Annotated in this window: 39 protein-coding genes and 1 tRNA gene (2 of these 40 cut by a window edge); 5 read left to right on the forward strand and 35 right to left on the reverse strand. The window is 61.3% G+C overall.

The window, feature by feature from the left end; genetic code table 11:
* From VFV96_17530 to VFV96_17600, 15 genes are all read right to left on the reverse strand, one after another.
* Nucleotides 1–488 carry the 5' portion of a 4Fe-4S dicluster domain-containing protein gene (locus VFV96_17530; GenBank protein HEU5072209.1) on the reverse strand. Its footprint begins 115 nt before the window's first position, so the window shows 488 of its 603 coding nt (coding positions 1–488); its start codon is at nt 486–488; its stop codon lies off the left edge, out of view.
* Between the two features lie 136 nt (nt 489–624).
* Nucleotides 625–1,761: an NADH-quinone oxidoreductase subunit D gene (locus VFV96_17535; protein ID HEU5072210.1), complete on the reverse strand. Its 1,137-nt coding sequence runs from the start codon at nt 1,759–1,761 to the stop codon at nt 625–627.
* 23 nt (nt 1,762–1,784) lie between these two features.
* The gene (locus tag VFV96_17540) at nt 1,785–2,420 is read right to left on the reverse strand and encodes an NADH-quinone oxidoreductase subunit C (GenBank protein ID HEU5072211.1); all 636 of its coding nucleotides are present in this window, start codon (nt 2,418–2,420) and stop codon (nt 1,785–1,787) included.
* Nucleotides 2,421–2,423: 3 nt separating this feature from the next.
* Entirely contained in the window at nt 2,424–3,032 is a 609-nt protein-coding gene (locus VFV96_17545) for an NADH-quinone oxidoreductase subunit B (GenBank protein ID HEU5072212.1), read from the reverse strand.
* A gap of 26 nt (nt 3,033–3,058) precedes the next feature.
* Entirely contained in the window at nt 3,059–3,436 is a 378-nt protein-coding gene (locus VFV96_17550; GenBank protein HEU5072213.1) for an NADH-quinone oxidoreductase subunit A, read from the reverse strand.
* Between the two features lie 4 nt (nt 3,437–3,440).
* Nucleotides 3,441–3,710 carry a hypothetical protein gene (locus VFV96_17555; protein HEU5072214.1) on the reverse strand — a complete coding sequence of 90 codons (270 nt, stop codon included), beginning with the start codon at nt 3,708–3,710 and terminating at the stop codon, nt 3,441–3,443.
* Between the two features lie 95 nt (nt 3,711–3,805).
* Complete coding sequence (locus tag VFV96_17560) at nt 3,806–4,504, reverse strand: SDR family oxidoreductase (GenBank protein ID HEU5072215.1); 699 nt, start codon at nt 4,502–4,504, stop codon at nt 3,806–3,808.
* A gap of 43 nt (nt 4,505–4,547) precedes the next feature.
* Entirely contained in the window at nt 4,548–5,591 is a 1,044-nt protein-coding gene (locus VFV96_17565; GenBank protein HEU5072216.1) for a J domain-containing protein, read from the reverse strand.
* Between the two features lie 125 nt (nt 5,592–5,716).
* Nucleotides 5,717–7,228 (reverse strand): DegQ family serine endoprotease, encoded by a 1,512-nt coding sequence (locus VFV96_17570; protein HEU5072217.1) that lies wholly within the window; start codon nt 7,226–7,228, stop codon nt 5,717–5,719.
* 132 nt (nt 7,229–7,360) lie between these two features.
* Nucleotides 7,361–8,161: a GTP cyclohydrolase FolE2 gene (gene folE2 / locus VFV96_17575; protein HEU5072218.1), complete on the reverse strand. Its 801-nt coding sequence runs from the start codon at nt 8,159–8,161 to the stop codon at nt 7,361–7,363.
* Between the two features lie 107 nt (nt 8,162–8,268).
* Nucleotides 8,269–8,829, reverse strand: coding sequence for a ribosome recycling factor (frr, locus tag VFV96_17580; protein HEU5072219.1), 561 nt, complete (start codon nt 8,827–8,829; stop codon nt 8,269–8,271).
* A gap of 88 nt (nt 8,830–8,917) precedes the next feature.
* Entirely contained in the window at nt 8,918–10,741 is a 1,824-nt protein-coding gene (locus VFV96_17585) for a hypothetical protein (protein HEU5072220.1), read from the reverse strand.
* Nucleotides 10,742–10,751: 10 nt separating this feature from the next.
* Nucleotides 10,752–11,009, reverse strand: a complete 258-nt coding sequence (locus VFV96_17590; GenBank protein ID HEU5072221.1) for a hypothetical protein — start codon at nt 11,007–11,009, stop codon at nt 10,752–10,754.
* Nucleotides 11,010–11,609, reverse strand: a complete 600-nt coding sequence (thpR, locus tag VFV96_17595) for an RNA 2',3'-cyclic phosphodiesterase (GenBank protein ID HEU5072222.1) — start codon at nt 11,607–11,609, stop codon at nt 11,010–11,012.
* 24 nt (nt 11,610–11,633) lie between these two features.
* Nucleotides 11,634–12,578 (reverse strand): aldo/keto reductase, encoded by a 945-nt coding sequence (locus VFV96_17600; protein ID HEU5072223.1) that lies wholly within the window; start codon nt 12,576–12,578, stop codon nt 11,634–11,636.
* A gap of 46 nt (nt 12,579–12,624) precedes the next feature.
* Between VFV96_17600 and VFV96_17605 the strand changes: the two genes are divergently transcribed.
* A complete protein-coding gene (locus tag VFV96_17605; GenBank protein HEU5072224.1) occupies nt 12,625–13,284 on the forward strand; it encodes a haloacid dehalogenase-like hydrolase in 660 nt (219 codons plus the stop codon).
* Nucleotides 13,285–13,326: 42 nt separating this feature from the next.
* Here VFV96_17605 and VFV96_17610 read toward each other — a convergent pair whose 3' ends face one another.
* The 3 genes from VFV96_17610 to VFV96_17620 are packed head-to-tail and all read right to left on the reverse strand — an operon-like array spanning nt 13,327 to nt 15,130.
* Nucleotides 13,327–13,746, reverse strand: coding sequence for a hypothetical protein (locus VFV96_17610; protein ID HEU5072225.1), 420 nt, complete (start codon nt 13,744–13,746; stop codon nt 13,327–13,329).
* 30 nt (nt 13,747–13,776) lie between these two features.
* Entirely contained in the window at nt 13,777–14,349 is a 573-nt protein-coding gene (locus VFV96_17615) for a tRNA-(ms[2]io[6]A)-hydroxylase (GenBank protein HEU5072226.1), read from the reverse strand.
* A gap of 40 nt (nt 14,350–14,389) precedes the next feature.
* The gene (locus VFV96_17620) at nt 14,390–15,130 is read right to left on the reverse strand and encodes a pyridoxine 5'-phosphate synthase (protein HEU5072227.1); all 741 of its coding nucleotides are present in this window, start codon (nt 15,128–15,130) and stop codon (nt 14,390–14,392) included.
* Nucleotides 15,131–15,330: 200 nt separating this feature from the next.
* Between VFV96_17620 and VFV96_17625 the strand changes: the two genes are divergently transcribed.
* A tRNA-Met gene (locus VFV96_17625) sits at nt 15,331–15,407 on the forward strand.
* Between the two features lie 137 nt (nt 15,408–15,544).
* Here VFV96_17625 and VFV96_17630 read toward each other — a convergent pair.
* The 6 genes from VFV96_17630 to VFV96_17655 all read right to left on the reverse strand — a co-directional run bounded on the left by VFV96_17630 (nt 15,545) and on the right by VFV96_17655 (nt 26,811).
* On the reverse strand, nt 15,545–17,158 hold the full coding sequence (locus VFV96_17630) for a sialate O-acetylesterase (GenBank protein HEU5072228.1): 1,614 nt from the start codon (nt 17,156–17,158) through the stop codon (nt 15,545–15,547).
* A gap of 79 nt (nt 17,159–17,237) precedes the next feature.
* The gene (locus VFV96_17635) at nt 17,238–19,877 is read right to left on the reverse strand and encodes a DUF4982 domain-containing protein (protein HEU5072229.1); all 2,640 of its coding nucleotides are present in this window, start codon (nt 19,875–19,877) and stop codon (nt 17,238–17,240) included.
* Nucleotides 19,878–20,266: 389 nt separating this feature from the next.
* Complete coding sequence (locus VFV96_17640) at nt 20,267–22,204, reverse strand: hypothetical protein (protein ID HEU5072230.1); 1,938 nt, start codon at nt 22,202–22,204, stop codon at nt 20,267–20,269.
* 7 nt (nt 22,205–22,211) lie between these two features.
* On the reverse strand, nt 22,212–24,503 hold the full coding sequence (locus tag VFV96_17645; GenBank protein HEU5072231.1) for a TIM-barrel domain-containing protein: 2,292 nt from the start codon (nt 24,501–24,503) through the stop codon (nt 22,212–22,214).
* Between the two features lie 230 nt (nt 24,504–24,733).
* Entirely contained in the window at nt 24,734–26,548 is a 1,815-nt protein-coding gene (locus VFV96_17650; protein ID HEU5072232.1) for a glycoside hydrolase family 3 N-terminal domain-containing protein, read from the reverse strand.
* 50 nt (nt 26,549–26,598) lie between these two features.
* Nucleotides 26,599–26,811: a hypothetical protein gene (locus VFV96_17655; GenBank protein HEU5072233.1), complete on the reverse strand. Its 213-nt coding sequence runs from the start codon at nt 26,809–26,811 to the stop codon at nt 26,599–26,601.
* Nucleotides 26,812–27,097: 286 nt separating this feature from the next.
* Here VFV96_17655 and VFV96_17660 point away from each other — a divergent pair, with 286 nt between their 5' ends.
* A complete protein-coding gene (locus tag VFV96_17660; protein ID HEU5072234.1) occupies nt 27,098–30,730 on the forward strand; it encodes a LamG-like jellyroll fold domain-containing protein in 3,633 nt (1,210 codons plus the stop codon).
* Between the two features lie 110 nt (nt 30,731–30,840).
* Nucleotides 30,841–31,620 carry a prepilin-type N-terminal cleavage/methylation domain-containing protein gene (locus tag VFV96_17665; protein HEU5072235.1) on the forward strand — a complete coding sequence of 260 codons (780 nt, stop codon included), beginning with the start codon at nt 30,841–30,843 and terminating at the stop codon, nt 31,618–31,620.
* A gap of 91 nt (nt 31,621–31,711) precedes the next feature.
* Here the strand turns inward: VFV96_17665 and VFV96_17670 are convergent, their stop codons facing one another.
* Nucleotides 31,712–32,425: a response regulator transcription factor gene (locus tag VFV96_17670; GenBank protein HEU5072236.1), complete on the reverse strand. Its 714-nt coding sequence runs from the start codon at nt 32,423–32,425 to the stop codon at nt 31,712–31,714.
* Entirely contained in the window at nt 32,422–35,466 is a 3,045-nt protein-coding gene (locus tag VFV96_17675; GenBank protein HEU5072237.1) for a two-component regulator propeller domain-containing protein, read from the reverse strand. The genes VFV96_17670 and VFV96_17675 overlap by 4 nt, the downstream gene beginning before the upstream one ends.
* A gap of 479 nt (nt 35,467–35,945) precedes the next feature.
* Here VFV96_17675 and VFV96_17680 point away from each other — a divergent pair, with 479 nt between their 5' ends.
* Nucleotides 35,946–37,529, forward strand: a complete 1,584-nt coding sequence (locus VFV96_17680) for a glycoside hydrolase (protein ID HEU5072238.1) — start codon at nt 35,946–35,948, stop codon at nt 37,527–37,529.
* A gap of 79 nt (nt 37,530–37,608) precedes the next feature.
* Here the strand turns inward: VFV96_17680 and VFV96_17685 are convergent, their stop codons facing one another.
* From VFV96_17685 to VFV96_17725, 9 genes are all read right to left on the reverse strand, one after another.
* Nucleotides 37,609–38,358 (reverse strand): GDSL-type esterase/lipase family protein, encoded by a 750-nt coding sequence (locus VFV96_17685; protein ID HEU5072239.1) that lies wholly within the window; start codon nt 38,356–38,358, stop codon nt 37,609–37,611.
* A gap of 21 nt (nt 38,359–38,379) precedes the next feature.
* A complete protein-coding gene (locus VFV96_17690) occupies nt 38,380–39,306 on the reverse strand; it encodes a ThuA domain-containing protein (GenBank protein ID HEU5072240.1) in 927 nt (308 codons plus the stop codon).
* Between the two features lie 35 nt (nt 39,307–39,341).
* The gene (locus VFV96_17695) at nt 39,342–41,675 is read right to left on the reverse strand and encodes an alpha-L-fucosidase (protein HEU5072241.1); all 2,334 of its coding nucleotides are present in this window, start codon (nt 41,673–41,675) and stop codon (nt 39,342–39,344) included.
* A gap of 4 nt (nt 41,676–41,679) precedes the next feature.
* Nucleotides 41,680–43,704 carry a glycoside hydrolase family 97 protein gene (locus VFV96_17700; GenBank protein HEU5072242.1) on the reverse strand — a complete coding sequence of 675 codons (2,025 nt, stop codon included), beginning with the start codon at nt 43,702–43,704 and terminating at the stop codon, nt 41,680–41,682.
* Nucleotides 43,705–43,946: 242 nt separating this feature from the next.
* Nucleotides 43,947–46,829 carry a glycoside hydrolase family 2 TIM barrel-domain containing protein gene (locus VFV96_17705; GenBank protein ID HEU5072243.1) on the reverse strand — a complete coding sequence of 961 codons (2,883 nt, stop codon included), beginning with the start codon at nt 46,827–46,829 and terminating at the stop codon, nt 43,947–43,949.
* Between the two features lie 19 nt (nt 46,830–46,848).
* On the reverse strand, nt 46,849–49,419 hold the full coding sequence (locus tag VFV96_17710) for an alpha-L-fucosidase (protein HEU5072244.1): 2,571 nt from the start codon (nt 49,417–49,419) through the stop codon (nt 46,849–46,851).
* 27 nt (nt 49,420–49,446) lie between these two features.
* Nucleotides 49,447–52,668 carry a cellulase family glycosylhydrolase gene (locus tag VFV96_17715; GenBank protein HEU5072245.1) on the reverse strand — a complete coding sequence of 1,074 codons (3,222 nt, stop codon included), beginning with the start codon at nt 52,666–52,668 and terminating at the stop codon, nt 49,447–49,449.
* A gap of 23 nt (nt 52,669–52,691) precedes the next feature.
* Entirely contained in the window at nt 52,692–55,610 is a 2,919-nt protein-coding gene (gene galA / locus VFV96_17720) for a beta-galactosidase GalA (protein HEU5072246.1), read from the reverse strand.
* A gap of 187 nt (nt 55,611–55,797) precedes the next feature.
* On the reverse strand, nt 55,798–57,671 hold the 3' portion of the coding sequence (locus VFV96_17725) for an alpha-L-fucosidase (protein ID HEU5072247.1). 1,708 nt of this gene lie beyond the right edge of the window; the window shows 1,874 of its 3,582 coding nt (coding positions 1,709–3,582); the start codon falls outside the window, past its right edge — the gene reads right to left on this strand; its stop codon occupies nt 55,798–55,800.

Below are 57,671 nucleotides of genomic sequence, written 5' to 3' on the forward strand. Positions count from 1 at the left end.
GCCGCCGCGTCCGCCGGATGAATGGCGTGGTAATGGGCGTTGGACTGGGCGAGCTTGTCCTTCGTGAGCAGCAGCCCGCCGAAGCGGTCATCGGTGCTCAGCTCAAACTCGGTGTCCATCTTGATGGATTCAAACGGGCACACCTCGACGCAAATCTGACAGCTCATGCACACCGAAATGTCGATGTCGAACGTGGCCGGATAGAACTGCGGCTGCCCCTTGTAATCGAGCCGCTTGTCCTTGCTTTTGACGATGTAAATGCACTTGGGCGGGCATTCCTTCTCGCAAATCTGGCACGCCACGCAGCGCAGGCCCTTCTGCCAGTCGTCGCCGTCGTAAACGAGAAACGGAAACTGCCGCGTATTCTCCTGGGGCGTGAGCCGCTCCTCGGGATACTGCACCGTGGTCAGCCGCTCCTTGGACACGTAGCTGCCCAGAAAGTTTTTGGCGGTGACCGCCATGCCTTTGATGATGGCTTCGCCTAACATACGAAAGTCTGCTGTGGCTTGAACAACTCCCCGCCATTCGGCGCAAAAGGGGGAAATGGGGAAAAGGTGAAAGCGGGATGAGCGGATAAGGACGCTCTCCTTTTCTCCCCTGCTCCCTTTCTCTTCCGCCCACCTTTCATCGATCCACCTCCCCCAACACGATGTCCACGCTGCCCAGAATGATGATCGCGTCGGCAATGCGCTGGCCGAGGCACATGTCCTCGAGAATGGTCAGATTGATGAAGCTGGGCGGCCGCACACGATAGCGATAGGGATTCGGCGAGCCGTCGCTGATGAGGTAAAAGCCCAGCTCGCCCTTGGGCGCTTCGATGCGCCCGTAGGCCTCGCCCACCTTCGGACGGAAGCCGCGCAGCTTCGCCTTCGGATCGACAAACGGACCGGCCGGAATGTCGTGCAGGGCCTGTTTCAAAATCTTCACGCATTCGCGCATTTCCAGCACGCGAATCATGTAACGGTCGTAAAGGTCGCCGTGTTCGCCAATGGGCACCTTGAATTCAAAACGGTCGTAGATCCCATATTTGTCCACCTTGCGAATGTCATAATTGACGCCGCTGGCGCGGAGCATCGGACCGGTGATGGACGCATTGACGGCCAGCTCGCGCGGCAGGATCCCAATGCCCTGCGTGCGCGCGAGAACGATTTCATTCTCGGCAATCAACGCTTCGAACTCATCCAAAAAAGGCTCGTAGTTTTCAACCACCTGGCGCGCCCGTTGCAGCCAGGAATCCGACACATCGCAGCGAACGCCGCCAAAGCGCAGGTAATTGCACATCATGCGGGCGCCGGTCAGCTCCTCGAAAAGATCGAGGATCTTTTCACGTTCACGGAAGGCATACATCAACGGCGTGCCCAGCGCGCCCATGTCCTGCACAAAAAAACCGATGAGGCAGGTGTGGTTCAGCAGGCGGGTCAGCTCAGCCATGATGACGCGGATGTATTCCGCGCGTTCCGGCACCGACAGGCCCGCCAGCTTCTCGACGGACAACGCGTAGGCCCAGTTGTTCGTCATCGAGCAGAAATAATCGAGCCGGTCCGTGTAGGGCATGGACGAGAGATACGTCGTGTTCTCGGCGATCTTCTCGTGATTCCGGTGCAGGTAGCCAAACACCGGTTTGAGCCTGACCACTTTTTCGCCGTCCAGCACCACGTCCATGCGGAACACGCCGTGCGTGGACGGATGATGCGGTCCGAGCGAGACTTCGAGCAGGTCGCCCTCGGCATCGCCATCGCGGGCCCGCAGCTCGTAGTTCATGGCCGGCGCGTTCGGAGCGGCAATCATACGGACGCCTCCTTCGCCTGGTGCGCCTTCACTTTTTCCACCAGTTCATCGTGCGGCGTCGGCTCGTATTCGTAATCGTCCGGCTCCACGTAATCCTTGCGCATCGGATGATCCTTGAATTCGTCCCACATCAGGATGCGGCGCAGGTCGGGATGGCCGTCGAACACGATGCCGAACAGGTCATACGCCTCACGCTCCTGAAACTCACAGCCGCGCCAGAGCGGGGTCAGCGACGGCAGATGATTCTTGTCGGCACGATTTTCCGTCCGGAGGCGCAGAATCACCGGGCCGTGTTTTTTGGCCATCGAATAAAGGTGATACACTGCTTCAAGGCAGCCGGGGCGGAGCGTTTTCTTCACTTCCTCGACTTCCTTCTCCACGCCGTCCACGACCTGCTTGACCTTGATTTTTTCGGTCAGCTCCGCTTCGGGCCAGTCCACACCGGTCATGTTGGAGCAGTAATCGAGCTGGAGTTCCGGATCATCGCGCAGGAATCCAGCCACCGCGACGGCGTGTGCGTTGTCCACCAGCAGGGAGGGCTGGGCCACCGGGGAATCATTGGGCACCACGGTCAGTTGTGCGCCGGCGACCGCGGCTTCGACGCGGCTTTTGATTTGTTCGAGAGTTTCCACGGCTCAACGCTGGACCACGGGCGGCTGCCAGATTTGCGGATTCTTCGGCGGCACGAGATCGTGCTCGCCGTAAACGGGCACCGGAAATTCACTCGGTGCGTCGGGGTCCAGATGCCGCGCCCGGTGGGGACCGGTGAGTTTTTGCTGCTCGATTTTTTCCTGCAACGTCATGAAGGCGTGAATCAACGCCTCGGGCCGCGGCGGACAGCCGGGAATCACGACGTCCACGGGCACATAACGGTCGATGCCCTTGAGCACGTTGTAGCCCTGTTTGAACGGCCCGCCGGAAATGGCGCAGGCGCCCATGGCAATGACGTATTTGGGCTCGGGCATCTGGTTGTAGAGGCGCACGACGAGCGGCGCCATCTTCTTGGTGACCGTGCCGGCCACGATCATCAGGTCGGCCTGCCGGGGCGAAGGCCGGAACACCTCGGCGCCGAAACGGGCCAGGTCGAAACGCGACATCGACGCCGCGATCATTTCAATGGCACAGCAGGCGAGGCCGAAGGTCAGCGGCCAGACGGAATTGGCGCGCCCCCAGTTGTAAACTTCCTCCAGCGTCGTGGTAAACACGCCCTGCTTCTGAAGCTCACTGCGTAAACCTTGATCAATCACAACGTTAAAACCTCAACATCCGGTCACTTCCACGTCAACACACCTTTCTGCCAGGCCCACACGAGCCCTTCCACCAGCAACAGCAAAAACACCATCATCGCGATGAAAGCCCCGGCGGAGAGCCCGCCAAATGACACCGCGAACGGCAGCAGAAAAATGGTCTCCACGTCGAACACCAGGAAAATGATGCCGTAAAGATAGTATTCGGCGCGGAACTGAATCCACGCGTCACCCTTGGACTCCAGGCCGCATTCGTAAGTCGCGTTCTTGTCGTGGCCGGGCTTCTTCGGGGAGAAGAACTTTGCCCACAACCACGCCAGAGTGAGCGGCACTGCGGCAAATCCCACCGCTGCCACCATCAAAACCACCAGCACGAGATAGGAATTTTGCGGCGTGGGCATCGTTTCAGTTGGATTCGGGCGAGTGACGTTTCAAACCGACTTCGTGGGCGATGTCGTCAAATTCCTCGCGGCTGACGTTCTCCAGCTGTTTGCCGCGGATGGAGAGCTTTTCGTTGATTTTGATGACCTTCTCGGTCATCTGCTCGTGCGTGTCCTTGGAACCGCCAGCCAAGAGGAAGTTTTCGCCCCGGGTCACCCGTTTGTGACCATCTGAGTCGAGCCCGACGCCCAGGATTACGGCTTTCTGGACGCGCTTGGGTTTGCCAATCGCCATTCCCGAAGGCTAAAGCAATGACCCGCGAGGTCAAGAAAGTCACGGCGGCCGGACGGGATTCTCAGCCGCGCTTAACCAGCGGTTGAGCCGGGCTGTTAATGCCACGACTCCGGAACACTGAGGGGTTTGCCGTTGTCTTTGGCGCCCAGCTGGGCAAGAAAAGGGACGGCAATCTTCGCCCATTGCGCGGGGAACGGATACGAGCCGGCCGAGGCCCCGAAACAGCTCTGGAGCATCTCGGTGTTCACGATGCCGGGATTGAACGGCACGGCAGCCATGCCGGACGGCAGTTCCTCGGCCAGCGCGCGCGTCAGCCCTTCAATGGCCCACTTGGTGGCGCAATAGGGCGCGACTTCGGCGTCGACGGAGCGGCCCCAGCCGGAGCTGAAGTTGACCACCACTCCGCGCTTGCGCCGCACCATCTCCGGCACAAAATGACGGATGATGTTGGCCACGCCCTTCAGGTTGATGTTCACGACGGCGTCAAATTCCTGCGCCGGCACATCCCACAACGGGGCATTGCGGTTGATGACGCCCGCGTTGTTGATGAGCAGGTCGGGCGGGCCGTAGTGGGTCAGGATCAGACTGGCCCACGACTGGACCTCCTCATCGGAGGAAACGTCCACCACGTAAAAATCGTGTGGTTTGTCGAAGTGCTCGCGCAGTTGTTCGACCTCCCGTTCGGAACGACCGCAGCCCAGAACCGTCCAGCCGGCCCGGCTGAATTCATCCACCATGGCGCGGCCAAGACCGCGGGTGGCGCCGGTAATGATGGTGATCCTCCCTCCGGTCATACGCGTGGCTTCGGCGGCATGTTGGCGGGCAGGCCGGTGAATTTCAAGTGCGCGGACGGAAATGTGATTCGCGCGCCAGTTGCTCCCACAGTTTCCGCTCGCTGTCGGAAACCTTGGCGGGCACTTCGATGGACGTGACCACGATCAAATCCCCGCGCCCCCCGCCGCGCTGCGGCAGACCACGCCCCCGCACGCGCAACTTTTGGCCGCCGGGCGTGCCCGGTGGAATCCGGATGGCCACCTGCCCGTCCAGGGTCGGCACGTCCACGCTCGCTCCAAGCACGGCCTCCCACGGCGCCAGGTCCAGTTCATAAATCAGATTGTGCCCCTCCACCTCAAAATCCGGATGCCGGGCGAGGCGCACGCGCAGGAATAAATCCCCAGCTCCAGCACCGCCCGAACCCGCTTCGCCGCGCCCGGCGAGGCGGAGCTTTTGTCCTTCACCGACACCGGCCGGGATTTTGACCTGATGGGTTTCCGTCTGCTGCACCTGGCCGGCACCGGCGCAAACGTGGCACGTTCGCCCCAGCGTGCGCCCGCTGCCGCCACACTGCTCGCAGGGCACGTTGTGACGCACGGAAACGGAACGAATCGAGCCGCGCATGACTTCATCCAGCGTCACCATGAGATCACCCTCGATGTCACGACCGCGTTCGGCCATGCCCTCCGGCGCAAAGCCGCCGCTGTTCGGAAAGCCGCCCCGCCCGGTTCGGCCGAACAATTGTTCAAAAAAGTCGCTGAAGCCCGTGCCGCCGAAATGAAATTCAAATCCCTCCGTGCCCGTGCGGCGGCCGCCGCGAAAGCCTTGCGCACCAGCGGCGTGTTCCCAACCGGGCGGCGGCCGAAACTCCGCGCCGGATTGCCAGTTCGCGCCCAGTTCGTCGTAACGTTTACGCTTCGCCGGATCGCCCAGCACCTCGTAGGCTTCGTTGATTTCCTTGAACTTTTCCTCGGCCCTTTTTTTGTCCTTGGCCACGTCGGGATGATGTTCGCGGGCCAGCTTGCGAAAGGCTTTTTTGATCTCGGCCTCGCTGGCGGTGCGCGGCACCCCAAGAATCTGGTAGTAGTCTTTGTATTGCACAGCCATTTTGCGGGGCATGATAGCCCAGCCGCGCCGGTTCTCAATGCGAACCGGACAAAAAACCCCGGGGCGACCTGACGGCCGGCCCCGAGGCAACCACACCCAACCAACCCAACCAATTTATCAAGCGGTCATTGCTTCTTGTGATTGTCCACGGAGAGGAAACGCGATCCGCTCATGCCGCCTTCCTGGCTCCAGACGCGCAGGAGAATCCGGTCGCCCTTGGCCTCCTCGCTGAGCTTCACCGCGGAATCCGCGTCCTTCACCGATTGACGGTCAATTTCCTGAATGACGTCACCGGAACGCAGCCCGGCTTCATACGCGTTGGAATCCTGGTCCACGTTGCTGACGAGCGCGCCGCGCACGTGGCTCGGGATGTCGAACTGCCGGCGGGCTTGCGCATCCAAATCCGCCACTTCCACGCCGTCCAGCGCGTCAAACTTCGAATTGCTGCTGCTGGTGGACGAACTGGCGGTCCCTTCGTCTCCGGGCAACGTGCCCAGCTTGACCGACACAGTCCGCGTTTTGCCGTCGCGCACCACCGTCAACGTGATCTTGGTGCCGGGCGGCTTCTCCGAAATCATCAGCCGCAGGTGCCGGCTGTCGCTGGCTTTTTTGCCGTCAATCGCCGTGATGACGTCACCGGACTTGATCCCCGCCTCTTCGGCGGGCGTGTTCGGGGACACGCCGCCCACGAGCGCACCCGAGGTGTCCGGCAGGTCGAAGGACTTGGCCAGTTCCGGCGTGAGCGATTGAATCATCACGCCCAAAAAGCCGCGCGTCACCTTGCCATCCTGGATGAGCCGTTCCATGACGGACCGCGCCAGATTGACCGGCACGGCAAATCCCACCCCCGCGTTGCCGCCACTGCGGCTCAAGATGGACTGGTTGATGCCAATCAACCGCCCTTCCGCATCCACCAGCGCCCCGCCGGAGTTGCCCGGGTTGATGGCGGCGTCGGTCTGAATGAAATCCTCGTAGTCGGTGATGTTGAACCCGCCGCGGCCGAGCGCGCTCACAATCCCCATCGTCACGGACTGGCCGACGTTGAACGGGTTGCCAATGGCCAGCACCACGTCGCCCACCTCCAGCTTGTCGCTGTCGGCAATCGTGATGACCGGCAGATCCTTCGCATCGATCTTGAGCACCGCAATGTCCGTCTGGGGATCTGTGCCGATGACCTTGGCGGTGTATTTCTTCTCCCCGTTGGCGAGCGCCACTTCCACTCCATCCGGGTCGGCCCCCTCCACCACGTGGTTGTTCGTCAGAATGTAGCCGTCCGCCGTGACGATCACACCGGAACCGAGGCTCTCCTGCTTGAAACTGCGCGACCGCCCACGGCCGCTGCCGCCACCGTCATCGGACGGGTCGCCAAAGAAGCGGCGCAGGAAGGGGTCATCGAAGAACTGCTGAAAGCGTGGGGCCTTCAGGGTTTTCGTTGAATAGATGTAAACCACGCTGGGCGAGGCCTTCTTGATCACGGCGGCGTAGCTGTTGCCCGTCCGCGCATCCCGGTCGATGACCGACTCGTCCAGTTTGACCTTGGCCGGCGGATTGTCCACCCGGGCAAACGAAGCAAACGGAATCCCCAAAACCACCGCCAGCGCCCACGCGGCAACCCGATTTCTCAAAAGCATTTTCATAATTGATTTGTCCTTGTTCGGTGCGCACCGACCGTGCGCGACTCACGAAGGAATGGACAACGGACTTGTAAAAATGTTCAACCGTGATGCCCGGCGGCGCATCCAGGCACGCGCCTGCGGTGAGAATCTTCGCTAGCTCTTTTGAATGCAGGCGTAGGCGTTGTGGTTGTGGATGCTTTCAAAGTTTTCCGCCTCCACCTTCCACCACGTGATCTCCGGATGCGCCTTCAACTTCAACGCGACGTTGCGCACGAGATCCTCGACAAACACGGGATTTTCGTAGGCGCGCTCGGTGACGGACTTCTCATCCTCGCGCTTCAGCAGCGCATACAATTCGGAGCTGCCGGACGCCTCCACCAGGGCAATCACATCCTCAATCCACACGACACTCCGCGAACGCAGCGTCACGGTCACTTCGCCACGCTGATTGTGCGCGCCGTATTTCGCGATGGCCTTGGAGCACGGGCACAACGTGGTGACGTTCACCTTCACAGTCATGACCAGATCCGCCTCGTTGCCGCAGGCCGTCGCGTCAAAGCGCACGTTGTAATCCATCACGCCGTCCTTGCCGGAAACGGGCGCCTGTTTCGTCATGAAATAAGGAAATTCAATCTCCAGGTGCGACGTCGCCGCCTTCAGCTTCGCCTGCAGCGCGAACAGGATGCCCTCGATGTTTTCAACGTGGATCACGTTGCCGTGCGCGTTGAGCACCTCGATGAACCGGCTCATGTGGGTGCCTTTGAATTCCTTGGGCAAATCCACAAACATCCCAATGGTGGCCACGGTGTTCTGGTGCACCCGCGTCTTGTCCATGACCTGGATGGGAAAACGCAAACCGCGCACGCCGACCTTGTCAATGTGCAGCTCACGGTGATCCCGCTCGCTCTGCTTGTCGTGAAGTTTGGTTGCGGCCGGTTCGGACGTCTTTGACATGCGCGAAAAGTAGCAGCAACGGGCGGATTTGCAAAAAGCGGTTTTCGGCCGGCAACAAAAAGGCCGGCGGTTGCCCGCCGGCCGTCGTTCAAATTGGGCAAAGGTCGTCAAACCGTCATGATTTCCTTTTCCTTGCTGACCACGTGGCCGTCGATCTTGGCGATGTAATCATCCGTCAGCTTTTGCAGTTCCTTCTCCGCGTGCTTTTCCTCGTCCTCGGGAATCTTGCCCGCGGCTTTTTCCTTCTTAAGCGTTTCCATGGCATCCCGGCGCACATGGCGGATGGCCACACGCCCTTCCTCCGCCAGTTTTTTAACCAGTTTGACGAATTCCTGCCGGCGTTCTTCGCTGAGTTCCGGCAACACCAGCCGGATGAGCTTGCCTTGAATGGTTGGGTTCATGCCGATGTTGGCCTTTTGAATGGCCTTCTCGATTGGGTGCAATGAGCCGACGTCCCACGGCTGGATCACCAGCATGCGCGGCTCGGGCGTGGTGATGCTGGCCAGTTCGCGGATGCGCATTATTGAACCGTAAACCTCCGCCTGGATGTTTTCGACCAGGGCCGGGGAAGCCTTGCTGGTGCGCACGCCCGCAAACTCGCGCTGCACGACTTCCTCGGATTTCATCATCTTCTCTTCCGCTTCCAACAAAATCTCGTCGCTTGGCATAAGTGGGGGGACGCTAGCAGAACCGGTCCGAAGTGTATAGCGGCAACTGACAACCGCAAAACCCGGCCGCCCGGAAACGCCGGACCGTTCAGACACCTTCCCCCGCCAGCTCCGCCATCAACCGTCGCTCGGCTTCCTCGTTGCCAAGCCCCTGCCGCGCGCGCAGCACCGAGACGCCGACGACTGGCGGATAGGCCTGATCGGCCTTCATGCGCGGCTCGACGTATTCGATGACCTCGAACAGCAACTGATTGGCCGCCACATAATCCAGTTTCGCCAGCCGGGCAATGTAGCGCGTGGCGCGGTCGATGAGTTTCAGATTGCTGGGCACCACCCAGATCATCGTGTTCCCCATCACGCGACCCAGCCGGACCATGGTGCAGGTGGACAGTGCGTTGAGCAGCAGCTTCAGCCCCACCCGCATCACGCCATCCAGCAGAAAATCCGTGGTCGGAACCGCCAGCCGCACCATGACGCAATCAGGATTCCATCCCGCCGCAAACTCGCCAACTTCGCGGCCGGCCGCCGCGCTGCCGACGAAAATCAATCCCGTCCGCGCGCCGGCCTTGTGCGCCGCCTCCAATTGCGTCCGCTGGAAACCGTCCGGCGCGAGCACGGCCTCTTTCTCAGCCTCCGTCACCAGCGCGACCGCGCTGTCGCCGGCACCCAACGGACGGTTGGGCAAACCGTCCAGCCCGATGCGAAAGCGCATCAATTCGCCGTAGCCGATCTTGCCGATGATCTCTTCCGTGCGGGCCAGCTTGTCCTCCGGCACGAGCCCGCGAACAGCTTCGGCCGGCCAGTCCACGCAGCGTGGCACGCGCTTGCAGATGCGCTCCCACGCCGTCGGCGAATCCGGATAAGGCACGTAGAGAAACGCCCAGGATTCGGTCGCCGTTGTGTCGTCAAACTTGCGGAACGGCGGCGTGCAATACGTTGGCGAGCGTTCGGTGGTGTCGGTGAGCATGTCGATCCCCACCCGGTCCGCAAAGTAATTGTTCTTGCGGCCCGCGCGATAGGCGGATTCCTCAAGCGCGACCAGCCGGGCCAGCTGCGACCGCAGTTCGGCGGACTTCAATACGGCCTGCACCGCGGCCAGTTGGGCGGCAAACTGCGCCGGAACGGCGTCCACCTCCTCGTGCCCCGTCAACTGACGCGCCACCATTTCCAGCACCGTCGCCAGCACCGCGAGCTGGATGCTCGTGGCCTGCATGCGCGTGGAGCCCGTGATGGCCATGGGACCGGTCGTGAGGTTAAGTTTCTCGATGCGGGCGTCCTGGATCACTTCCCGGCTGCGCTGGACGTGCTCGCACAGGATGTCATCCGGGTTGTTGTAAACGAAATACACCTTGGCGCCGGCTTCAACGCCCTGCCACGCCGTGCCGATGACGAAGGACGTCTCGCCGCCTTCGGTGATGGCAAACACCACATCGCCCGACGCCACGCCCAGGTCGGCCAGTTGTTTTTTGCCGAAGGCGGTGAAATCCTCGAAACCTTCCACCGCCTTGATCAGCGCGTAATCCCCGCCCGCCATCACGGCGAACGCGCGGTTCTCCCAGTCGGCCTGACCGCGCTGCTGCCAAAAGTCCCGCCAGATGGAAACCAGTTGAATGCTCAGCCGGCCGGTGGAGCCGCAACCCGTGAAGAAAATTTTGCCGCCTGCCCGCAGCGCCCGGCTCACCGTGTCCGCCATCGCCCCCAAGCGCCCATCAGCCGCCACTTCGCGATACTTCCGCACGACGTCGTCGTCCACCTCGAACAACTGCCCCAAAGCCGCCGCAATATCGCGCCGGGCGGTTTCGCTCAACTTCGCCGTGACCGGATGGGATGATTCCGTGACGAGCTCGCCGAGCCTGAACTGGTCGGCGACTTTCAAAAACTCCGCGGAACGTTTCAGTGAACTTTCACTCATGGTTTGATGATTAGGATTGCCTGCGCCGGCCAAGGGAAACCAACGCGAGACCAAAAGCCAATCCACAAAAAGTGCCGGTGCTCAGCCAGATCCACGCCGCGCCCAGGTCCGGCACTTCCGCAATCCAGTTCAGTTCATGCGCCAGCAGCAGGACGACCTTGGCCAGCCCAAACAGGCCGACGCCGAGGATGGCGCCCGCAAACGTGAAGGCGCCAAGCAAGGCCCGCTCCGGGCGGCGTCGGGGTGAGTTGAGCGGAGGAGTTGGCATTCAGCGTAAATCCGGAAGCAGATTGAGCGTGGCGAGCGTCGTGTATTCGCTGCCACCCGGACCCAGGCGGCTCTGAATCAATTCCACCACGCCCGCACGCCATTCGCCAAAGCGACGCGTGGCAGCGCCTTCAACGAACCGCGCCAACCGTTCCGCGTCGGCGCGCCGGATTTGCTTGGGACGCGCCAGCGTCACATGACCAACGAAGCGCGCGTCCGCCGGCTTTTCCGCGAACGGCGCAACCGCAATCTCCACCGCCTGAACAAGGTGGTTTAATTGTTCGTCGGCAGCGTGAACCCAGGCCCAGACCACGCGCGGGAAACGCAGGTCGGGAAAACAGCCGAGGCGTTCGCACATCAGATTCAGTTCGCCCTGCTCGCGCAACCCGGCGCGCAGACGTTGTTCCAGTTCCGGCACGCGCGCGGCGTTCACGGCGCCGAGAAAACGCAACGTGAGATGCAGGCCGCCCGGCTTCACCCACGCCGTCGAGTGGGGCGGCAACACGTCCCGCAATTCCCGCTGCACCGCGATCAACTGCGTCACCAGTTCCGCGGGCAGCGGCAGCGCGACAAACAGGCGAAGGCTTGGCACAGCGTCCATGACGCGATTCGGGATCGACCGGCTTTACGGCAACGGCTCGCCCCGCGCGGCGACGAAGAGCCGATACCATTCTTCGCGGGTCAATTCCAGGTCCGCCGCCTTCGCGGCTTCGCGGATGCGCCCGGGGTTGGCCGAACCCACGATCGGCACGATTCCGCTGGGATGTTTCATCAGCCAGGCAAGGGCGATAACCGTCCGGCTGACGCCGCGCGCCGTGGCAATTTCCTCCAACACCGGCAGCAACGTGTCCAGCTTGTAGGCGCGCTGCGCGGGCAGCAGTTTGGTCGCCCCGTCACCGATCAATCCGCCCGCCAGCGGACTCCAGGCCAGCGGCGTCATCTGCTCGGCGAGGCACTGGTCCAGCGCGCCATCCGTGAACGGCGCCAGCCGGGCGAGACTGATTTCCAACTGGTGCGTGACCACCGGCTGGCGGCAGAACTTGAGCAGCGCGGCGACGAAGGTCGGGCGGAAATTGCTCAGGCCGAACCAGCGCACCTTGCCGGCGCGATGCAACCGGTCAAACGTGGCCGCAATTTCCGCCGGATCGCCCAGGAAGTCCTCGCGATGGATCATGTAGAGGTCCACCGTTTCCAGCCCCAGCCGGCGCAAGGAGGCTTCGCACGCGCGTTCAAGATGTTCCGCTGAAGAATCGTAGCGGTGGGGGGAATCGGGATTCGGTTCGCCCGGCCGGCAGATGCCGCCCTTCGTCGCCACGATCACGCGCTCGCGCATCCCCGACGCTTCGCGGAGTGCCTGACCAAGAATTCGCTCGCACACGCCACCGGTGTAAATGTCGGCGTTGTCGAAAAACGTGAAGCCCGCGTCGTAGGCGGCGTGGATGGCGCGCCGTCCGGCGGCCTCGACGTCGGGGGTGACTTCGCCAGGGCTCCACGTGCCGGCCACGCGCCAGCAACCGTAGGCCAGCGCGCTCGGGCACAGACCGCTTTTGCCAAGTTCAATGGTTTTCATGTTCGCCGCCCGCAAGGGTAAGCGGGACGGGGCCGCCGTGAAAACCATGAAACGCATGCGCTTGGCGGGCTTGTCAACCGCCGCCGTTCTCCGCCAGCATGCGGGCGTGAGCGACGTCCCCGCCCCTGCCCCCGACGATCTCGCGGTCCCGCTGTGCGTGGACCTCGACGGCACCCTGCTCAACACGGACATGCTGTGGGAGTCGTTGAAGGACGTGGCGCGGCGGCGCCCGTGGGTGTTGCTGCTCGTGCCGGTGTGGTTTGTGCAGGGACGCGCGCGCTTGAAACGCAGACTCGCCGCCCGGGCCCGGGTGGATCTCGCCACGCTGCCGTTCCATCACGGATTCGTGGCATTTTTGCGGGCGGAAAAGGCGCGCGGGCGCCGGCTCGTTCTGGCCACGGCTTCCGACCAGGCATTGGCCGAGCGCATTGCGGAGCGGTTCGGCCTGTTCGCAGAGGTGTTGGGCAGCGATGGCCGGCGGAATCTGCGTGGCCGCGCCAAGGCGGCGGTGCTCACCGAACGCTTCGGTTTGAGGGGGTTTGATTACGCGGGCAACTCGGCGATGGACCTGAATGTGTGGGTCGCGGCGCGCCAGGCCATCGTGGTAAACGCCTCCGCGGAACTCCTCGCACAAGCGCGACAGCGGGCCACGGTCGCACGGGTGTTCCCCGAAGAACCGGGCAACCCCTGCCGCACGCCCTGGTAAATTCCCACCCTTGCGCGCGGCCAGTTCCGGTTCAGGAAACGCTCAACGGTGTTCCAGATGGACCGGCTGCCCCCCCTCAAAGCGGACCTGCCAGAACTTTCCCTTCCGTTCGCCGACCATGACAAAGTCCAGCGCAAACGCATCGCCCGCCGTCTGCCCCAGCAGATTGAGCGCGGCGAACCGCAGCCGGCCACGCCACAGGCTGGGGTTCAGGCGCGCCGCAAAGTCGAGCCCGGATTCCACCTTGGCCTCCAGGCCGGACAGCAAACTGCGCGCGAACGCCACCCGGGTGGAACTGGGATGATACTTCGCCCCGGGCAGGAAAACCTTGACGTGATAATTGCGGAACGCGAATTCACCGCACCATTCACCGTCGGTTTCGCTGACCAGCACCCCCAGCAGGCCGTCGCGATATTCCGGGGCCGGTTCCGGGGCCGTGAAGCGTTTGAGAATGCCAAGCATGCATGGGTTGATGCTAATCCCGTTCCATTCTCAATGGAGAATGGGATGCCCATGCGGTTGCCGGACCAGCACCGCATCCAGGTCCAGGTAAAAATCCAGCCGCTGCTGGGTTTCCGACTCGTCAATGTGCCGCGCCATGATGAGATAGGTGGCGTAGTGATTGCCCTCGGATTCGACCAGACTTGCATAAAATCTGGACAATCCGGGGTCCGTCTGCTCCAGCGCCGCCGCGAGCACTTGAAACTTCTCGCAGCTGCGCCCCTCGATCAACGCCGCACAAATCAAATGATCGATGGCCTGATGCCGGCTGCCGTTGCGCACCGCCCGCATCAACCCACTGATCCACGGACTCGGATGGGTGTTGTGAAACGGAATCCCGCGTTCGCGCAACAGCCCGAGCACCAGTTCGAAGTGCTGCAGCTCCTCGATCGCAATCGCGTTCAGTTCATGCACGCGATCATGCAGGTCGGGATACTTCTCAAGATTGAGCGCGGAGGTGGCCGCTTTGCGCTCGAGCTGCGCGTGGTCCACCAGCACCGCCGGCAGATGCGCCAGCATGCGTGGCAGCCAGTCGGCGGGAATTTTTTCGCGAAAGAGGAGCATGACAGCAAAAGCAAACTCCGGCGTAGCGCGGAACAAACCGTCAGCCGGCGTAACCCGCCATCGCAGCGAGCATGTCCTGCACGGCCTGCGTCAAGCCGGTGAACACCGCGCGGCTCACGATGCTGTGGCCGATGTTCAATTCGACGAGGTGCGGCACCTGTTTGAGCACGGCGAGGTTCTCGTAATTCAGGCCGTGGCCGGCGTTCACCCGCAGCCCGGCGGCCTGCGCCTCGCGCGCCGCGGTGATCAGGCGGCGCAATTCCCTATCCCGCGCCGCGGCGTCGCCGAAATGCTCGGCAAACTGGCCGGTGTGCAATTCGACAAATTGCGCGCCGATTTTGGCCGCGGCCGCCACTTGCGCCACGTCGGGCGCGATGAACAGGCTGACCTCGATGCCGGCGTCGTTCATGCGGCGCCGCGTCTCGGTCAACGAATACAAATGCCCCACCGCATCCAACCCGCCTTCGGTGGTGACCTCCTGCCGGCGCTCGGGGACGATGCAGACGATGTCCGGCTTCAGCCCCAGCGCGAGGTTGACGATTTCGGGCGCGTTGGCCATTTCCAGATTGAACCGGGTCCGAATCACTTCGCGGAGCTTGCGGACGTCGCGATCCTGGATGTGCCGCCGGTCCTCGCGCAAATGCGCGGTGATGCCGTGTGCGCCGGCGGCTTCGCATTGCCGCGCCGCCGCCACCGGATCGGGCTCGCCAGCCACCCGCCCGCGGTAGCGCGCTTCGCGCACCGTCGCCACATGGTCAATGTTGACACCCAGCTTCAGCATGAGCGGCGTTGGTCTGCCATAATGCGCGTGCGGCGTCACGCGGGAAGTTCACCGCAGCAAGGCTTGGGACGGCATGCCGGCACCGGCCGGGCGAACGTCATCTTTATCCCGGGCGCCGCGCCGAGGATAATTTCTGCAAACTAGACCAAGATGCCCCTTGCTTCGGGGGCGCGCACTCTGATAGGTTCTGCGTCCCGGAACGCGGGGTGGAGCAGCCCGGTAGCTCGTCAGGCTCATAACCTGAAGGTCCTAGGTTCAAATCCTAGCCCCGCAACCAATTTCAAACGGCCCTGAAATCGTTTTCAGGGCCGTTTTTTTATTGGTTATTGGCTCTTCCCGTCACGGGCTCCATCGTTACTTCAACGGCCCCGGCCATTTGACGCGGGCCTTTGCGATCGGGAAAGCAAACACGCATCATTTTTGCGCCAGAATGGAGCGCAGCCAGTCGGCCACGGCGCCGGGCCAGGCGCGTGCGTCCTTTTCGCAGCGCAACCCGTAGCCGTGCCCGCCCGTGGCGTAGAGCACGAATTGGTTGGGAACCTGCGCCGCGTCCAGCGCCGCGTGATACAGCTTGCTGCCGGCAACAAACGTCGGGTCGTCCTCGTTATGGATGATCAACGTGGGCGGAATGTCTGCGGAAAGATTCAGGTCGGGGGACAGGTGACCCGCGCCATCGTCCAGGTAAGCCGGGTAAACCAGCACGGTAAAGTCGGGCCGGCAACTTTGCTCGTCCACCGCGTCAATGACCGGATAGCGGCGCGCACCAAATTGCGTGCTGGCCCTCGCAGCGAGGTTTCCGCCCGCGGAAAAACCAATGACGCCAAGCCGCCGGGGATCAATGTTCCACTCCGCCGCGCGCGCCCGGGCGAGGCTCAAGGCGCGCTGGACATCCTGCAGCGCGCCTTCCCGGTTGTGGGGAACACGGTATTTCAAAACCAGCGCGCCCATGCCCAGCGAGTTCAACCAGCTCGCGATCTCGGTGCCCTCCTTGTCCATCACCACATACTTATACGCGCCGCCGGGGCAGACAATGAGCGTCGGCGAATGCGGCCGTGGTCCAGGAAAAACCGTCAACGTGGGGTGGCTCACGTTGGTGATGCGCCGGGCATCGGTTTTTTCCGGCGAGAAAAACGACTCCGGTTCCCCCGCCCCGCGACCGGGCATCCGGCCCGCCGGCCAGACCTCGACCACGGCCACCACGGATGCGAGTTGCGATTGATCATCGAGCAGGTGTCGCATCGCCGCGGCATAACGTTCACCAAGCGCCTTGGCGGCCGCGGCGGAGAAATGCAGATGGTCCCCCTTGTCGCCCAGCCCGGCTGAATCGGCGTAGCCCAAGTCGTCCAGCACCGTGGGAACGTGCTGGAGGGCGGCGCGCACGACGGGCGCATACGGATGTTCTTTCGGGCTCAGAAATTCTCCCAACTGTCCGACCACAATGGGCAGATGCGGTTGGTCCAAATCCGCCCGCAGGTCCTTGAACATCTGCGTCAGCCGCGCCTCATAGGTTTTCGCGTTTTCCTCCTGATCGCTGTCCGATTCGCCCTGATGCCAGAGCACGCCCTTGATGACACCCGATTGCGCCGCACTTCGGGCCAGCGTCAGTGCTCGCTCGTATAGATCGCCGCCTTTGACCCAACGGCGGAGGGCCGTGCCGCCCACCGCACACGGCACGAGGCCGATGGTGAGGTTCGTGTCAGCGGCGAGCATTTTGAGCGCGAACGGAATCCCCGGTCCGGCACCGGGCTGGATGCGCCCGCGTTGGGGAAAAATTGGATCGTGTGCGACCACCCACCGCCCCCGCTCATCGAGCGCAAGGACGCGAGGATTATCTAACTGCGACGCCAGCGCGCGGGTGTCCCGGCCGGCCATGTTCGACTGGCCCATCAACAGGTAGATGTGAAAGTGCTCCCGGGCCGGCGGCGTAACCACCGCACGGGCGGCATGGTTCGTCCCGGACGGCTCCGCGCACAACGAAGCGCAGCAAACAACGGCAAGCAAGCCGATGGCAAATGAACAGGTTCTCATGAATGCAGTGGTAAACGGACCGCCGGGCTTTGGCCCCGGCCGGCGCAAATGCGACGCGTGGTTTGCATCAGGCCACGACTCATTGAAGCCCGTTGCGGCCGGCGCTTTCATCCGGCGCCTCCGCCGACACCTGAACCACCGCGGGATTCAAACCAGAACGGGACGCCGTCAAAGTAATCACGCCCGGCGTCAGCGTGGAACGGATGGCGACGCGATTGATGCCGCATTCGGTGTCGAGCCAGAGGTGGTTCACAGAATTGGTTTTGCCGCTGTTGTAACCGCCGCGCCAGATCGCCGGACCAACGAGTTTAAAATCCACCCGCGCCTCGTCGGTCGGACAACGGCAGCCCTGCGCATCCACAACCTCCACGTCGAAGAACGCAACATCGGAGCCGTCCGCGCGCAGGCCCGCCGGCGAAACGTGCGGGGTGAGCTGCAGCCGCTGCGGCGCGCCGGCGGTTTCGATTTCGTCCCGCGCGACAATCTTTCCACCCGCCTTCGCCACGGCAGCAATTTGGCCGGGCGCGAATTTAACGTTCGGAAACGCGTAGATAAAGCCGGTGTTGCCCAGGTTCTTGTCACGCCCCCCGAACGTGTCGGTAAACTCGCATGCGCGGTTGGTGGTGCCGACGCTCCGGCCATTGACGAACAGTTCGACCGCGTCGCAATGGTTGGCGGCCACGTAAACCGTCTTCACAGTATTCATCGGATAATTCCAGTGGCCGATAAGGTGAATATCGGGCACGGGACTTTGCATCACACGATACACATAATACGCCTGCTTGGGGAGGCGCACGGCATCCACCTTGCCGCTGACGCGGCAGACTTCGCTGCTCTCCTGCCGACCGTCGGCGTTCGCATCCGACCAATAGATCGAGGCGTAGCCCGACCACCTGGCGTGCGCGGGGTCTGCGTTCGTGATGATGTTCCTCACGTAATCGTGATAACGCACCGCCGCGGCCAGGCAGAACGTTTCCGAGTTCCAGTGATAGGTGTCATCCGGGCCCGGTTTGAAGCCGAAATGCGGCGGTGAAAAATCATCCCAGAAACGGCGCGCCGCCTCGTCACGAAAATCCTCGGCCTCGAGCAACGGCGCACGGTCCCGCCGCTGGGCGCTGTAGGCACGGAACATGTCGGCCGGCCCGGTCAGCGCGTCGGTGCGCGGATCCTGGCCCACCATCACGCCATAGTATTCGGCCACCGGCGTCAGCACGGTGTTGGCAGCGTTGTCGCTGTTGCCGCGATAGCCCATCACGCGGCCGCCGTCCGGATCAAACTGCCGCCGCAACGCCACCATTTCCGCCATGTGCTCCGGCGTGATGACGTTGTTGCCCGCCTCCCAGAAAAGAATGCTCGGCGCGTTGCGGAAATAGATGATCGCATTGCGCATCACCTCCGTGCGTTGTTCCCACTGGCGCCCGGTCACGTCCTTCTCCTTGTCGCCGGCCGGGCACACCTCAATGATCCCGGCCCGGTCGCACGCGCGCACGTCCACGGGCTGCGGCGCAATGTGCATCCAGCGAAGGTAATTGGCGTGCGTGCTGCGAATAAGCTGCGCGTCGAAGTCGTGCATCCAGTCCGGGTAGGCTTGCCCAAGCCCGGCCCAACTGTTGGCGGAGCGCTGCGCATAACCGGTGAGCCAGACAAACTGGTCGTTCAGATAAACCCCGCCCGTGCCGGCGCCGCCCTTGAATTCCGTCTTGCGAAAGCCAGTCCGCGTTTTGCACACATCCACCGTTTTTCCAGCCACGGTCAGAATCGTATAAACGTCGTAAAGGTTCGGCGACGTGTCGCTCCAGAACTTCGCACCCGTCAGCCGGCCGCCGGCCTTGAACACATCCTTTTCGCCGTCCACCAAGTCGGACGTGCCCCCCGCGAACCGCGCGCACACGTTGCCCTGCGCATCCACCACCACCGCCGTGAGCATGATGGCCTGCGAATCGCCGGACTCGTTGGACACATGCGATTCGACGGTGACATCGCATGTCTGGTTCCGGATGTCGAAGTTCGCGGCGTGAATGTAAATGCCGGTTGTCTTGAGATTTTCGTAAAGGGGCAGCGTTTGATAGACACCGCCGGTGAGATGCAGCCACAGGTCACGGTTCAGACCGCCGTAATTTGGATTGAACGCGCGGCCCATCCACTCGAAACCGGTATCCGTCCCCTCTTCCCGGTAATCATCGCGGTTGTCCACCTTCACCGCGATGACGTTCCCGTCGCGGCCGAAGTGGACGAAGCCCGTCAGGTCGAGTCCGAACGGCGTCACGCCGTTTTCGGATTGGCCGGCGAATTTGCCGTTCACCCAGAAACGCCCGGCCTGCTTGAGTCCTTCGCATTCGAGGAACACCTTGCCCCGCTGCGCGCCGGTCGGCAGCGTGAAATGCTTCCGATACCACACGACGCCCGCGAAGGTCCGCCGGTCGCCGCCACTGTGGCTGATGAGGTGCGCGTAAGCATCCACGTCGTTGTAAGTGTGCGGCGCGGAAACGTCCTCCCACCGGGAATCATCAAAATCGACGCGCGCCGCGTTCGTCAGGTCACCTTTGAAAAATTTCCAGCCGCGGTTGAAGCTGACGACGACGCGTGGTGAGGCCGGGGGAACGAAGGGGGGCGCTGCGCTCGCCGCGACGGTGACACAAAACGAGAGGGCCAGCAACCAGCCCCGGAACGCAGCCAGACCAAACCCGGGCCGCAACGGCTCCGCGCCTCGCAAAGTCATTGGGCGTAGATTGAGCACAAGGATTGACACGACCGCAGCTGGATTTCACTCCCGGATCACTCCCGAGCAGTAGCTCCAAGCCGTGCGCGGGAAGCATAAGTCGGCGGCCGGGCCGTGACCAGCGACATCGCCGGCCGCTGGCGGCTTCGCTTCAAACGTGAAAACCCGCGATGAGATGGGGACAAGCTGTCATTAAAGCCCGCCGGGCCGGCGGCTTTGTGAGCTGGGAAAAATTGACGAGCGAGTTTGAACCGGCCCCAAGTTCACTGACGGACCAACGTGCCGCGAGCGAACGAGGAGTGCTGCCGGTGGGCAATGTGTTCCCCCTGATGGCGCAGGAACTCGAGCCCAGCCCGCGTTTCAAGACCACTGCCATCCGAAGCACTGGTTCACCGTTCGGCCGCCAGCACGCCCGCTTCCGCCGCAAATGCCGCGTAGCTGTGCGGCAGCAAACGCACTTTGAAGATTGTCTGCGCGGCGTTTGAACGTCTGCGGCGATGGTCGCCCGCCGGTTGCACGGCGCCGATGAGTTCGCCCGTGGCGAGGTTGCGCAGCCGGGTGAACTTGCCCGCCACTGCGATGGTCACCTCAACCGGCTCGGAGCGAAAAGACTGCGCGATGAAGGTGTTATTGTCGTAGGCGAACAACGCGATCTGGCTTGGGCCATCCACCCGCACCGGGAAACCGGCCATGAGGTAATTCTTCAGTTCGGTTGTCACGTCCGGCGGCAGGCGGTAGAGGTCGTTGAAGTTGTCAGGCATGGTCCAGACGTAAAGCACGCCTTTGCCGTAGCGTTCCATCAGCAGCAGTGGATACCCGCGGCCATTGGCCAGCGCGCGAATGACCGGCCAGGCGTCGTTCGTGAGGAAGCGAATGTCTGGGAAAAGAATGTCGCCGTCGGCCGGGCTCCCGAGGCTGGCCCCGTCGCCCGCGCCAAAGCCGCCCAGAAACTCGCGCGCGGAAATCTTCCGGTCCGTGTAGCGCAGTTCCACGATGTCCTCGATCCCCTTCCCTTGCAGCGCGCGCAGGAGGCCGGAGGTGATCACGACCGTCTTGCCGGCGCGCAACCGGCCTTTGATCTGTGCGACAACGTCCGGATCAAAACTCGCGGACTCCGTCAACAGCACGGTATCCGCGTTGGTCGGGAATGTCGGCTGCAGATTAATCGGAATGCCGATCATGCCAAAATAGTTATGCAGGAAATCCTCGCCCACGGCGTGCGGCGGACGATAGCTGGCAATGCCGATGGGGTCGCCGAGCTTGCCCAGCAACGCGTCCACCTGTTCCAACGAGTAACCCGCGACGCGCGCGATGGTCGGAGCCGCGGCAGACGCGGAAAGATCGTTCCCTGATTTCATCACCTCATCGAGGTTGAAACTGGTTGGCAATTTCTCCCACGCCGAGCGGTCGCCCGGAACGATGGGCTGCGTCATGGCCGACCATTCGAACAGCGTGATTTCGGGCGCCTTCGCGAACAGCGTGTCCCAAAGTTGTTCGGCATAACGATCAATGTAGCGGATGCTGTAAGTGTCCACCCAGCCACCGCCGTTGCGGCCGGGCTTGATGTTCTCAAAGTAACGAAAGATCTGGTAGCTCTCGTATTGCTGGAGATTCTGGTCCGTGATTTCCGGGTCGCGCGTCTCCGTGCCGGTGTAAATGCCGTCGAAAAGTTTCGGCTCCTTGTCGAGGTCGTAGCCGGAGCCCGCGAAATGTTCATACCAGTTCGGGAACTTGATCACCATCTTCACCTTCGGATTCACCGCGCGCGCCGGCTTGAGCAACAGGTTCTCGGCCGCGTCGTTCATCAGGTCGAGACGGAATTGCGTCCAGCTCCGGTCGCCCTTCGCGGCAAGGTCGGAATCGAACTTCGTCGTGACGAAAAAGAAATCATCCTGAATCACCTCGTCAAAATGCCCGGCCGCGCGCTCGACGGCCCGCTGGATGAAGGCGCGATCTTCCGGGTCCGTGTAGCAGAATGACCGGAACTGTCCGGCACCGCCGTCGGACAACGCCATGCCGCCCGCGACCTGAACGCCGCGCTGGGTGAAGAACGATTTCACCTGCTCGATCAATTCGTCGCTCGCCAGCGTGCGGTCACGCTGCACTTCCAGGTAAACCTTGTCCACCTTGAGTTGCGCGTGGATGCGCTCCCAATCCTCCGCCAGCTTTGCCGGATTTTGGAACCCGAGCATGACACTGACCGGGATGTAAATGGCCGTGCTGAAGTTGGTGTATTGACCGGCGCCGGCCGGCGTCGCGAAACAAACAACCGCCAGCAACAGCGTTGCACAGGCTCGGCGAAGCGACGGTGGGAAAAGTGGTTTCATGAGCAGATCAGTTTTGAGCGGGCGGACGCAGGGCCGCCGCAAGTTTAACAGCGAACGGCTGGTTTGCAGACTTCCACGCATCACCCGACTTGGTGAGCGTGACGGTCTCCAGTTGATTGTCGGCCGGCAGGCAAACCTGCCCACTGGCCGTGGTCGCCTCCTTGGCAAACACGACGAGTTCCAGCTTCGACCAGTCCATTTGCGTCGTGGACTGCGCGAGCGGCAATTGCGGGATCGCCGCGCCGTCGCGCACCATGATGACCGCGCGGACCGGGCCGGCCTCAATCTGCCGCCAGCCGCCCGTGTAGGAATTGCCGCTTTGGTAATCAATCCAGTTGCCCGGCGGCAGATACACCGCGCGGCTGCGTTCACCCTCGTGCATCAGCGGCGCGACCAGCATATCCGAGCCAAAGCAAAATTCATCATCCACCTGCCACGCGCCGGGATCGTCAGGAAATTCAAGGAACAACGCGCGCAGCATCGGGAATCCGTGTTCGGAGGATGCCTTCGCCTGCGCGTAAATGTATGGCATCAACTTGTAGCGCATTTCAACCGTGCGGCGGAATTGATCCATGAACGCCGGGCCGTATTCCCAAGGTTCCTTCGGGGCAGTCCCGTGGCAGCGTGTGTGCGAACTGAAGATGCCGAACGCGAGCCAGCGCAAATACAAATCCTCGCTCGCCCGCGCCGTGAATCCACCCACGTCATGGCTCCAGAACGTGAACCCGCTCAGGCCAAACGACAGTCCGCCGCGCAATTCTGCGGCCATGCCCTGGTCCGTGCTCTCGGCATCGCCGCCCCAATGCAACGGATACCGCTGGCTGCCGGCCCACGCGCTGCGCGCCCAGATGATGCTCTCACCGGTCGTCTTCTTCGTGATGTCCGCGACGGCTTTGTTGTAGCGCAAGGGAAACAAATTGTGTTCATAGAAACCGGAGCGGCCCGACGCAAACAAGCCATCTACGGGCGCGGCCTCGCCGAAGTCCACCTTGATCGCGCCGACACCAAGCTTGAGCAGGTTGGCCAGCTTGCCCTGATACCACGCGACGGTTTCAGGATTCGAGAAATCCAGCACCGCATCCTCGTAAGGCAGATTTCCTTTCGCGTCGCGCACGACGAGGTTCTTCTCGACGAGCTCATCGAAGAGCGTGTTCTTCGGAACGAAATACGGCAGTTGCCAGAGCGAGATGTGAAAGCCTTCGTCCTTCAGATCGCTGATCATCTTGGCCGGATCGGTGAAACGCGACTTCGAGAATTGGTAATCGCAGCGCCAGTCCTTCTCGAACCAGCCGGTGTCGAGATGCAGCACATCACAGGGAATCCTGTTCTCGCGCAGCTTGTCGGCGACCTCGCGCGTCTGTTTCTCGCTGAAATAGGTGCAACGGCTCATCCACAGCCCGAACGACCACAGCGGCGGCATCGGCGATTTGCCGGTCAGCTTCGTGTATTCATCGAGGATGTCCTTGGGCTGACCGAGGAAGACGAACAGATCCAGTTCGTCGTCGCCGATCATCAGCGAATTGATGCCGCTGAAGTAGCTGCCGAAGTCGCAGGTCACGGGCGACGAGGTGTGAATGAACATCCCGTAACCACGGCTGCTCATGAAAAACGGAATCGGCTTATACATTTCGCGCGACTGCACGCCGTTCGCGTCGTCGGTCCAAAGCACGATTTTCTGCCCGCGTTTGTCGAAGCCGGTGAAGGATTCGCCGCAACCGAAGATTTTCTCGCCGGGCGACAGCGTGAACACCGCATCCATGCTGCGCGAGTAATCCGTTGTCCGCCGCACAAACGAGAACGGCAGAATCGGCGTGTAACTCGTCTTGTTATCTTCGGCGTGATCAGTTTGCGTGAGCAGCTTGCCCGCTGCGTCGCGAATCTCGATGTGCCACGGCTTCTCGATGACCGTCACCGAACCGAATTCGCTCTTGTAACGATGGCCGTTGGGGAGCTTTTCGTATTTCCACGAGTTGTCCTTCGGCACTGGTCCGGCGAGCATGAGTTCATCGGCGGGCTTGTGAAACTGCGGCCCGCTGGTGGCGCGGATGCGAATCGTGCGCGGCGAGACGAATTCAATCGAGAACGGCAGTTCCGGATCGGCGGCGTATTCGTTGGCGGGAAACTCGTTCGGTTTCACCGGCGTGATGACGCCCAGCATGTTGTCAAACGCCTGCCGGGTTTGGTATTCCGCGCGCTGCCAGGAAATCATGCCGGACGCGGTCGCCGGGTCGAAATGAGTGACCTGATCCGCGAGGTAATAGCTGTTGGCGAAATCGCGGAAATCGCCGCTGACGTCCACAGGCTCGTTCAGCAGGCGAGGGGCAGGATTTGCGGCAAAGCCGCCAACCGTGGCGAGTAATAGCGCGACGCCGGCGCAAAGTGGCGTAACGCCCGCCCTCACCCTGCCCCTCTCCCCCAAGGAGAGGGAAAAACCTTTGTAAGCCGCAGTCCTTTCTGAAGATCGTCCGGCCAATCCCCTCGCATCTTCAGAACTGTTTTTGATTTTGTTCCTCACGATAAAATTCCTTTTCATTTCCAGGTCAGCCCGTAACCGCGTTGGAAGAGTGGCTTTGTGTCGGGATCGTCGCTGCGCAGGTGCGCGTTGCTGGCGGGCCAGAGGCGCGGCAGTTTGCCGGTGGGTTTGAAGTCGCCGAACAGGACGTCAGCTACGCCCTGCCCTTCCGTCCCCGGCAGCCATGCGGCGATGAATGCCCGGCTGTTCTCCAACGCAGGACCCAAAATCAACGGACGGCCCGAAAGCAGAAGGGTCACCACCGGCGCGCCGCCGGCCTTCGCCTTCGCAATCAACGCCACATTATCAGCGGACAGATAAAGCCCCGCACGATCGCCGTTCCCCTCCGCGTAAGGCGGTTCGCCGATGACTGCAATCACCGCATCGGCATCCTGCACATCACTCGCATCTGGCGAAAAGGTCACCTTCGTTTCCGGCGACACCCTGTTGCGAATAGCCGCAAGAATCGTCGTTCCGCCGTGCGTCACATTGCCGTGCCTGCCCTGCCAGTCCACCGTCCAGCCACCACACTGCACGCCGAGATCGTCCGCCGCCGACCCCGCCACCACGAGGTGTTTGAGGTCCTTCGCCAGCGGCAACGTGTGCTTCTCGTTCTTGAGCACCACCAGCGATTCGCGCACGCATTGGCGCGCAATCGCGCGATGTTCTGGCGAACCGATGCTCGCCCTGAGCGCCGGGTCCACTGCGGTGCTGTCGAACAATCCCATCTCGTATTTGATCCGCAGAATGCGCAGCACGGCGTCGTCAATCCGCGATAGCGGCACCTTCCCTTCCGCCACCAGCTCCTTGAGGTCCGTGATGAACTCGACGTAGCTGTTCTTTTTGCCCGGCCCGTTCGGAATCATGATCATGTCGAGCCCGGCATTGATCGAGCGTTCGATGCAATGCTTGTAGTTGTTGGTCTCGATCTGATCAATCGCCGCCCAGTCGGACACGAGGAAACCGCGAAAGCCCAGCTCTCCTTTGAGCACATCGGTCAGAAGATGTTTCTGCCCGTGCAGTTTCTCGCCGTTCCAACTGTTGTAGGAAACCATGATTGAGCCCACGCCCGCTGCGATGGCCGCGCGATACGGCGGCAAATGGACTCGGCGCAGCATCGCTTCGTCGCAGATGGTGTTGCCCTGATCATCGCCATTCACGGTTCCGCCGTCGCCGAGGAAATGTTTCGCGCACGCGAGCACAGACGATGGATCGGCGGACAGCACTTTACCCTGAAAGCCGATCGTTGCCGCCACCCCGAGTTCGGAAACCAAATTTGGCTCGTCGCCGTAGCCTTCGTAGGTGCGGCCCCAGCGCGGATCTTGCGGGACGGTGACGCACGGCGCGAAGGCCCAGCGCATCCCGGTGCCGGCGCATTCCTCCGCGGTCACATGCTCGGCCTGCTCGACCAGCTTGGGATCATGTGTCGCGCCGAGCCCGATGTGATGCGGGAAAACCGTCGCGCCATCCACGTTGTTGTGGCCGTGAACGGCGTCAATGCCGTAAAGGATCGGAATCTTGAGCCGCGTTTGCAGCGCCTGCGCCTGGAACTCATTGACGAATTTCAGCCAGTCCTGCGCCGTGTTGCCGCTGGCTGGATCAGACGAACCGCCGCTGAGAACCGAGCCGAGAAAATATTTTTTCACATCGGCCCGGTCCTTCAGCGCCGACGAATCCACCTGCACCATCTGGCCGATTTTTTCCTCGAGCGTCATCCGCGACAGCAGCGCGGCGGCGGCGGCTTCGTGTTCGGAAAACTGCGGCGCTCCGTGAGCGTTAATGGCGGAAATCAATACGACGACGGCGGCGGAGAGGAGCAAGGTTTGATTCATGGTTGGCGCAAGACGCGCAAATTTATTTTGGCGAGCATAGCGGCGCCCCTTCAGCCGGTCATGTCGTCAAAAGAAACGATGTCGGGGACCGGACCGCGGGAGTGATCGGCTTCAGACGAGCGGAAGGTGCGGATGGGATTACCAAGCGAAAGCGAACCGCAAGCATGCCCGCAGGCATCGGCCACGAGGTTGCCCGTGGTGCGCCGCGCGGCGGAAAGGCCGCGGAACTGGTGACGTGTCAGGGATGCCTTGGCGGGCGTCATTGGTCGTGCAGCGGGGCGGATTTTCGGCGGTGGGCGTGTCGTCAAAAGTAGTGATGGCGGCCCGCTGCGGGCCGGTTTCAACGGCTTGCGGCCGCATCATTAGTTTTAGCGAGATGACGGACGGCGGCGTTTCTCCTAATCGTTGACCACGCATCCACCTCTGGCATCGCCCGGCAAAGAAACGGGGCAATGCCTGCGGTGGAGCCAGTCAGTCCACACAATCAAACCAATAGATGACCGCACCTGACCGCAGACGGTGTCCGCACAACCAAACGATCCCAGCATTATGAAAACCTCCAGCAACCTCATGGCCACCGTGTCGGTGTTTGCCGCCGGGCTCGCGCTCCTCGGCAGCCCGCGCGCCAACGCCCTCCCCGTCGGACCTGATCCCACTCAGGCCATCGGAATCAATTTTGTTAACACCAACCTCAGCAGCATCCACGGCGTCGGCATTGACGACCGTCCCAACGCACTGCTGCCGTCGGAAGTGGCGGGCGCCTACCCGCAGGCCAACTGGAACAACGCCGGATCCTTCGGTGGGGGCAGCTTCGTAGTCACGAATAACTTGGGCAGTCCCGTGACGCTCACACTGAACTGGGACAGCGCTTTCTCGGATGCAACGGGCGCGGGCGCGGGTTTGGGCACGCCGGACGGCAAGCTGATGGATGGATTTCTCTCCACTTGGGGGCCGGGCACAAACACCGCCCTTGCCAATTCAGTTTACGGCTGCACGGTCAACAACAAACCGCTTGTTTACATCAAGGGGCTCCAGTCCTGGTATGGCGGCATCAGCGGCGCGGAAGGCTACGCGGTGGTGCTCTACACCAAGGGCTATAGTTACTGGCAATTGAACGAGGGCTGGGTTCAGTCCGTCAGCGGAGATCCGTTGTCCAGCACCATGGTCGAGGGCGGCAGCCTCACTCCGCATTTGTTCCGGCGGGACAACGACGCGTTTGTTGGGACCTTTGCGCCCATCACGTCCACCGATCCCAACAATCCCACCTACAACGCAAACTACATGTTCTTCAGCGGCCTCACGAATGACGCCGTGCTGCTCCGCATTCAAAGCCCGCAGCCGAATTACACTTCCAGCTTGAACGGCTTTCAACTCATCCCGGTTTACCCGGCGCCCCCAACGGCCGCCACGCCGACGTTCGCTCCCAGCGACACCATTTACGCCGGCGAAACCACGACGCTCAGCGAGGTCGCGACGGGCGACCCCTTCCACCCGCAACTTTGGTATCAGTGGCAGACGGACAACGGCAGCGGCGGCGAGCCCAACAGCGATCTCCTCAATGAAACCAACACGACTTTGAACATCGCCCCTCCGCCCACGAACACCATCCCCATCACCATCAACTATCGGGTCATCGTCACCAACATCCACGGCGCTTCGACCAGTTCCGTCGTCACCCTCAACATCAACCCGGCTGTCAAGCCCTACATCACGCAGGACACGACTCCCGGCATGGGCAATGGAGTCTCCGCGGCGTATGCCTACGCCGGCGGCAGCATCAGCTTCAAAGCCGCCTTCGGCGGACCGCAACCCATCACCTACAACTGGCAGACCAACGATGTAAATCTGGCGGGCGAAACGAACACCACCCTGACCGTGACCAATCTACAACTGTCGTCGGCCGCGAACTACCAGCTGGAGGCCGTGAATTTCATGGGCAGCACCACGAGCACGCCCACCCCGCTCGCCATCCTGGCGGCGCCCCCCGTGCCGACCGCGGACACGGCGTATCCGTATGACGTGTTCACCAACGGGCCGGTGGCCTACTGGCGTTTGAACGAGACCTTGGACAACGTCGGCAGTTCCCTTCAGACCTACGACTACAGCGGTCACAATTTGAACGGCACCTGGGGCACGGGCGGCAGTGACTATCAATCGGCGCCCCTGGCGCCGGACTTCCCCGGTTTCGAGGCCGCCAACGTGGGCGCGTATTTCGTCAAAAACGTGAGCAACTCGTTCGTCACCGTGCCGCCGCTGAACCTGAACACGAACACGGTGACCATCACCGCGTGGATCAACCCGGCCATCGCCCAAGGCGCAGGCACCGGCTTGCTCATGTGGAACAACGGCGGGAACAAGGCCGGCCTTAACTTTGGCAGCAATACGGATACGAACACCACGATGGCAGAACTCGGTTACCTGTGGAATTCCAGCAGCGAGAGTTCCGGCTTCCACTCCGGACTCTATCCCCCCGCCGGCCAATGGTCGTTCGTCGCGCTGACGATCAGGCCAACGAACAGCACGCTCTATCTCTACTACGTTGACGCGGGCATGGGCACCACCAACCTGCTCCGGGCAACACAGACTGTCAGCAATGCGCCGGCCGCCTTCAGTGGCGGGACCACCTGGCTTGGCAGCGACACTTCCATCGACCGCAATTTCTACGGCAGCATGGATGAAGTCGCCGTCTTCAACAAGGCGTTTAGCGAAGCGCAAATCCAGGACCTGTTCCTCAAGGCCATCGGCGTGTCCGCCATTGCGCCGAGCATCACCAAGCAGCCGGTCAGCGTCATCGGCCCGATGTTTCCGTGGCAGGAAGCTCAGATCACGGGCGAGGCCGGCGGCGCGCCCTCGCCCAGCGTCAAATGGCAGTGGAGCCAGCCGGGCGTTGGCGTTTTCACCGACCTCGTCAATGGTGACGGCGTGGCGGGAGCGAACGCCTCGACGCTCTTGCTGTCCGGCAACGGACTCGCGAGTTCCAAGGATTACCGCATGGTGGCTTTCAACCCTTCGGGATCCGCCACCAGCATGGTTTCCTCCATCATGCTGACCCCGGTGCCGACCAACGGCCTCTGGACCGCGCGTTATCAGTTTACAAACAGCAGTGGCTACCTGTGGTATGATGCCTACGGATCAGGCAGCTATTCCGGGCGGGGAATTCTTGGCAAGGGCAACTTCTGGAATCCGATTCCTGGCCACGGGCAGTGGAACGGAGGAAACTTCACCTCCGCTTCCGATTACGCGGATGATGGATCCACGCATTCCGGCGTCTCCTGCTACATCAACAACGCCGGCTTCTCCATTGCCGCGGCTCCCCAGGTCTATTCCGCCACGGATCGCCGGGGATTGTTGACTCAATTCGCCTACTATCTCCCGGGCGCCGGAGTCACGGTTTCAAATGCCATCGTCCTGCATGTTCCCAATGGCACTTACAACCTCGCCCTGCATGGCGACAATGCGACTTGGTCGGATCGCGGAACCCTGTTCACCGTCCATGGGGCGAATGGAGACCAAAGCGACATGACCACCAATACGACGCAGTTCAGCTACTTCGTAAATGGCGACAGCTCGGTGGTAGTCACAAATGTGCAGGTTACCAATGGGGTGTTGAACGTGGATGCCGCGCCCACGCCATCGGTGCCCAATCACGCCACCAACAGTGAATTCGCCATCAACGCCGTGGAGGTTCAACTCGTCAGCTACTCGGCCCCCACGGCCGGATTCCGCGGTTCGCCGACGAATGCATTTGTCGGCCAGAGCGTGACCTTCACAGACACGTCAAGCCCGGTCACCAACGTGTTCTGGAACTTCGGTGACGGCAACACGCTCAACGCGCCCAACGGCAACGTGACGCACGCGTATGCCGCACCCGGCTCCTACACCGTCAGCCAGACCGTCTCGGGTCCGGGAGGCTCGGCCTCCGTGACCAACACGGCCTACGTCTCGGTCGTGCCCAAACCGACGATTGGCGGCGCGGCCATGACAGCCGGCGGACTGGTTCTCAGCGGGACGACTGGAATCGAGGGCACACCATACCGGATTTTGTCCTCCACCAACGTCGCGTTGCCGCTGGCAAACTGGACCCCCGTGTGGACGAACGTGTTCGGGGCGGGCGGCACTTACAGCTATACCAATTCGCCCACGACGAACGGCGCCGCCTTCTTCATTCTCGTTTCGCCATGAGGTGACCGCGGGTGGGCGATGCCGGAAACGGCATTGGCCTGAACCGCATGCGAGCGGGGCCGGCGTCAAGCCGGCCCCGCTCTCCGAAAAAAAGTCGAGGTCATTGAGAAATGAAAAAGCACAATTCCCACAAAGAAGCGTTCACTCTGATTGAACTGCTCGTCGTCATTGCCATCATTGCGATCCTGGCCGCCATGCTCCTGCCGGCGCTGAGCCGGGCCAAGGTCAAGGCCGAGGGCATCCGCTGCGTGAACAACTCCCGCCAGTTCTTGCTCGCCTGGATGATGTATTCGAGCGACAACGATGAGAAACTCGTGCTCAACGGCGGCGGCCGGACCAACGTGGCCTGGGCGGCCGGCAACATGCAGAACCCCGCTGAAGCCAACGATCCCGCGCTCATCCGCGACGCCCTGCTCTTCCCCTACACCAAAAGCATCGAGCTCTACAAATGCTCCGGCAACAAACGGAAAAACATGCTCCGCGGCGTTTCCATGAATACGGTCATGGGCTCGTGCGACGCCTACGGCCGCTATGTCAAACCGAGCTGGTCCGGCGCCGACTGGCACTATTATGGCAAGATTACGAGCATCCAGCGCGCGGCGTTCGATTTCGTGATCATCGATGAGGATGACAACAGCATCAACGACGCCTTCATGCGGGTGGATTACGCCCCAACGCCCCAAGGATTCCGCCTCAACGACATTCCCGCGGTTTACCATGGCGGCGCCAGCGGGGTTGGCTTTGCCGACGGCCATTCCGAACTGCACAAATGGAGATCCCTCAAAGTGCCCGTCCTTGGCTGGTCAGATCCGAACGGCGGCGCACCCGGCTGGGGCTTGAAGAACACCGAGGATGCGCAATGGCTGTTGGAACACACGGGAGAGAAGTGAACGAGGGCTGATGGAGCAACCGGTTACAGGGGTTGCACGGCGCACCGGCTGCACTCGTCCCTCATGAAACCCACGTAACCAATGCGGCCAGTTACTTTTTCCCGCCGCCCACGTTTCCCACGCCCGGAAACTGCGCAAACTTCGCCACCGCCTGCGCCCGCGAACGGACGTGCAACTTCTCGTAGATGTGGCGGGTGTGCGTGTTGACCGTCGGCACGCTCAGGCGCAGCGCGTCGGCGATTTCCTTGTAGAGATAACCGCGCGCCAGCAGTTCCAAAACTTCCCGCTCGCGCGGTGAAAGATCATCCGTCTCAGACTTCTGCGTGCCCATCTGCTGGAACGCCACAACGACCTTGCGCGCGATGTTGCTCGTCATGGGCGAGCCGCCGGCATGAACATCGCGCAACGCGGAGAACAAGTCCTCGCGCAAGGTGTTCTTCAGGAGATAACCGCTCGCGCCCGCCATCAACGCACTGAAAATGTGGTCCGAATCCTCATAGACCGTCAGCATCACGAACTGCGTCGCGGGCAGTTGCAACTTGAGCCGGCGCACCCCCTCGATGCCGCTCAGACCGGGGAGATTGATGTCCATCAACGCAACCGCGGGTTTTTCCTCCGGCAGTTTGGCCAATGCCTCCTCCACGCTCGCGTGCGCGCCGACGCATTCAAAGCCCGGTTCTGAATCGATCCACTCCAGCATGATTTCGCGCGCCGGCGTGTCGTCTTCAACGATGGACACCCTGATGTTCACTTCGTCCTTTCTTTTAACTCGGCTCATTGTATCGCGATAGTCGTTAGTTCTCATGATGGCGGCGACTGCAGACGCACCGTGAACCGCACCTTGGTTCCCCGGCCCGGCGCGCTTTCGACTTCACAGTCACCGCCGACCTCGGTCATCCGCCGGCGCATGTTCGCAATGCCGTTGCCCGCGGCATAACGGCCCGGCTCCGCGCCGGACGCTGCGTGGAGGGCGGACGGATTGAACCCCTGCCCATCATCTTCAATCTCCCACGTGAACTGGTCGCTTCCAAGGCTCAACGCGATGTGCACCTCCGTCGCCGCCGCGTGTTTGAGGATGTTGTTCAGGGCTTCCTTGACGGCCAGAAACAGGTTGTGCCGCACCTCGGAGGTGAGCGCCCAGGCGGGCGGGCGCATCGGCACATCGAGCCGGCACCGCACCTGCGCCCCACGCAAATAATCCTGCGCAAACTTGCCGAGGTAATTCGCCAGGCTCTCCAGCGTGTCGTGCCGCGGGTTCACCGCCCACACGATTTCGTCCATGGCCCGGGTCAATTCGCGCGCAATGCCGAGAATCTGTCCCAGGCTCGCCACCGCCCGGGCCGGGTCCGGCCGGCTGGGTGACAACTGGCTCAACATGGTGATGCGTGTGAGACTCGCGCCGAGATCATCGTGAATGTCCCGCGCGATGCGGGCCCGCTCGCGTTCGAGCGCGCGCTGGCGTTCGAGCCGTTCAAGCTTGCGCCGCATCCGGCGACGGGTATCAAACCAGACTGCGCCGCTGGCCGCCAGCACCACCGTCAGGCCCGCCAGTGAGCGAAACCACAGCGTCTGCCAGAAATGCGGCAGCACCGTGAACGCGAGCTGCGTCCCCGGTTCGTTCCAAACCCCGTCGTTGTTGCAGGCCGTCACGTGAAAGACGTAGTCGCCGGGCGGAACAAAATTGTAGTTCACCGACCGCCGCACGCCAACTTCGGCCCCTTTTTCCTCCAGCCCCTCGAGCCAGCAACGGAAGCGCACGCGCTCAGGGGAAACAAAGCTCAAGGCGGTGTATTGAAAGTCAAACCGCTGGTGCCCGGGCGGAACCAGCAGGCGCCCGGCGCCACCCTTCGTGGCCACGCGGCCGTCCACGCGGAATTCCTCGATGACCACCGGCGGCTCCAGCCGGTTGGTTCTGACGCTGGCGGGATCGAGGACCACGAGCCCTTTGCTGGTTGGAAACCACAGCCGTCCATCCGCAGTGCGGCAGCCCGCCGGCTGCAAACCGCCCGAGCATTCCAGCGTTGGCAGGCCATCCCCCTTCCCATAGGCCAGGCAGTGCAGCTCCGAAATTTCCCCGTCCGCACAGGCGTTTAGCTCGATCTTCCCGACGCGGAAAATGCCGCCATAGGAACTCATCCAGAAGTTGCCGTCGCGGTCGTCCTCAATGTGGCAGATCACATTGTTTGGCAAGCCCTGCTCGACGCCCACGGTCGCGAACCGGCCATCCTTCAGCCGATTCAATCCGCCGCCGGAGGTTCCGATCCAGAGCGTGCCGTCCGGATCGAGGTGCAGACATTGCACAAAATCGCTCGCGAGGCCGTCCGCCTTTTTAAACTGCCGCAGTTGCCCATCCCGCAGCCGCCCCAGACCGCCGCCATACATGCCGAACCAAACCGTGCCATCCGCAGCTTCCTGCACGGAATGAACGTCGGAGAGTTCGTGACCCGGCCCGCGGCCAAACCATTCGAGGCGGTCGGATTGGCAACGCGCCAGCCCGGCGCCCGAGCCGATCCACAATCCGCCCCCCGCGGCTGGCAACAGCGCCGGAATGGGCGTGCTGATTTCGCGGAACGGTTCCACCCGTTGAAAGGCATCGCCCCGCTTCACGTATAATCCGCCGCCCCAGGTGCCCGCCCAGATGGCGCCGTCCGCGTCTTCAACGACGGACCACACGAACGGGTTGTTTGGGCCCGCGCTGTCATAACCAAAACGCGTCCACGCCCCCGAGTTCAGGTGATAAACCCCCGCGCCTTCGGTTCCGACCCATACGCTGCCATCGCGCGCGGCGGTCACGGACAGAACGGCCCGGCCCTGCCACCCGTCGGGCGGCGAAAGGGAAACGGCGTTTCCCGGCCGCAACATGTTCAGCCCCGTCCCGGTTCCCGCCCAGAGATTCCCCTCGCGATCCTCGCAGAGGCAGCGGACCCAATCGTGTGAGAGCCCGTTGGTCCGGCTGAAGTGCAGCGCCCCATCATTCGGGGAAATCAGAAACAAACCGTCGGTGGCCGTCCCCGCGGCGAGCAGGCCGTCCTTTGATTCCAAAAAGGAGACCAGCGGGTTGAAGCCCCAGGGCGCCGCGCCCAAATCCCGGGTCCAGTGCTGCCCATCCCATTTCCGGATGCGCCCCTCGCTGACCACCCACAGGCCGCCGTCGCGACTGGCGCAAATGCCCTGCACATAGCTGTTCGTGGTTTCGTCGGGAAAATCCAGCGGCTGGATCAGGCCCGAGGCCAGGACCGAAACCTTGCCGTTGCGCGCCAGCCACAGTTTGCCCCGCCGGTCACTCGCCATTTCCACCACGGCCGTGGCGCCACCCGACGGCGGCGTCAGCACCTTGCCGCCCCGCAACCGCGCCACCAGTCCCGCCGCGTTCACCAGCCAGACATCGCCCGCATCGTCCGCATTCAGCCCGATGATTTTGCCGCGCCCCCAATCCGCCGTCACCGGCACCGGCTCGAACCGGCCCGCGCGGAACCGCGTCACGTCGCCGGTCTCGTGCCCGATCCACAACGTGCCGTTCGCCTCCGCGAACAGGCTCGTGATGCGGTTGTTCTTCAGCGCCGGCGTGTTGTTGTCGTTGAACACCACAAAACGCACGCCATCGAACCGCACCAGCCCCGTGTAGGTGCCGATCCACAGATACCCGTCGCGCGTCTGGACCACGGCCGTGACGGCGTTTTGTGGCAGACCATCCTCGGCATACCATGAGCGGACAATGAAGTTTGGCGGCGTCGCCAACAGGTTGATGACGGGAAGGAGAAAGCCGAAAACGGCTCCAACCCGTCGCCACAGCGGAGCCGGGCCGCGGAACGGATTCAGGCTGGAACGACAGGGAACCACAGCCACAGTCTGCCCACCGGGTTTGACGGACGCAAGACTGCCGGAATCGGCGTCCCGTTCCAGTTGCGCGCGACTTCGTCCGCGTGGAAATTGCCTCTCTCGCCGTGCCAGTCAGTGACGCGCGGATACGGTCCGCCAACCAAAAACCCGGCCGTCTTGACGGCGACCAACACAAGCGTCGCAAGATTTGCGGGCCGGCTTCATTAATGTCGGCCGCCCACGCTCCGCGCATCGTGAATTCACACGATATGACAGTGAACAGCCAATCCGGTATGCTGCTCCTTCATCGCAACAATGCGTCCGGCTGCTGCAACACGACAACCAACCATTCCCGCGCGCCAACCCCACCATTCGTCTGACAATCGACTCGCCCGGTCGTCACCAACCAGGCGGTCTGCGACGCATCCGAAATCTGCGCGCCCGCAACAAATGCCGCCCGGCTTTTATCGTGCAGTTTGGAACAATCCGTAAATGCAAAATTGAAAATGAAATCAAATCTGTGCCGGTTCGTCCTCACGCTTGCGGTCTGGCTCACCGCCGTTGAATCGTCGCCAGCCGGCAACAACGCCCCCGTGCGGCTCATCACCGCCGATTTGCAACGAACCAATGGTCCGCTCAACACCATGTTCAAACGTTGTGTCGGCGCCGGCCGCGCGAATGAAGGCCTGCGCGCCGACTGGCAGCGCCAACTGACAATCGCGCACCGCGAGTGCGGCTTCGAATACATCCGCATGCACGGATTGTTCACCGATGACATGGGGGTTTACCGGGATTACAACGGCAAGCCGGAATACAACTGGCAATACATTGACGAGTTGTTCGACTTTCTGCACGGCATCGGCATGAAGCCGTTCGTGGAACTGGGCTTCATGCCGCAGGGACTGGCCAGCGGTTCCAAGACGATTTTCTGGTGGAAGGGCAATGTGACCCCGCCCAAAGACATGAAGAAGTGGGAGGACTTCATCCGCGCCTTCACGCTGCATGTGCAGGAACGTTACGGCCACGACGAGGTAAAGACGTGGTATTTCGAGGTCTGGAACGAGCCGAACCTCGATGGCTTCTGGGCGGGCACGCAACAGCAATATTTCGGTCTCTACGCCACGACGGCCCGCGCCATCAAAAGCGTTTCTCCCGACTACAAGGTCGGCGGCCCGGCCACGGCGGGCTGCGGCTGGATCAAGGAGTTTCTGAAATTCTGCGAGACCAACCAGTCGCCGGTGGATTTCGTCTCCACGCACACCTACGGCGTGGAAAGCGGTTATCTCGATGAGACTGCCACGCACGGCACGGCCTTGTCCAAAAATCCAAACTCCATCGTCGGCGAGGTCAAGTGGGTGCGTCAGCTGATCAACGATTCCGCCTTTCCAAATCTGGAACTGCACTTCACCGAATGGAGCAGTTCCTACACGCCCGCCGATCCGTTCCACGACAGCTACCACAGCGCGGCCTACATCATTGACAAGCTCAGGAACTGCGGCGATGCGCCCAATTCCATGTCCTACTGGACCTTCACGGACATCTTTGAAGAGCCCGGCCCGCGTTGGGAAGCGTTCCACGGCGGTTTCGGGTTGATGAATTATCAGGACATCAAGAAATCGGCGTATTACACGTATCAATTCCTGAACCGCCTCGGCCCGACAGAACTCAAGAGCAACGACCGTTCCTCCTGGATTTGCACTGACAAAGACGGCGGCGTGCAGGCGTTGGTCTGGGATTTCACCAACACTTTCCCGGGCACGAACATGATCAATCAGGTCTTTTACAAACGCGATCTGCCCGCGCAGCCGAAAGGCAAAGTCGCACTCAACCTGTCGCATCTGCGCAAAGGCAAATACACGATGGAAGTTTACAAGGTCGGCTATCGCGTCAACGATGCCTATGCCACCTACCGCGACCTCGGCGCGCCCAATCAACTCACCAGGGCGCAAGTCGCCGAAATCAAGGCAAGGAACAGTGGCGCCCCATTGGAAACCCGCACCGTGAAGATTGGCCGCGATGGAAAGTTCACCGACCAATTTGACATCCGCGAAAACGACGTCGTGTTTATCACGCTTAAGCCGCAGCGGTGAAGTGGTGTCGAGCTTACGAGAATGCAAACGGGCTTCCAACAGCCCGGGCTCCGGGCGTTTCACCCCGGCAAGGACAAGCTCACCTCAACATGCAAACAACCCGCTCGCGAATCAGACCGCCAAGCTTTTGATAGCCATCGTGATTCGGATGCACGCCATCGGCGAACAGCGCGGCGTTCACGCTTCCGTCCGGATTCCGAAACGAGGGGCCGAAATCCCGGTAACAAATCCAGGAGACTTTACCCAGCTTGGTCTGGAGAATTTGATTCACCCGGTCCGTCATCACGGGACGCGGCGGAACTTCATCACGCCGTGGCAAGATGCCCAACAGAAGAATTTTCGCGCGCGGCTGCGCTTCATGCGCGCCCTCACATATGGCTTCGATACCGGCAGCAATATCCTCGGCGCTGTTGAGGCCGGTGTTGTTCGTGCCGATTTTGATGATGATTAACTTGGGCGAGATGCCATTCAGTTCGCCGTGCTCAATCCGCCAGAGAACATTCTCGGTGCGATCCCATCCAAACCCGAGATTTTCCACGGACCAGTTGGCGAAGGTGCGATTCCAAACGTCGGGAGCCCACGCCTTGGGCGCCGCCGGTTCGCCGCCCCAATAGTGGATGATCGAATCGCCAATGATCACAATCTCGGGTTTGTGCGTGCGATTGAATTCAAGCACGGCGGCATGACGGCTGGGCCATTCATAAATGGCATGATCCCGGTTCTGCGTCAGCGGCGTGGTGGTGACCAGTCCTTCACGAATTTTGAGATCGGAAGCGCAGCCCGTCAAAGCCAGCACGGCGACCGCAACGGATGTGTTGAAAATGTTCATTTGAATTTCAGATGCTCTCGATTATTGCCGTAGCGAAATGGCGTCCGCCGTGGGAAAATCCGCCGGCGCAATGTTTTCCACCGGTCGCTTGGCCAGCCATTTCAAGGCGCGCACCATGATCGTCTGAAAGGCCGCGCACCTCATGCCCTTCGGATCTTTCTGATCGGCCCAGACGTGCCCGTAGGTGGAGACGAACACCCGGCCCGCGCCGTATTGCACCGTCCACTCAATGGGAAACTGCAAGTGCGTCTTCGCGTCAGCTGCATACGCGAGCACGGTCAGATTCGTCGCCGGACCGCGCGCGTAGCAATACACCTCAATATCCGCGGCTTTCCACGCGCGAGGCAAACCCGCATGAATGGGATGCTCCCCAAGCTGATGCACGACGACATCCGACCGGTTGCCGTGCCCGGTGTCGCTGCCTTCGCCCGGTGGTATGATGTGCAGCGATTCATCCGGCCGCACGATGATGGCCGAGCCGAAACCCTTCTTGCGCCAGCCCAGCCCGATCATCCGGTTATATTCTGGCCATTCGGCAAAGGAGTTGTTCGCCTCGTGATAAACGTAAAAGCCGCCACCGCCATGAACGCAATTTTCAAAAGCCCGCTGAACTTCCTTCGGCCACTGTGGCTTCCCGCCCAGGTTGTTGTAGCCGGACAACACGACGTCATACTTGGAAAAGTCCGGCCGCCACGTCGCCCACGCCGGATCATCCGGAGCGGAAGGCGTGATTGAAACAGTCACCGCGAACGATCCATCGTGCGCCAGAATCTCCCGCACCAACGCGAGCCGATGCTGCCAATCGTGATTGCTCGCGCCCTCGATGATGAGCAGCTTGATTTTGGCGGGCCGCTTGGCAGCCATCGTCGTGAAGAAAACCAACAGCGAACCTGCCAGCACCCACAGCCAAAAGCCGGCACGCATCGGATGGAGCGGAAACAGTTTCATGATCTCATTCTAAACATGCGCCTCGTTTGAGGCCGTTAATCGGCACTTCCAGCAGCCGGAAGCACTGAAATTTCCGCCGCGCAGGTCCAGCCGCTGTTCCAGATGGCGCGCAGGCTGGTGAAGCGGAAATAACGGGCGCTGACTGGCGCAAAGCTTACTTCCTGAAGCGACGGGTTGTTCTGAATGTTAGCGAACGAACCGTCGGCGATGGCCGTCGTCCAAATCGCGCCGTCAACGCTCGTTTCAAAACGATATTTTTCCACCACGCCATTGAGCACCCCATCCTGACGCGGCAAATACGTGAAGCCGGCGATGCGATTTGTTTTGCCCATGTCCACGGTGATCGTGTGCGGCTGATGCTGGTCGGCGTTCCAGCGGGTGTGCCAGAACGTGGAAGAGTCGCCGTCAATGGCGTGGGCGGCGGAGTTGTCCGCCCCGACGGTCTCCTCGCTGTCCACGCTCACCACTTTCCAGCCAATCGACATCAAGCCGGCGAAGACGCGTGAACCAGCGATGCCGAGTTTGCCGTCGGACAGCAAACTCGCGACGCGCACCGTTACGCGGCGGTCTTGAGGCAGCGCGATGGGCGCGGCGTAAACCGTCGAGTGAATCGTCGGCACGCTGCCGTCCACAGTGTAAACCATTTTGTGACCCGCCAGATTACTGAGGCTCACCTCGCCATTGGCGCTGCGGTCGGAAATCGTCGGCGGCAGCGTGTTGACAGATTGCTTGAAGAAGCCGATTTCGGCGAGCGTCGGTTCGAGGCGCGCGCCGGTGATGCGGACGCGCACTTGATCAGTCGTAACCGGCGTTTTCAAGCGGATGAGCCGCCGATGGCCGACGGTGGTGAGTTGATCGGACGAAACGTGTTCGGGCGCAGTCCAGCCGGAACCGTCGCGGGTTTCGATGATAAACGATTCAATCCGCTGCCCGCGATCGTCCACCGCTTCCTGCAATGAGACGACGTCGAACGTCACCGGCTTCGGCAACGTGAGCGTCACCGTGCCGTTGGTGTTGCCCGGCGCGGCTTCCCACCAGGTGTCGAGATTGCCATCCAAAACGAGCGACGGCCGGTTCGCGGCGTTGAAACTTTCCGCCGTGACCTTGCCGTCCTTCGCCAGATCGGTGGCTAAGGTTTCATTAATGATCTGCGCCGCTTTGCTTAACGCATCCAGTTGATTATCTGGCACGAGTCCGCGTTTATCGGGCGACAGGTTCAGGAGGAGATTTCCATTGCGCCCGACGGAGGTGTAGAAGATGTCCACCAGTTGCGTCACCGTGCGCGGCTGTTTGTTGCGCGCCCAGAACCACGCGTTGTTCTGAAGCATGGTGGCGTTCACTTCCGCCGGATACCACCAGAGATGCGAACCGGGCTTGAGCTTCGCGCGACCGCCGAGATCGCCGCCGGTCCAATCCGGCCAGGTGAAGTTCTCGGGCGCAGCCGGCAACGGAATCACGCTCCATTCCGTGGCGCGCCCAACCCCGCTTTCATTGCCCACCCAGCGCACGTCCGGTCCTTTGCCCATGATCACGGCGTTCGGTTGCAGATGCCGGATCAAGTCATACCACGCGTTGTAATCGTAAGTCTCGTGAACGCTCGGGTCGGGATTTGCGCCGTCGAACCACACCTCGCCGATCGGCCCGTATTCCGTCAGCAACTCATAAAGCTGATTCAGGAAGTAACGATTGTAGTCGTCCACGACGTAAGTGTAATTCGTGAAGCCCGGCGTCGGCGCGCGGCCCTTCGATGGATTGCTCTTGAAGCTCGCCGGATCGGTGGGGATGACCGAGGGCACGTTGCTGCTGCCGTTGCCGTAGTAGCCGGCCGGATTTTTCGGATTTGTCCGAAGCTGATACAGGTCGGCCGGCGAAAGGTAAACCGCCAGCTTCACACCGCGTGTGCGCGCGGCATCCGCCACTTCGCGCACTTCGTCGCCCTTGCCGTCGCGCCACGGACTCGCCGCCACCGAATGATCCGTGTATCGCGACGGCCAATAGCAAAAGCCATCGTGATGTTTGCAAACGAGCACGATCATCTTGCCGCCAAAATTCGTCACGGCATCCAGCCACTGGTTCGCGTCCAGCGCGGTCGGATTAAAAATGGACGCGTCTTCGCGGCCCGTGCCCCATTCGACTTCGTTGAACGTGTTCACGCCGAAATGGAGAAAGAACGTCCGCTCCAGCCGCATCCATTCCGTTTGATTCGGACGCGGCAGAACATGCGCCGCCTTGTCAGCGATGACGTCGGGCGAATCGCCTTCAGCGATCACCTGCATCGTCGAATACGGGATTGGCTCCGCTACGACGCCGAGGCTCATGAGCGAGCAGCCCAGTGCCAAAAAGCTCCGCCTCATTCTCTTGGGCATCATAAATTCACTGGCCCTTGCTGAGAATTCCGACGAACCCGCCGCCGGGAGCGAGTGAAAGCGTCAACACACCTTTGGAATCCACCCTGGAGGTGGATTCCACCACCGCCTGATAATCAGAAAACTTTGGATCGTCCGCAAAACTGCGCAGCGTCCATTTTTTTCCGAGCAAAAACTTCAACGGCACGTTCAGCGAGGCGGCGGCATCGCCGTTCATCGCGGCGAGATACCAGCATTCACCCGAACGACGGGCAATGACGGTGAATTTGCCCACCTCGGCCTTCAGCACCACGGTTTCATCCCAAACCGTTGGCATTCCGCGCAGAAATTCAATCCCCGGCTGGTCGCGATAGTTTTTCGGGCTGTCACACAACACCAGCAGCGGGCTCGGATAAATCACCGTCATTGCAAGCTGCCGTGCGCGCGTGCCCATGACCTGCGTCGGCGAGGTGATTTTGAAATCCTTCGGCGCGCGATTGAGAAAACCGCCCGGCGTGAAATCCATCGGCCCGAGCAACGCGCGGGTGAACGCCAGATTGATGGTGTGCTGCGGCGTGACGACGCCCCTGCCAAACTTGTTGTATTCGTTGCCGAGCACGCCCTCCTGCGTGATGAAGTTCGGATAGGTGCGCGCCAGTCCCGTGGGTTTGTATGTGCCGTGGAAGTCTATCAACAAATGATACTTCGCGGCGGTCGCGAGAACTTTCTCGCACCATTGGACGGTCTCCTGCGACTGGCTGTTGAGGAAATCAATTTTAACTCCGGCGAATCCTTGTTCCGCAAGATACTTCAGCGCCGCTTCCACCCCAAACGTCTCGATGTCGAGCGAGTGCGCCCAGATGAGCAGCCGGACGTTCTTCGACTTCGCATACGCCATCAGTTCGGGAATGTTCACTTCCGGAACGGGCTTCCGGAAATCTCCGTGCTGCGGGTTGGGCGGCGAGTGAAGCGATTTCATGTAACTCGTCATTCCTTCATACCAATACCAATCCATCAACTGATACGGCCAGCCCATCTCGGCTGCGAAATCAATGTATTCCTTGTGCGACGGCGTCGTGCCACGCGCCTCCACTTTGCGGTGCGCGGGGTTGGCATCGTAGGGATTGACCCCCGTCCACCAAGCATCCCACGCGCACGCGCCGGGCTTGATCCATGAGATGTCTGGCAACCGGCAGGGCGTTGCCAGCGTGGCGATCAGGTCCGAACCGGCCAACTCTTCAGCCGTCCGGCCAAACATCAACACGCGCCACGGGCTGACGCGCGGAGCGGATGACATCACCAATCCTTTGCCATCCGAACGGCTGTCGAGCACGGCTTTTACGGCGGGCGTTCCCGTGCCGGCCAGTGACATGCCCGCCCAATCGAGCACATCGGATTCCGCGATGGCGAAATAGCCGGCGGGTGTTTCGAGCGCCAACGGCAGGACACTGCGATACGGACGGCCCGGCTGACCGCTGGGAATGGCGCTCAACTTCGTTTCGGGATATTCATTCTCCGCGCATTCCGATTCCCCGCCCACCCAGCAACGGTAATCATCCGCAAAGCGAAACTCCGTCAATTCATTCGTCAGAACGAACTGCCCCAGGCCGGAACTTTCCGGCAGATCGTAACGAAACGCCACGCCGTTGTCATAAGCGCGCACAATCAAACCAAACGTGCGGTCCGGCGTGCCGCGCTCCTCCAACCTCAGCCGCAGTTCACGCCAGTGGTCGGGAACCATGCGGCGGTTGCCAAAAGGATTTTTCCATTCGCCGTTGTGCCGGGCTTTCGCGCCCTTCCGAATGACGGCCGCCGGGCCAAGTTTCGTGCCATCCTGAAATTCCAGGCCAAGGGGCGAGTTTGTGACGATTGTTTTGCCATTCGCCTCAACGCGGTAATTCAACCCGCCAGCGTCGGAGACAATCACCTTCAGTTCGCCGTCGGGGGAGACGGCCTGGCGTTCGGCGGCCGCGCCGTGAAATGATGCGGCGGCCACGCCAAGAATCACGCCCAGGAAGATTCGCGCGGCTTGCGTGATAGGATCACCGAGCACGGCTATGCTTCTAGCCAGCCGCAGCAGACTCGAACCAGCTGCGGCTGGCCGGCGACACAGCCGCGCTTTGACTCCGAAGTTCAAAGCGCGAATCGAGATTGGGAAAAGTCTCTCCCCGCCCGTGGAAACACCGGGAGTCGAAGCGGCGTGAACGCCGCGTTCCGATTGCATAGGTTGCGTGTCGCTCTGTTGCGCGAGGCTCAACAATTGGATGTCATTCATGGCCATTTCTAAAACTCCCGTCAGCGTGTCTTCAGAATAACTGTCGCCGGCTTCAGGCCATCGGCTTCGGCCTTGAGTTGGATTTTTTCCGCGCCGCCATTGGGACGCAGGATCGCAATGCAGCGCCCTTCGTAAGTCTTGCGCAGCGGCAAGCGGAAGCTGGATGCATCGTTCGGCGCGCCGCTGCCCGTGGCCGCAAGTTCCCCTGCTCCGCTGATGGTGAAACGGATGGGAATCGTCGCGTTCGGAACACGGTTGCCCTTTGCGTCCACGACTTCAACCGTTACATACGAAAGGTCATTGCGATCCGCGCGGATGACCGAACGGTCGGCAGTGAGCCGGATTCTATGCGGTTCGCCGGCGGTTTTCAGCGTGGTCTTCGCGACTTCTTTCCCATTAACCAACCCGATGGCGCACAACTCACCCGGCTGGTAAGGCACATTGAACTTCGCCGTGAGTTTCGTCGCGGCGGAGACCGGTTTCTCACCAATGACTTTGCCGTTCAGTTCGAGGCGAACCGTGTCGCACCGGGAATAGACATTGACCTGCAAGGGCTTTCCTTCGTGGCCCGGCCAGTTCCAACTGCGCGTCTCGTCCGGCCAGCCCCAGCCGCTGACGTTCTCGTGAATCCCTTCGGGAACGGGCGTGTGAACGGCCATCTCGATCGGACTGCGACGCCAGACCACGTCGCGAGAGTAGGATTGCGGCTTCTTGAACCCACACACGTCAATGTCGCCGCACCACGCATTATACCACGGCCACGGTTTGAGGAAGCTGTCCTTCTCGTTGCTTAACCAGGTATGGCCGATCCCCGATTCGCCGAAGTAATCCATCGCCGTCCAAACGAAGTCGCCGATGATGTAAGGATGCTTTTCCACGAGTGTCCAGTAGTCGAACAGGTCCTTCGGATACGATTCGCTGGCAAACATCACGCGCTTTGGATTTCGCGCATGATCAGATTCGTATTTGTCCGGGAGATAATTATAGCCGCCAATGTCGAGATGTGTGAATGCCACATCGGAAAGCTGATTCCAATTCCGGCTCACGTTGCCCCAATCCGAGCAGATCGCCTGCGTGATCGGCCGCGTTGGGTCGTGTGAGAGGACAGCTTTACGCAGCAGCTTCTGCGTCGCCTCGGCGCGGAACTGTTCGGGGATTTCGTTGCCGATGGACCACACCACGACGCAGGGATGATTACGGTCGCGGCGGACCATCGCCGCAATGTCGCGCTCTGCCCAATCCTTGAAATGGAGGTGATAGTCCTGTGGATTCTTGGCTTCGTTCCAGCCGTCGAACGCCTCGTCTATCACGAGAATTCCCAGCCGGTCGCACGCATCGAGAAATGCCGGAGACGGCGGATTGTGGCTGGTGCGAATGGCGTTGAAGCCATTCGCCTTCATCAGCTCGACGCGGCGCTCCTCGGCGCGATCAATTGTCGCCGATCCGAGCGGGCCGTTGTCGTGGTGCAGGCAACCGCCCTTGAGTTTGAGCATCTGGCCGTTGAGCCGGAACCCGTGCTCGGCGTCCACTTCGATTTTGCGGATGCCGAAATGCGTCGAAGTCTTGTCGAGCGTCTTGCCGTCTGCCGCGATTTCGATTTCCGCCGAATACAATTCCGGCGAATCCGGCGACCACAGCTGCGGCGAGCGGACTTGCATCGGCTGCTCCATGGTATTGGTTCCATTTGCGGGCAGATGCAATTTGCTCTCGCTCGTTTGAACCACTTTGCCTTTGGCATTCAACACGCGCGTGCGGACGACCACATCGGCGTCAGCGCCTCCGTCATTGCAAACTTCCGTCGCGATCTTCACGACCGCCTTGTCTTTCGAAACCTCTGGCGTCGTCACAAATACGCCCCAGGTCGGCACATGAATCGGATCAGTGACGGTCAACCATGTGTGACGGTAGATACCCGAACCGGAATACCAGCGGCTGTTCTTGCCTTCATTGCGGACGCGGACGGCGATGAGGTTTTCCACCCCCGCCGGTTTCAGATACGGCGTCAGGTCGAATTCGAAGCTTGTGTAGCCGTAAGGATGATTGCCGAGGTGCTGACCATTGATCCAGAAATCGGCATTCATGTAAACGCCGTCCAAGCGCACGACCACCCGCTTGCCCTTGTTCGCCGGTGACAGTGTGAAGTGCTTCCGATACCAACCCGTGCCACCGACCACGTGCCCGGTGGACGCGCCGCCTTTGCTTTTGGCGGTGTCGAACGGACCGACGCGGATGGATTCCGCGCCGGCTTCATTGATACCGCCGTTGCCGCTGCCATCAAACACACGCACGGCGAGCACATCCGAGCCATCCCCGCGCACAAGCGCAGCGGGAACGCGATAACGCCGCTGAGTATCCCAAGCCGTGCGGTAGTCGGGCGGGAACGATCCCGTGCCGCCGATGCGTTCGCCGTTCAGGAACGTCTCGTCCACATCATCAACACAGCCAAGCAACAGGTCGAAATCCTTGCCTTTGCACTCGGCGGGAATTCCGATGCGCCGGCGAAACCAGCCATAGACATTGTCGTTGGTATAATTCGAATGATGCTCCCAATTGTCCGGCAGAGCGACCGGCTGCCAGGAGCCGTCGTCTAACTCGCGCCCCTTCCACGCAGCGTCGTCGCCTTTATGAAATTGCCATTTGCCAGGCACAACTGACAGCTCCGCAACCGAGGATTCGCCCGGCGGCAAATCCTCAATGCTCCAGTCATGCGGCACGTCGAGCACACGCCACGTGGAGTCGTCGAACGTCACCGCTTCTGCGCCCGGCGCATCCGCGCGCAGGAAACGCCAGCCGGAATCGAAGGAGCAATCTCGACCATTGCCGGCGGGCGCCGCCCAAACGCCGCAGCACCATCCGGCCAGCACTGCCGCAAAAACGCATGTAACGACACGCTTGGCCATCATGCTCATGACGAACAAGAAATCAGGAACAAATCCTGAGTGCCAGAGCGATCTTGCCGTCAAACTTCTCCGGCAGCGAGACGTGCAGCCCGCTTGCGTCGTGCGTGAACTTGAGCTTCCCGCCGCCGAGCAACCGGACGCTGCGGACCCTGCCCGGCCAGCTTTCTGCTTTTGTTGCCAGCGATTTGACGGTGACCTTCCCGTCTTTCGGAATTTCCAGCACAATGGCGTAAAGTGATTTTCCGTCTTTCGACTGCGTGAAACGGATGTCTTCCGCCGTGAACGGTTTGTCGGACACGTCTTTCTGGCCATCGAACGTGCCCTTCTCGGCGACCTCGGTGGAAGGGCCTTCCCCGTATACTTTCCAGGGGCGGGTCGCGTAGATGGCCTCGCCGTTCACCTTCAACCACGCGCCGATTTGTTTGACGATTTCAATTTCCTGTTCGTCGGGCTGGCCGTCGCGGCGCAACGGCACGCTCAGCATCAGATTGCCGTTCTTGCTGACGATGTCGGCGAGCATCCGCACGACCGACGCGGCGGGCGTGTAGCCTTTCCGTTCGTAAATTCCGCGGTCGTAATGCCACGAGCCGATGCAGGTGTCGGTCTGCCACGGCTGCGGCAAAATGCCGTTTGCCCGCCCGCGCTCAAGGTCATACACCAGCGCGCGGCGCTGCAATTCGTTCAACCATTTGCCGTTCATCACGGCTTCGGTGCGGCCGTGTTTGTCGAGGCGTGTGTTGTAAAAATGCGCGGCGAGCTTCAGGCCGATTTCATCGGTGACGCCATGAAACGGCAGCACAGTGTCGTCGAAATAAATCTGATCCGGATGATAATCGTCCCACAGCTGCTGCGTGCGCTTGAAGAATTTCTCCATGTAGGCGGCGTCAGGAATGCTGCTGCCCTTCATGCCATCCCATTCCCATTGCAACGTGCTGCCCGGCGCGTGACTTTGCGCATACAGATCCTGCGGATCGAGGCCTTCCCACCATTGGCCCTTGCCGTCGGCCTTCGTCAGTTTGCCGTCGTAAGGCACGCCGGCCAGCGGGCCCCTCTTGTCCGCACCCTGGGCAACTTCATACCACGACCACGCGCGCGACGCGTGAACACTCACACCGAAGCGCAGGCCGATCTTGCGGGCCGCCTTTGCCCAACCGCCGATCAAATCCTTGTGCGGCCCGATGGCGACGGAATTCCAGGGCTGATACTTGGAATTGAAATTGTCGAAGTTGTCGTGGTGGCTGGCCAGCGCCATGAAATACTTCGCGCCATTTTCCTTGTAGAACTTCAGCAGCTTGTCGGGGTCGAAGTGCTCCGCCTTCCAGACGTGGATCACATCCTTGAAGCCGTTGGTCGACGGGTGGCCGTATTCCTTGAGGTGCAAATTGTATTGCCAGCCGCCCTCCTGATACATGCCGCGCGCATACCAGTCGCCGTGCTCGGGCTGACATTGCGGTCCCCAATGCGCCCAGATGCCGAACTTCGCGTCACGAAACCATTCGGGTGTCTGGTAATTCGTCAGCGAATTCCAGTCCGGCTTGAACGGTCCGGCAGCGATGGGCGGCAGTTGCAGCGAATCGGCTTCCGCCGGTGCCTGGAAAATGCGTTGCGCGAAATGGTAGAGATTGTTCGCCCACGTCCCACGGTCGTGGGGTTGGTCATCCACGTTCCAGACATGCGGCACGTCATGCTGTTTCAGATAGACGTGGACGCGTTGGGAAATGTTGATGAGGCCGTCCTTGTTGCCGCAGGAAAGGTAAAGCAGCTTCAACTGCCTCCGCGCCGCGGCCGGATCGGGCACGAGTTCGACGGGCGGTTTGGTGTTCGGTGCGGAGGAAAATCCGCCGACCCACGCGAACTTGTCGAGGTGACCCAGCCCGAAATTGAGCGACTGGCCGCCGCCCATTGAAAGCCCGGCAATCGCGCGCTGCTCGCGATTCGTGGCCGCGGAATATTTCGCCTGCATGGCAGGAATCAAACAGCCGATCAGATCGCGCTCGAACTTCGCAAATCCTTCCGCGTTTTCCGGCGAGAAGGTTTTGTCCGGTGGCGGCACGCTGTCGTCCGAAAGCGCGCGGCCGTTCGGCATCACGACGATCATCGGCACCGCCTTCCCGTCGGTGATGAGATTGTCCACAATCGCATCAGCATGGACGTAGCCGCTCCATTCCCATTCGTTGCCGCCAATGCCGTGCAACAGACAGAGGACGGGATATTTCCGACCGTCCGAGTAGTCCGGCGGAAGGTAAACGACCGCCTTCCGCTTCCCGCCGGTGACGGTGGAATCGTATTCAAACACTTCGGTGTGACCTGCGATTTTGCCGGTGCGGGGCTTGTCGAAACCAGCGGGCGCATCCGGAAAGGCGCGCACGTCATCCACCGCAAGCACGACGGGGCGGCCGAAGTTGGCGCGGGCGCGTCCGGACGAAACCTGTTCCGGCTTTTTCTGCGCCAGCAATGCACCGGGCGAAGCTGCAAGCAGCAGGAGCACGGTCAGGCAAAAAACCTGCACAAGATGCGACCGATCGCAGGCCGGACTGCGGCGTTCACGCCGCCGGGCCGAAACCATGGCAGTCTGGATGGATGAATTTGTCATAGAAATTGTGATCCGCATTCCCCGCTCTCAGGGCAGAGGCGGACCGAGTTTAACGCGGTAGAATCGTTGTGGCGCGGTCGAATTCATGTCCGTCCAGATAAACGGCAGCACAGGCGAGTTGGTGACGAGCGCCGTGCTCCATTGCGTGAGGTTGGTCGAAGTTTCCACTGCGTAATCCGGTCCGCTCTGGCCGCTGACGCTGAGACTGAACCGGCCGCCAGCGACGAAAACATTGCTGACGGTCGGAGCGGAAAGCGGATTCACCACGACGGCGAAAATTTGCGTGGCGCTCAGACTGGGCGACCCGTTGTCGGATACTTGCAGCATGAAGTGGCTGGTCGCATCGGCCTGCGTGACGAGCGGACGGAATGTGAACGCGCCGCTGTTGGCATTGAGTGTTGCATTCGTCACGCCAGCGAGCAGGGCGAAGGTCAGCGTTTGCGACGGTGAGTCAGTGTCGGTTGCGCTGGCGGTGAACGCGACGGTCTGGCCGACGTTCACCGTTTGGTCTGCAATCGGAGCCAGTGTCGGCGCGGTGTTCACCGGCGCGACAGCGTTCACCGTGAAAGCGATGGTTTGCGTGTGGCTGATCAATCCGGCGGTGGCGACAACCATCACGTTTGTTGTGGCGGAGACCGCACTGTTCGAAGCCGTGAGCGTCAGCAGGCTCGTGCCACCGATGTTGGGATTGTTCGTAAACGTGGCGGACACACCGCTGGGAAGATCGCTCACGCTCAAGGTGTAGCAGGCGTTCAAGCCATCGTTGGGAGTCACCGTGATGGAGCTCGTGCCATTCGTTCCGCCATCCACAGTCAGGCTGGTGGGATTCGCGGTCAGGGCGAAATCGGGCGCGGAAGCCTCATACGAAATGGAGTCAATGTAGCAGGTGCCCGTCCACGCGGCGCTGGTGAAAAATTGAACACCCAGCTTCTGCATGGGAGTGGGTGCGTTTGCCGGCACCGTCACGGTAATGGTGTTCCATTCGCCGAACGTGAGATTTCCAGATCCAATATAGTTGCCGATCCAATTCCAGTTGCGGTCTTGCACGAAAGGCTGAACGGCACCGATCTTGGCGCCGCCCGGAATCCAAACATGGAAGGTAATTGTTGCGCCAGCGGCTATCGCCACATTGCCGACAGACGGAGTTCCAACATCGGATGATGAGGCATTCATGTTCACGGCGAGCGACTGATTGCCCGCAAAGTGCTGCGCGGCGGAAGCCGCAATGTCTGAAACCATGCCAACGCCTCCGGTCCAGCCTTGTGAACTGGTTTCAAAGTTGAATTGCGCCACGTCGTTGACGCCGGCAGTCGGCGCGTGGGCTTCGGGCGAAAAACCTGATGAACCCGAACCATTGACCGCGACGACTTGATAGTAATAGGTTGTGCCGCTGTTGAGGCTCGTATTGGTGCAGGACGTGCCGGTGATGCCAGTGATGATCGGCGCGGTCTTGCTTTCGCCGCCGCTCTGGCCCGCCCGGTAAAGATTGTAACTCGTCGCGCCGCTGCCAGCCGTCCAGGACAAAATCACCTGGCCCACGCCTCCTGTTGCAGTGAGATCGGACGCGGCGTAGGGGGCACCATTGGGAGGCGGCGGCGCGGCTCCGCCAGTCAACGCAGCAACCCTGGCCTGATCGTTGACCGCCCCCGTAGTCCAATCGAACGGGTTGCCGGGAGTGCTCCAATAAAACGGACTCAGTCCGTGGACGCGGGCGGATTCCGCGACATACTTGTTCCAGTAGAGTGTGGAAGCATTGTTATAGTCCGCTTCCGTTCCGGTCAGAGACGACGAATACGCTCCGAATTCGCCGATCATGACCGGAATGCCCTTGCTGACATACAAGTCAGCCAACTGCTGATGGAACGCGTCAATATCGCCTTCTTCACCCCAGGTGGCATTGCGGCCAGGGTCGCCCGCGTAATGGTAAGCCGGCCCCCAGAAGTAGATCGCGTTGCCCCACGATTGATCGGTGTGAATGATCGTGAACAGCGAAGGCGTGTAGTTATGATATTCAACCATCAAGCGGTTGGTGACTGTGTCCGAGGGCAAGGCATTCATCCACGTCGGGTCCGAAACGCTTTGCATCACCAGCCAGCGATTCGTGTTGTTGCCGCCGACGCCACGCACCGCGTTCACGAACGTTTGGTAATAAAACATCAAGGTCTTCATCTCGTCCGTGTTGTGGACGTTTGGTTCGTTCGCCCCGGCAAAGAGCAGATGATTGTCGTAACCGGCAAAGGCCGTGGCGATCTGCGTCCAATAGGATTTCATTTTGGCGTTGATCGTCGGATCCACCGTCGGGCCGAGGTTGTTTTCCAGCCAGCCATCGTCCCAATGATCATTGATGACGACATACATGCCCGCGTCGAGCGCCCAATCAACGGCCTGTTTGACCTGCGCCATGAAGGCGGGATTGATCGGGTAATTGGTAACACCGCCGCTGACGTTGGTGGTGGAATTGAAATCCCACGCACACGGAATGCGAACGGCATTGAACCCGGCGTTGGCGGCCGTGTAAAACACCGCCGCGCTCCGATTCGGCACACCCCACGTGGCCTCCAGTGTGTTGCCGAGATTCCATCCGTAGGTCGGCATCGGCCAGGGCATCGAGGCGGGAATGCTAATCGGCGCGGGTTGCAGACCAAGATCGAACACCGCGTCGAACGTGTGACTGCTGCCTTTGGACACCGCGCCACCATTGATCGGAATGGTGACGATTTCGCCGCCGGCGTAAGCGTTTGTCGCCACGGCCAGCGCCGCATAGCCGCCGCTGTCCGGCTTGATGCCGAATGTAAACGCATAAGTTCTGTTCGCCGGCAGCGGCACGTTCAGCCCGCTCCACTTCAGCCAGGCGCCGTCGGTGAAACCGGGGTTGGCAGTCTTGAACTCAATCAGAAAGGTCGCCGTATTGCCGCTGATCGAATAGATGCGCAGGTAATAGTTCGGCGTGTTTGCCGGCGTGCCGTAGTTCCCGCCGGAATCAAGCCCCGCCGTCTTGATGGCGACCGACGTCAGTCGCATGGCATTCGTTCCCGTGGTGAACGTCTGGCCAACCGGCGGGTTGTTGTCCGTGAAATAATTGATGGTGTCCGGCCAGGTCGTGTTGCCTTGAGTCGAGATCTGGTAAATGTCGTTCATCCCGAGGGTGGGCGCAGCCGAGCCGAGATTCGTAAGCGTTTGCGCGCACAAACCATCATCGGTCAATACGGCGAGAAGGAAGCCAAAGAAAATACTGCGACAGAGGCTCATGGTTTTTTAAGGCGGAACTACGCTCACGGCACTGATGGCCGCCCGGCGCAGGGTTGGGTTTTCATGGTGAAAATCGCCGACTTCAATCCATCGGCTATCGCGGTCAGTTTGATTTCGCCGGCCTCGCGCGTGGATTGCACGATGACCTGCGCGAGGCCGTTGAACAGGCTGCGCGACCATGGCGGCATTTCAGTTTGGCCGACAATCTGCACGTTGACGTTGGGATTCAATCCACCCTGGGCAAAGCCGTTGAACACGCCCACGGCAATGACATTGTCGCCGGGGTGGAGGAATTTCTTCACGTCGAACGCCGGCTGCGCCTGCCAGTCGTGCGACTCGCCGACGAACTGGCCGTTCACGAAATACCAGCCGTCGTCATCGCAGCCGCTGAAGCAAAGAAACACACCGGCGCCGTTCAGATCGTCTTCCGTCACGGTGACGTGCGCGCGATAGATCGCCGACGTGTCCGTCGTTTCAATGGTCGGCCCGCCGCCGCTGACGGGTTTCCAGGCGGAATCGTCGAAGTCGCTCGCAAACTCCGGCGCGGCGCTTTTGTTCCGGAGAATTTTGGCAATCTCCCAACGCCAGTTCTTCACGGAAACGTTCCGCGACGGCGCAGATGGCACATACACATCCGGCTCGTGGCAACTCGGATCACCATTGCCGACCCCGAGGATTCTGCCGTCGCCTTCGATGGCGAAATGAACCTTGTTCTGCGCGAGCGGAACAGTTCGGCCCTGCGCGTCCACGGCAGATACGGTGAACACGCTCACGTCTTCGCCGTCGGCTTTGATGGTTTTGCGATCGGGCGTGAGTTGAATTTGCGTCGCCTCGCCGGTGGTTTCGACTTTCGTTTCAGCGATCAGTTTACCAACGGAGTCATAGCCCTTCGCGCTCAATGTTCCCGGCGCGTATTTTACCTGCCAGGTCAACTTCGAGTTTGGCTTCATCGTCTGCCTGCCGAGCGACGCGCCGTTCAGAAAGAGTTCGACCTGCTTGCAATTGCTGTAAGCGTCCACGCGGATTTCCTGGCCCTCCTTGCCCGGCCAGTTCCAGTGCGGCAGCAGGTGCAGCACGGGATTCGTCGTCCACCACGATTGGTAATACCAGAAGACGTCCTTCGGAAAACCGCAGGTGTCGAGAATGCCAAAGTGAGAGTTGATGCACGGCCACCAATACGGCGTCGGCTCGCCGCGATAATCAAAGCCCGTCCAGACGAAGGCGCCGGAAAGCCACGGACGCTCGGCGAAATAAGTCCACCAACTTTCCGCCGTATCGCTCCAGCCCTGCCGGCGGATGTCATAGGCCTGGACGTAGCCGCGTTTGGTGTCGTTCTCGTAAATGCCGCGCGTGCTGACGACGCTCCCCTGCTCTGTGCCTACGTTCGGCTGATCCGGATGATCGGCGTGATAACGGTCCATTTTCGGGCTGACGTGGTAATTCCAGCCGCGCACTTCGATGACGGAATTGATGCCGCGAAATACGTCGTCTTCGGGCGACGCATAAGTGACGGGCCGCGTCGGATCGAGTTGCTTCACGTAATCCTGCATCGTGCGCGCGACAGCTCCGGCCTGCGGCGTGTCCTGCACCATGAACTGCTCATTGGCGATGCACCAGATGGCGACGCTCGGATGATTGCGGTCGCGGCGGATTTGGTCGTCCCACTTTTTCATGTTCAGCGAATCGCTGCCCATTAGCCGGCTCTCGTCCATGATCAACATGCCAAGCCGGTCGCACACATCGAGCAACTCCGGCGTGGGCGGATTGTGCGAGGTGCGAATGGCGTTGCAGCCGAACTCCTTCAATTTCTTCACGCGGAATTCCTGCAACGCGTCCGGAATCGCCGCGCCGACGCCGGCGTGATCCTGATGATTGCACGTGCCTTGAATCCGGTAGGGTTTGCCATTCAGCAAAAAGCCGAGGTTCGGATCGAAGCCAACCGTGCGAACGCCGAAGGTGGTTTCCTTCCGGTCAACGACTTGGCCCGCGACCGAGACCGTCGTGATCAGTTTGTAGAGCTTCGGATCTTCCGGCGACCAAAGAACCGGCGAGGAGAGCGCTGATTCCAACTTCACGAGGCCGCGAGATTTCCGGTCCACTTCGCCGGGAGCGGAAAACGTCTTCAGCGATTTGCCTTCCGGCGAAATGATTTCGCAGGTCACGGTCGCGTTCGCCGCATTCGTGAGCGCGTTCAGCAGATTGACTTCAACCTTGATTTGAGGACTGCCCTGAGGCGTGTTGTTTTCAAATCGCGGCGACACGAAAATTCCCTCCGGTGCGATCGCCACCGGCGCGGTTTTGTCCAGCCAGACGTGCCGGTAAATGCCCGCGCCTTCGTAAAACCAGCCTTCGGTCTTCGTCGCGTCCACACGCACGGCGACCGTGTTCTTTCCGCCGTAATGCACCACGTCCGTGATGTCTTCGCGGAATGGATAGTAGCCGCCTTCGTGATGCCGCACGCACCAGCCGTTGACCCAGACGGTCGCGTCGCGGAACACGCCATCGAAGGTCAACCAGATGCGTTTGCCTTCGTCCTCCTTCGCCAGTTCAAACGTGCGCCGATACCAGGCGACACTGTTTGTCGGATACTTCACGCCGAGCGTGTGAAAACCGTGACTGCCATCGGCGGCCCAATCGAACGGCAGTTCCACCGCCCAATCGTGCGGCACGTTGACCGGGCGCCAGAATGTATCGGCGAACTTTTCCGAAGCCGGCCCGCTGCCCGTGCCGGAATTCTCCAGATGAAGCGCATCCGGCCAGTCGTCGCCGAGATGAAATTTCCAGCCCGCGTCGAGGGAGAGATGTTCGCGCGGCATGGCAGCCGCGGCGAACCGGGACAACAGGAGGGCGGCGCAGGCGCAGCGCAGTGCCGGTTTGAGCAGAAATCGTCGCGGCCACCCGGCGCGAACGGCCGACCGGCTGTCCCAGTTCAGGAAAATCATCCGAGATTGCTATCCCAATTAAGCCAGGCCAACCAGTCGCTAGTTTTAACGATTCGACCGGCGCCAGGCGCCTGGGCAGGCGAGCCGGACGCGGTGAATGCCTCAGGAAATTGCGCGACACCGAACCGCTCCACGTCGGGAATGCCAATGTGCCCGGCCGGCCGAAGCCGCAGCACCGAAGCGGTCGTCACGGACTCGCCAGGCGGAAGAACACCGCGCCGGCGAACGTCGCCAGCGGGAATGACATTTGATTGGTCAGGATCGAATCCGTAATGGTCATCCAATTCGCCCCGAGACCGGCAAGCAACGAATTGGTCTGCGTTTGCAGACGCCAGCCGGTGTGATCAGCGGGCCAGGTAAGACGGAACTGGTTTCCCTCCAGTTCACAACCGAACGCGACCGGCGTCGTAGAAACCAGGGCAGGCGTCCAAGCGACGTTGTCAAACCACGCCTGGCAGAGCGTGCCGTCCAGATGGCTGTTCACCACCAGACCGGCGAGAACGTTGGAAGTCATGTTGATGTTGACGGGCGCGCCCACCGCAGTCCAGGCCACGCCATCTGGCGAGCGAAATGCGGCGAACGAATTGCCGGTGCGCGTGAGTCGCACCCAGTGCGGTGCCGTCACGCCGGGACTTCCGTCTGCGCTCGTGGCACCACCGGTGCTGGTGCGGCGGATGAATTCCACGCCATAAGTGGTGGTCGGCGTCACGTCCACCAGGGCGTGTTTGGAATCCGTTGCCAGCGTCTCACGGATCATTACCCCGGCCTTCGAGGTGTTCTGGATGTTCTGCACGTAAGGCACGCGCGCGGTGATGGAACAATCATTGGTGAGGCTGAGGTAAACAAAATGAAACTCGTCCGCCGCATACCAGACATCCGCGCCAGAACCTTGAATGAAGAAGGAACCCTCGTTCCCACCGCCATTGCCCAGAGCCCCCACGGCACCAACGTCGGCCTGCCGCCACGGGCCGGGCAAAGTCAACGTGCCCGGCGTCACGTTTGCCTCCGGCGAACCGGCGCCTTCGGCCAGAGCATTCACCGCCGCCACCACGTAGTAATAGGTCGTGCCGTCGGTCACGCCCGTGTCGAGATAGGTGACTCCCGTGACACCGGACGCAATCGTCACGTATGGGCCGCCACTGTTCGTGGCGCGCCTCACCGCATATTCCGTGGCATTGGCAGCCGCCGTCCAGGACAGGCCGACCAGCCCGCTGCCGGCGGCGGCTTTCAATTCCGAAACCCCTCCGGGCAACTGCGGCTCCGCAATGCTCACATTGTCAAAAACGGCCTGGTTCAGCGTGCCGTCATTGACGCTGCACACGGCGAGGCCGACGTAGTAACTCGCGTTCATGCTGACGATGGTCGAGCCGATCGACGTCCAGTTCGTGCCGTCCGCCGACTGGCAAGCAGCGAAGTTGTCACCCGCACGAACCAACCGAACCCAACACGGCGCGTTCAAGCCGGTGACGTTGGCGACGCCCGAGGCTGAACCAGCGGTGCTCGCACGCTGTTGCAGTGCCACGCCGTTTGCGGGCGAGAGGAAGTTGATGACGTATTTGGAATTCGCGTCGAGCGACTCACGCATCATCACGCCGGCCTTCGCCCAAGGCGCGGTGTTCTGCAGGCTCGTTACCCGCGCCGTCAGCATGAAATTGCCGGCGACCGCCTGAAACACATAGCGAAACGCGTCGGCATCATACCAGATGTCGGCGCCGGAGCCCTGGATGGTGATTACGCCGTTGTTCTCGCTGAACGCCCCCGTTGCACCGACCGCTCCAATGTCCCGGGTCAACCAGGCGGCGGACGGCGCGCCCGCCAGCGCGGCGGACGTCTCGTCCGAGTTCGCCGATTCACCCGCCGCATCATTGGCCGTGACCACGTAGAAATAGAGCGTGTCCGGTGAAACGTTGGTGTCGCCAAAGGTCATGGCCGTCAGGTTCGAGGCGATCGTCGTGTAGCCGCCACCTTGAGTTTGCGAGCGCTTGACGTTGAACGTGGCCGACGCGGACGGACAATACCAGGCAAGTTGAATCTGGTTCGTCTCCGGCAACGCTTGCAGGC

This window comes from Verrucomicrobiia bacterium (assembly GCA_035765895.1).
Taxonomy (GTDB): domain Bacteria; phylum Verrucomicrobiota; class Verrucomicrobiia; order Limisphaerales; family DSYF01; genus DSYF01.

What these genes read in the sequence shown, in the direction of transcription:
- VFV96_17535 (HEU5072210.1), bottom strand. Translation starts at nt 1,761, where the DNA reads ATGAACTACGAGCTGCGGGCCCGCGATGGCGATGCCGAGGGCGACCTG.
- VFV96_17550 (HEU5072213.1), bottom strand. Translation starts at nt 3,436, where the DNA reads ATGCCCACGCCGCAAAATTCCTATCTCGTGCTGGTGGTTTTGATGGTG.
- VFV96_17555 (HEU5072214.1), bottom strand. Translation starts at nt 3,710, where the DNA reads ATGGCGATTGGCAAACCCAAGCGCGTCCAGAAAGCCGTAATCCTGGGC.
- VFV96_17560 (HEU5072215.1), bottom strand. Translation starts at nt 4,504, where the DNA reads ATGACCGGAGGGAGGATCACCATCATTACCGGCGCCACCCGCGGTCTT.
- VFV96_17565 (HEU5072216.1), bottom strand. Translation starts at nt 5,591, where the DNA reads ATGGCTGTGCAATACAAAGACTACTACCAGATTCTTGGGGTGCCGCGC.
- VFV96_17570 (HEU5072217.1), bottom strand. Translation starts at nt 7,228, where the DNA reads ATGAAAATGCTTTTGAGAAATCGGGTTGCCGCGTGGGCGCTGGCGGTG.
- folE2 (HEU5072218.1), bottom strand. Translation starts at nt 8,161, where the DNA reads ATGTCAAAGACGTCCGAACCGGCCGCAACCAAACTTCACGACAAGCAG.
- frr (HEU5072219.1), bottom strand. Translation starts at nt 8,829, where the DNA reads ATGCCAAGCGACGAGATTTTGTTGGAAGCGGAAGAGAAGATGATGAAA.
- VFV96_17585 (HEU5072220.1), bottom strand. Translation starts at nt 10,741, where the DNA reads ATGAGTGAAAGTTCACTGAAACGTTCCGCGGAGTTTTTGAAAGTCGCC.
- VFV96_17590 (HEU5072221.1), bottom strand. Translation starts at nt 11,009, where the DNA reads ATGCCAACTCCTCCGCTCAACTCACCCCGACGCCGCCCGGAGCGGGCC.
- thpR (HEU5072222.1), bottom strand. Translation starts at nt 11,609, where the DNA reads ATGGACGCTGTGCCAAGCCTTCGCCTGTTTGTCGCGCTGCCGCTGCCC.
- VFV96_17600 (HEU5072223.1), bottom strand. Translation starts at nt 12,578, where the DNA reads ATGAAAACCATTGAACTTGGCAAAAGCGGTCTGTGCCCGAGCGCGCTG.
- VFV96_17605 (HEU5072224.1), top strand. Translation starts at nt 12,625, where the DNA reads ATGAAACGCATGCGCTTGGCGGGCTTGTCAACCGCCGCCGTTCTCCGC.
- VFV96_17610 (HEU5072225.1), bottom strand. Translation starts at nt 13,746, where the DNA reads ATGCTTGGCATTCTCAAACGCTTCACGGCCCCGGAACCGGCCCCGGAA.
- VFV96_17615 (HEU5072226.1), bottom strand. Translation starts at nt 14,349, where the DNA reads ATGCTCCTCTTTCGCGAAAAAATTCCCGCCGACTGGCTGCCACGCATG.
- VFV96_17620 (HEU5072227.1), bottom strand. Translation starts at nt 15,130, where the DNA reads ATGCTGAAGCTGGGTGTCAACATTGACCATGTGGCGACGGTGCGCGAA.
- VFV96_17630 (HEU5072228.1), bottom strand. Translation starts at nt 17,158, where the DNA reads ATGAGAACCTGTTCATTTGCCATCGGCTTGCTTGCCGTTGTTTGCTGC.
- VFV96_17635 (HEU5072229.1), bottom strand. Translation starts at nt 19,877, where the DNA reads ATGACTTTGCGAGGCGCGGAGCCGTTGCGGCCCGGGTTTGGTCTGGCT.
- VFV96_17640 (HEU5072230.1), bottom strand. Translation starts at nt 22,204, where the DNA reads ATGAAACCACTTTTCCCACCGTCGCTTCGCCGAGCCTGTGCAACGCTG.
- VFV96_17650 (HEU5072232.1), bottom strand. Translation starts at nt 26,548, where the DNA reads ATGAATCAAACCTTGCTCCTCTCCGCCGCCGTCGTCGTATTGATTTCC.
- VFV96_17655 (HEU5072233.1), bottom strand. Translation starts at nt 26,811, where the DNA reads ATGACGCCCGCCAAGGCATCCCTGACACGTCACCAGTTCCGCGGCCTT.
- VFV96_17660 (HEU5072234.1), top strand. Translation starts at nt 27,098, where the DNA reads ATGAAAACCTCCAGCAACCTCATGGCCACCGTGTCGGTGTTTGCCGCC.
- VFV96_17665 (HEU5072235.1), top strand. Translation starts at nt 30,841, where the DNA reads ATGAAAAAGCACAATTCCCACAAAGAAGCGTTCACTCTGATTGAACTG.
- VFV96_17670 (HEU5072236.1), bottom strand. Translation starts at nt 32,425, where the DNA reads ATGAGAACTAACGACTATCGCGATACAATGAGCCGAGTTAAAAGAAAG.
- VFV96_17680 (HEU5072238.1), top strand. Translation starts at nt 35,946, where the DNA reads ATGAAATCAAATCTGTGCCGGTTCGTCCTCACGCTTGCGGTCTGGCTC.
- VFV96_17685 (HEU5072239.1), bottom strand. Translation starts at nt 38,358, where the DNA reads ATGAACATTTTCAACACATCCGTTGCGGTCGCCGTGCTGGCTTTGACG.
- VFV96_17690 (HEU5072240.1), bottom strand. Translation starts at nt 39,306, where the DNA reads ATGAAACTGTTTCCGCTCCATCCGATGCGTGCCGGCTTTTGGCTGTGG.
- VFV96_17695 (HEU5072241.1), bottom strand. Translation starts at nt 41,675, where the DNA reads ATGATGCCCAAGAGAATGAGGCGGAGCTTTTTGGCACTGGGCTGCTCG.
- VFV96_17705 (HEU5072243.1), bottom strand. Translation starts at nt 46,829, where the DNA reads ATGATGGCCAAGCGTGTCGTTACATGCGTTTTTGCGGCAGTGCTGGCC.
- VFV96_17710 (HEU5072244.1), bottom strand. Translation starts at nt 49,419, where the DNA reads ATGACAAATTCATCCATCCAGACTGCCATGGTTTCGGCCCGGCGGCGT.
- VFV96_17715 (HEU5072245.1), bottom strand. Translation starts at nt 52,668, where the DNA reads ATGAGCCTCTGTCGCAGTATTTTCTTTGGCTTCCTTCTCGCCGTATTG.
- galA (HEU5072246.1), bottom strand. Translation starts at nt 55,610, where the DNA reads ATGATTTTCCTGAACTGGGACAGCCGGTCGGCCGTTCGCGCCGGGTGG.